52 protein-coding genes and 3 pseudogenes (1 of these 55 only partly in view) are annotated in these 55,884 nt (G+C 64.9%); 23 read left to right on the plus strand and 32 right to left on the minus strand.

What is annotated here, in order from left to right:
* Positions 1–126, plus strand: a pseudogene (locus MRBLAR12_RS07500) (IS5/IS1182 family transposase); the annotation flags it as partial.
* Here MRBLAR12_RS07500 and MRBLAR12_RS07505 read toward each other — a convergent pair.
* Both MRBLAR12_RS07505 and MRBLAR12_RS07510 read right to left on the minus strand, forming a co-directional pair.
* Positions 125–699: pseudogene (locus tag MRBLAR12_RS07505) on the minus strand (MSMEG_4193 family putative phosphomutase); the annotation flags it as partial. The pseudogenes MRBLAR12_RS07500 and MRBLAR12_RS07505 sit on opposite strands and share 2 nt — an antisense overlap.
* A 215-nt stretch (positions 700–914) precedes the next feature.
* Positions 915–1,052, minus strand: a pseudogene (locus MRBLAR12_RS07510) (recombinase family protein); the annotation flags it as partial.
* A 418-nt stretch (positions 1,053–1,470) separates the two neighbouring features.
* On the opposite strand from MRBLAR12_RS07510, the gene MRBLAR12_RS07515 reads away from it, so the two are divergent.
* A complete protein-coding gene (locus MRBLAR12_RS07515; protein WP_028275079.1) occupies positions 1,471–1,848 on the plus strand; it encodes a hypothetical protein in 378 nt (125 codons plus the stop codon).
* Positions 1,849–2,475: 627 nt separating this feature from the next.
* On the opposite strand, the gene MRBLAR12_RS07520 is transcribed toward MRBLAR12_RS07515, so the two are convergent.
* Positions 2,476–3,201 (minus strand): hypothetical protein, encoded by a 726-nt coding sequence (locus MRBLAR12_RS07520; protein WP_229996139.1) that lies wholly within the window; start codon positions 3,199–3,201, stop codon positions 2,476–2,478.
* A 555-nt stretch (positions 3,202–3,756) separates the two neighbouring features.
* On the opposite strand from MRBLAR12_RS07520, the gene MRBLAR12_RS07525 reads away from it, so the two are divergent.
* Positions 3,757–4,080 carry a helix-turn-helix domain-containing protein gene (locus tag MRBLAR12_RS07525; RefSeq protein ID WP_229996141.1) on the plus strand — a complete coding sequence of 108 codons (324 nt, stop codon included), beginning with the start codon at positions 3,757–3,759 and terminating at the stop codon, positions 4,078–4,080.
* Here MRBLAR12_RS07525 and MRBLAR12_RS07530 read toward each other — a convergent pair whose 3' ends face one another.
* Positions 4,081–4,467: a hypothetical protein gene (locus MRBLAR12_RS07530; RefSeq protein ID WP_364744859.1), complete on the minus strand. Its 387-nt coding sequence runs from the start codon at positions 4,465–4,467 to the stop codon at positions 4,081–4,083. It abuts the gene before it with no gap.
* Positions 4,468–5,001: 534 nt separating this feature from the next.
* A complete protein-coding gene (locus tag MRBLAR12_RS07535) occupies positions 5,002–5,895 on the minus strand; it encodes an amino acid-binding protein (protein ID WP_364744862.1) in 894 nt (297 codons plus the stop codon).
* A 200-nt stretch (positions 5,896–6,095) separates the two neighbouring features.
* Here MRBLAR12_RS07535 and MRBLAR12_RS07540 point away from each other — a divergent pair, with 200 nt between their 5' ends.
* Complete coding sequence (locus MRBLAR12_RS07540; RefSeq protein WP_364744865.1) at positions 6,096–6,545, plus strand: TetR/AcrR family transcriptional regulator; 450 nt, start codon at positions 6,096–6,098, stop codon at positions 6,543–6,545.
* A 634-nt stretch (positions 6,546–7,179) separates the two neighbouring features.
* Here the strand turns inward: MRBLAR12_RS07540 and MRBLAR12_RS07545 are convergent.
* On the minus strand, positions 7,180–8,691 hold the full coding sequence (locus tag MRBLAR12_RS07545; RefSeq protein ID WP_364744868.1) for a GMC family oxidoreductase: 1,512 nt from the start codon (positions 8,689–8,691) through the stop codon (positions 7,180–7,182).
* Between the two features lie 816 nt (positions 8,692–9,507).
* On the opposite strand from MRBLAR12_RS07545, the gene MRBLAR12_RS07550 reads away from it, so the two are divergent.
* Positions 9,508–10,179 (plus strand): endonuclease/exonuclease/phosphatase family protein, encoded by a 672-nt coding sequence (locus tag MRBLAR12_RS07550; protein ID WP_364744871.1) that lies wholly within the window; start codon positions 9,508–9,510, stop codon positions 10,177–10,179.
* Positions 10,180–10,871: 692 nt separating this feature from the next.
* Here the strand turns inward: MRBLAR12_RS07550 and MRBLAR12_RS07555 are convergent.
* The gene (locus tag MRBLAR12_RS07555) at positions 10,872–12,323 is read right to left on the minus strand and encodes a phospholipase D family protein (RefSeq protein WP_364744874.1); all 1,452 of its coding nucleotides are present in this window, start codon (positions 12,321–12,323) and stop codon (positions 10,872–10,874) included.
* A 674-nt stretch (positions 12,324–12,997) separates the two neighbouring features.
* On the opposite strand from MRBLAR12_RS07555, the gene ggt reads away from it, so the two are divergent.
* The 4 genes from ggt (at position 12,998) to MRBLAR12_RS07575 (ending at position 16,198) form a co-directional block, all read left to right on the plus strand.
* Positions 12,998–14,827 carry a gamma-glutamyltransferase gene (ggt, locus tag MRBLAR12_RS07560; RefSeq protein ID WP_364744877.1) on the plus strand — a complete coding sequence of 610 codons (1,830 nt, stop codon included), beginning with the start codon at positions 12,998–13,000 and terminating at the stop codon, positions 14,825–14,827.
* 119 nt (positions 14,828–14,946) lie between these two features.
* Positions 14,947–15,192 carry an AAA family ATPase gene (locus MRBLAR12_RS07565; protein ID WP_356815788.1) on the plus strand — a complete coding sequence of 82 codons (246 nt, stop codon included), beginning with the start codon at positions 14,947–14,949 and terminating at the stop codon, positions 15,190–15,192.
* 46 nt (positions 15,193–15,238) lie between these two features.
* Positions 15,239–15,592: a DUF6616 family protein gene (locus tag MRBLAR12_RS07570; RefSeq protein ID WP_229994880.1), complete on the plus strand. Its 354-nt coding sequence runs from the start codon at positions 15,239–15,241 to the stop codon at positions 15,590–15,592.
* Positions 15,593–15,805: 213 nt separating this feature from the next.
* Positions 15,806–16,198: a VOC family protein gene (locus tag MRBLAR12_RS07575; RefSeq protein ID WP_229994879.1), complete on the plus strand. Its 393-nt coding sequence runs from the start codon at positions 15,806–15,808 to the stop codon at positions 16,196–16,198.
* An 81-nt stretch (positions 16,199–16,279) separates the two neighbouring features.
* On the opposite strand, the gene MRBLAR12_RS07580 is transcribed toward MRBLAR12_RS07575, so the two are convergent.
* The 3 genes from MRBLAR12_RS07580 to MRBLAR12_RS07590 all read right to left on the minus strand — a co-directional run bounded on the left by MRBLAR12_RS07580 (position 16,280) and on the right by MRBLAR12_RS07590 (position 18,177).
* Positions 16,280–16,804, minus strand: coding sequence for a DUF2087 domain-containing protein (locus MRBLAR12_RS07580; protein WP_229994878.1), 525 nt, complete (start codon positions 16,802–16,804; stop codon positions 16,280–16,282).
* A gap of 221 nt (positions 16,805–17,025) precedes the next feature.
* Entirely contained in the window at positions 17,026–17,520 is a 495-nt protein-coding gene (locus MRBLAR12_RS07585) for a hypothetical protein (RefSeq protein ID WP_229994877.1), read from the minus strand.
* Between the two features lie 210 nt (positions 17,521–17,730).
* Complete coding sequence (locus tag MRBLAR12_RS07590; RefSeq protein WP_229994876.1) at positions 17,731–18,177, minus strand: hypothetical protein; 447 nt, start codon at positions 18,175–18,177, stop codon at positions 17,731–17,733.
* A 423-nt stretch (positions 18,178–18,600) separates the two neighbouring features.
* Between MRBLAR12_RS07590 and MRBLAR12_RS07595 the strand changes: the two genes are divergently transcribed.
* Together MRBLAR12_RS07595 and MRBLAR12_RS07600 are read left to right on the plus strand one after the other, a co-directional pair.
* Complete coding sequence (locus MRBLAR12_RS07595; RefSeq protein WP_229994875.1) at positions 18,601–19,209, plus strand: hypothetical protein; 609 nt, start codon at positions 18,601–18,603, stop codon at positions 19,207–19,209.
* A gap of 344 nt (positions 19,210–19,553) precedes the next feature.
* A complete protein-coding gene (locus MRBLAR12_RS07600) occupies positions 19,554–19,844 on the plus strand; it encodes a hypothetical protein (RefSeq protein WP_229994874.1) in 291 nt (96 codons plus the stop codon).
* Positions 19,845–20,016: 172 nt separating this feature from the next.
* Here the strand turns inward: MRBLAR12_RS07600 and MRBLAR12_RS07605 are convergent, their stop codons facing one another.
* Both MRBLAR12_RS07605 and MRBLAR12_RS07610 read right to left on the minus strand, forming a co-directional pair.
* Positions 20,017–21,024: a DUF6454 family protein gene (locus tag MRBLAR12_RS07605; RefSeq protein ID WP_229994873.1), complete on the minus strand. Its 1,008-nt coding sequence runs from the start codon at positions 21,022–21,024 to the stop codon at positions 20,017–20,019.
* A 174-nt stretch (positions 21,025–21,198) separates the two neighbouring features.
* Positions 21,199–21,501 carry a DUF4193 domain-containing protein gene (locus MRBLAR12_RS07610; protein WP_229994872.1) on the minus strand — a complete coding sequence of 101 codons (303 nt, stop codon included), beginning with the start codon at positions 21,499–21,501 and terminating at the stop codon, positions 21,199–21,201.
* Between the two features lie 122 nt (positions 21,502–21,623).
* On the opposite strand from MRBLAR12_RS07610, the gene MRBLAR12_RS07615 reads away from it, so the two are divergent.
* Both MRBLAR12_RS07615 and MRBLAR12_RS07620 read left to right on the plus strand, forming a co-directional pair.
* On the plus strand, positions 21,624–21,848 hold the full coding sequence (locus tag MRBLAR12_RS07615; RefSeq protein WP_229994871.1) for a hypothetical protein: 225 nt from the start codon (positions 21,624–21,626) through the stop codon (positions 21,846–21,848).
* A 759-nt stretch (positions 21,849–22,607) separates the two neighbouring features.
* Positions 22,608–23,375: an SDR family NAD(P)-dependent oxidoreductase gene (locus tag MRBLAR12_RS07620; RefSeq protein ID WP_229994870.1), complete on the plus strand. Its 768-nt coding sequence runs from the start codon at positions 22,608–22,610 to the stop codon at positions 23,373–23,375.
* Positions 23,376–23,437: 62 nt separating this feature from the next.
* Here MRBLAR12_RS07620 and MRBLAR12_RS07625 read toward each other — a convergent pair whose 3' ends face one another.
* A complete protein-coding gene (locus MRBLAR12_RS07625; protein WP_229994869.1) occupies positions 23,438–24,148 on the minus strand; it encodes a hypothetical protein in 711 nt (236 codons plus the stop codon).
* A gap of 81 nt (positions 24,149–24,229) precedes the next feature.
* Between MRBLAR12_RS07625 and MRBLAR12_RS07630 the strand changes: the two genes are divergently transcribed.
* Positions 24,230–24,700, plus strand: coding sequence for a MarR family winged helix-turn-helix transcriptional regulator (locus MRBLAR12_RS07630; protein WP_229994868.1), 471 nt, complete (start codon positions 24,230–24,232; stop codon positions 24,698–24,700).
* A 61-nt stretch (positions 24,701–24,761) separates the two neighbouring features.
* Here MRBLAR12_RS07630 and MRBLAR12_RS07635 read toward each other — a convergent pair whose 3' ends face one another.
* The 9 genes from MRBLAR12_RS07635 to MRBLAR12_RS07675 form a co-directional block, all read right to left on the minus strand.
* Positions 24,762–25,019 carry a hypothetical protein gene (locus MRBLAR12_RS07635; RefSeq protein ID WP_229994867.1) on the minus strand — a complete coding sequence of 86 codons (258 nt, stop codon included), beginning with the start codon at positions 25,017–25,019 and terminating at the stop codon, positions 24,762–24,764.
* Between the two features lie 59 nt (positions 25,020–25,078).
* On the minus strand, positions 25,079–26,431 hold the full coding sequence (locus MRBLAR12_RS07640; RefSeq protein WP_229994866.1) for an MFS transporter: 1,353 nt from the start codon (positions 26,429–26,431) through the stop codon (positions 25,079–25,081).
* Positions 26,432–26,604: 173 nt separating this feature from the next.
* Positions 26,605–27,309, minus strand: a complete 705-nt coding sequence (locus MRBLAR12_RS07645; RefSeq protein ID WP_229994865.1) for a FadR/GntR family transcriptional regulator — start codon at positions 27,307–27,309, stop codon at positions 26,605–26,607.
* Between the two features lie 10 nt (positions 27,310–27,319).
* The gene (locus tag MRBLAR12_RS07650) at positions 27,320–28,447 is read right to left on the minus strand and encodes an L-talarate/galactarate dehydratase (protein WP_229994864.1); all 1,128 of its coding nucleotides are present in this window, start codon (positions 28,445–28,447) and stop codon (positions 27,320–27,322) included.
* Positions 28,448–28,545: 98 nt separating this feature from the next.
* Complete coding sequence (locus MRBLAR12_RS07655; RefSeq protein WP_229994863.1) at positions 28,546–29,466, minus strand: AEC family transporter; 921 nt, start codon at positions 29,464–29,466, stop codon at positions 28,546–28,548.
* A 57-nt stretch (positions 29,467–29,523) separates the two neighbouring features.
* Positions 29,524–30,852, minus strand: a complete 1,329-nt coding sequence (locus tag MRBLAR12_RS07660; RefSeq protein WP_229994862.1) for an enolase C-terminal domain-like protein — start codon at positions 30,850–30,852, stop codon at positions 29,524–29,526.
* Positions 30,849–32,468, minus strand: a complete 1,620-nt coding sequence (locus tag MRBLAR12_RS07665; RefSeq protein WP_229994861.1) for an aldehyde dehydrogenase (NADP(+)) — start codon at positions 32,466–32,468, stop codon at positions 30,849–30,851. The genes MRBLAR12_RS07660 and MRBLAR12_RS07665 overlap by 4 nt, the downstream gene beginning before the upstream one ends.
* A 12-nt stretch (positions 32,469–32,480) precedes the next feature.
* Positions 32,481–33,395, minus strand: coding sequence for a 5-dehydro-4-deoxyglucarate dehydratase (gene kdgD, locus MRBLAR12_RS07670; protein WP_229994860.1), 915 nt, complete (start codon positions 33,393–33,395; stop codon positions 32,481–32,483).
* A gap of 130 nt (positions 33,396–33,525) precedes the next feature.
* A complete protein-coding gene (locus MRBLAR12_RS07675) occupies positions 33,526–34,410 on the minus strand; it encodes a LysR family transcriptional regulator (protein WP_229994859.1) in 885 nt (294 codons plus the stop codon).
* A gap of 142 nt (positions 34,411–34,552) precedes the next feature.
* Here MRBLAR12_RS07675 and MRBLAR12_RS07680 point away from each other — a divergent pair, with 142 nt between their 5' ends.
* The 5 genes from MRBLAR12_RS07680 to MRBLAR12_RS07700 all read left to right on the plus strand — a co-directional run bounded on the left by MRBLAR12_RS07680 (position 34,553) and on the right by MRBLAR12_RS07700 (position 39,213).
* Positions 34,553–35,554: a Bug family tripartite tricarboxylate transporter substrate binding protein gene (locus tag MRBLAR12_RS07680; protein WP_229994858.1), complete on the plus strand. Its 1,002-nt coding sequence runs from the start codon at positions 34,553–34,555 to the stop codon at positions 35,552–35,554.
* A 5-nt stretch (positions 35,555–35,559) separates the two neighbouring features.
* Positions 35,560–36,147 carry a tripartite tricarboxylate transporter TctB family protein gene (locus MRBLAR12_RS07685; RefSeq protein WP_229994857.1) on the plus strand — a complete coding sequence of 196 codons (588 nt, stop codon included), beginning with the start codon at positions 35,560–35,562 and terminating at the stop codon, positions 36,145–36,147.
* A 9-nt stretch (positions 36,148–36,156) separates the two neighbouring features.
* Positions 36,157–37,689, plus strand: coding sequence for a tripartite tricarboxylate transporter permease (locus MRBLAR12_RS07690; RefSeq protein WP_229994856.1), 1,533 nt, complete (start codon positions 36,157–36,159; stop codon positions 37,687–37,689).
* The gene (locus MRBLAR12_RS07695; protein ID WP_229994855.1) at positions 37,686–38,090 is read left to right on the plus strand and encodes a universal stress protein; all 405 of its coding nucleotides are present in this window, start codon (positions 37,686–37,688) and stop codon (positions 38,088–38,090) included. Before MRBLAR12_RS07690 ends, MRBLAR12_RS07695 begins: the two co-directional genes overlap by 4 nt.
* 103 nt (positions 38,091–38,193) lie before the next feature.
* Complete coding sequence (locus tag MRBLAR12_RS07700) at positions 38,194–39,213, plus strand: LLM class flavin-dependent oxidoreductase (RefSeq protein WP_229994854.1); 1,020 nt, start codon at positions 38,194–38,196, stop codon at positions 39,211–39,213.
* A gap of 29 nt (positions 39,214–39,242) precedes the next feature.
* Here the strand turns inward: MRBLAR12_RS07700 and MRBLAR12_RS07705 are convergent, their stop codons facing one another.
* The 7 genes from MRBLAR12_RS07705 to MRBLAR12_RS07735 all read right to left on the minus strand — a co-directional run bounded on the left by MRBLAR12_RS07705 (position 39,243) and on the right by MRBLAR12_RS07735 (position 45,866).
* Positions 39,243–39,791 carry a hypothetical protein gene (locus MRBLAR12_RS07705; RefSeq protein WP_229994853.1) on the minus strand — a complete coding sequence of 183 codons (549 nt, stop codon included), beginning with the start codon at positions 39,789–39,791 and terminating at the stop codon, positions 39,243–39,245.
* A gap of 2 nt (positions 39,792–39,793) precedes the next feature.
* Positions 39,794–40,351: a hypothetical protein gene (locus MRBLAR12_RS07710; protein ID WP_229994852.1), complete on the minus strand. Its 558-nt coding sequence runs from the start codon at positions 40,349–40,351 to the stop codon at positions 39,794–39,796.
* Positions 40,352–40,481: 130 nt separating this feature from the next.
* Positions 40,482–42,701, minus strand: a complete 2,220-nt coding sequence (locus tag MRBLAR12_RS07715; RefSeq protein ID WP_229994851.1) for a transglycosylase domain-containing protein — start codon at positions 42,699–42,701, stop codon at positions 40,482–40,484.
* 14 nt (positions 42,702–42,715) lie between these two features.
* Positions 42,716–43,222, minus strand: a complete 507-nt coding sequence (locus MRBLAR12_RS07720; protein WP_229994850.1) for an LURP-one-related/scramblase family protein — start codon at positions 43,220–43,222, stop codon at positions 42,716–42,718.
* 89 nt (positions 43,223–43,311) lie between these two features.
* On the minus strand, positions 43,312–44,121 hold the full coding sequence (locus tag MRBLAR12_RS07725; RefSeq protein ID WP_229994849.1) for a MetQ/NlpA family ABC transporter substrate-binding protein: 810 nt from the start codon (positions 44,119–44,121) through the stop codon (positions 43,312–43,314).
* A 66-nt stretch (positions 44,122–44,187) separates the two neighbouring features.
* Positions 44,188–44,889, minus strand: a complete 702-nt coding sequence (locus MRBLAR12_RS07730; RefSeq protein ID WP_229995899.1) for a methionine ABC transporter permease — start codon at positions 44,887–44,889, stop codon at positions 44,188–44,190.
* Positions 44,886–45,866: a methionine ABC transporter ATP-binding protein gene (locus MRBLAR12_RS07735; protein WP_364744895.1), complete on the minus strand. Its 981-nt coding sequence runs from the start codon at positions 45,864–45,866 to the stop codon at positions 44,886–44,888. The genes MRBLAR12_RS07730 and MRBLAR12_RS07735 overlap by 4 nt, the downstream gene beginning before the upstream one ends.
* 471 nt (positions 45,867–46,337) lie before the next feature.
* Between MRBLAR12_RS07735 and MRBLAR12_RS07740 the strand changes: the two genes are divergently transcribed.
* A complete protein-coding gene (locus MRBLAR12_RS07740) occupies positions 46,338–47,660 on the plus strand; it encodes a hypothetical protein (protein ID WP_364744898.1) in 1,323 nt (440 codons plus the stop codon).
* A gap of 17 nt (positions 47,661–47,677) precedes the next feature.
* On the opposite strand, the gene MRBLAR12_RS07745 is transcribed toward MRBLAR12_RS07740, so the two are convergent.
* Positions 47,678–48,787 carry a HoxN/HupN/NixA family nickel/cobalt transporter gene (locus tag MRBLAR12_RS07745; RefSeq protein ID WP_364744901.1) on the minus strand — a complete coding sequence of 370 codons (1,110 nt, stop codon included), beginning with the start codon at positions 48,785–48,787 and terminating at the stop codon, positions 47,678–47,680.
* 197 nt (positions 48,788–48,984) lie between these two features.
* Between MRBLAR12_RS07745 and MRBLAR12_RS07750 the strand changes: the two genes are divergently transcribed.
* Together MRBLAR12_RS07750 and MRBLAR12_RS07755 are read left to right on the plus strand one after the other, a co-directional pair.
* Complete coding sequence (locus MRBLAR12_RS07750; RefSeq protein ID WP_229995903.1) at positions 48,985–49,500, plus strand: mycothiol transferase; 516 nt, start codon at positions 48,985–48,987, stop codon at positions 49,498–49,500.
* A 13-nt stretch (positions 49,501–49,513) separates the two neighbouring features.
* Positions 49,514–50,632, plus strand: coding sequence for an aminotransferase class V-fold PLP-dependent enzyme (locus MRBLAR12_RS07755; RefSeq protein WP_364744904.1), 1,119 nt, complete (start codon positions 49,514–49,516; stop codon positions 50,630–50,632).
* Between the two features lie 36 nt (positions 50,633–50,668).
* Here MRBLAR12_RS07755 and MRBLAR12_RS07760 read toward each other — a convergent pair whose 3' ends face one another.
* Positions 50,669–51,709, minus strand: a complete 1,041-nt coding sequence (locus MRBLAR12_RS07760) for a Gfo/Idh/MocA family protein (RefSeq protein ID WP_364744907.1) — start codon at positions 51,707–51,709, stop codon at positions 50,669–50,671.
* A 106-nt stretch (positions 51,710–51,815) separates the two neighbouring features.
* A complete protein-coding gene (locus tag MRBLAR12_RS07765) occupies positions 51,816–52,511 on the minus strand; it encodes a maleylpyruvate isomerase family mycothiol-dependent enzyme (protein WP_229995906.1) in 696 nt (231 codons plus the stop codon).
* Positions 52,512–53,092: 581 nt separating this feature from the next.
* On the opposite strand from MRBLAR12_RS07765, the gene MRBLAR12_RS07770 reads away from it, so the two are divergent.
* Positions 53,093–55,884: the 5' portion of a choice-of-anchor D domain-containing protein gene (locus tag MRBLAR12_RS07770; RefSeq protein WP_364744910.1), read on the plus strand. It continues 622 nt past the right edge of the window; only the first 2,792 of its 3,414 coding nucleotides appear in the window; the start codon lies at positions 53,093–53,095; its stop codon lies off the right edge, out of view.

The following is a 55,884-nucleotide window of genomic DNA, read 5'->3' on the forward strand; positions in this document are numbered from 1 at the left end:
TTCAACGTATTCAAGCAATGGCGCGGGCTCGCCACCCGATACGACAAGCTCGCCCTCACGTACCGCGGCGCCGTCGTCCTTCGCGCGATCACCGTCTGGCTCAAAGTATTAGGAGACACGCCCTAGCGCCGTAGCGCACGATCGATACGGACGCGGGGCCCACGTTAATACGCTGGAACAGGTCAAGGTGCATGCCGAGCGCGTCGGCGAGGATTGACTTGATGATGTCACCGTGACTCACCGCCACCCACACGGCCCCTGGCCCGTACTCGGCTTCGAAGGCTGCATCGTGGCGTCGAATCGCTGCCGCTGACCGAGCCTGCATCGCGGCCATGGATTCACCGCCGGAAAGACGACGGCGGACGGTTGCGACTGCACAACCGGCCACAAATCCTCGGTCGCGAGATCACTGAGCGTGCGGCCCTGCCACTGGCCGTAATCGCACTCGGTGAGATTGAGATCGACCGGCGCGTACGGCGTGCCAGCCTGGCGATCGAGGATGAGCCGGGCGGTCTGCTGACAACGCTCAAGAGGGCTCGACACCACCCCGACTACGGGCACGGCCGCGAGCCGGTCTCCGGTCAGAGCCGCCTGGTCGCGCCCGATCTGGTCCAGGCTGACGCCGACGGCCCGACCGGCCAGCAGTCCAGTGGCATTGGCTGTGGTGCGGCCGTGCCGCACGAGAATAGCTGTCGCCATCCACCCAGCCTAACCACCCGCTCGATGGCGGTGTGAACCGTACCGGGTCGCGCGTCGGACAGGCAGATAAGGCACTGGCGGAACCCTTCAAGCACGCCGATGCGCTCAAAGCCGCCCAGACGGACTCGGCACGCATTGACCAGCTCATGGCCGACGCAGCAAAACCGGAAGAACCGGCACAGCCAGACCCCCGGCCGATGTCGACCCCGCATGGAGGACAGGCGGTCGAGTTTGGTCACGACCAGGGTGTCCCCGTTTCGGCAGGCGGCCAGCGCTTCCCGGAGTCCCGGCCGTGCCCGGTTGGCGCCGGTGAGGCCCTGGTCCGTGAATGTCTTGTCCGGTGCCACTCCCAGAGCGAGAAGGGCGTTCTTCTGGGCGGTTAGGTCTTGGTCGTTGGTGGATACGCGGGCTTATCCGGTCAGCAGCCCGGTCTTTGTGTTGAATGTACCGTTTATCCCCCCCGTCACCGGGCATTTTTACGGGCGGGTCTTACGGGAATCGGCCGGCCGCGGAAAGACGGCGATCGTGATCTGGAAATCTTGGCTGGCGCTGGCGCCGGTGGGGGACCGTCTAACGGGCGGTCGCAACCTGGGGCCGGCCCACCGATGTCATTTTCCGAAGTCGTCTGCACGGAACGTCAGGAGTCCTCTGCACTACAGGAACAGCTCATCTGGGGCGGGGCGGGTCGAGCAAGGATCCAGCGGGCCCCGCCTGATTGGTGGTGCGGTTTGGCTAATTCGTTGGTGAGGCGTGCATGCCACAATGAGGCCCATGACTCGAATCCTCATGATCGGCATCCACGCGCGAGCCCTCGACTATAGCAAGCTGCCTCCTGGCCTCGACGAGGCCACGATGACCGAACGGATCGAAGCGGGGTTCGGGGCCACTACGGCCGCCGGCTTCGACGCCGTCAACTGCCTGATCGGCACCTCCCCGGACGAGGCCGAAGCAGAGATTCGCTCGGCGTTCGGTCGTGATCGTTTCGGCCTCGTGATGATCGGGGGCGGCATCAGGATGATCCCGGAGTACACCGAGCTCTTCGAACGGATCATCAACGTGTGCAATGCGGAATCGCCCGGAATCACCTTCTGCTTCAACACATCGCCCGAGACGACTCTGGACGCGTTGGAGCGTCACGCCCAGCCGTGAACGTCTGCGACGCGATCCGGTGCGTCGACTAGCCTCGGCGTTTCGTGTCGGCGGTCATGAGATGCGCCTCTGCTCACGTGCGGCTGCGATGTATTGGGAATAGGTGCTCGCCTTACGGGCACTGTTGCGACACGGAGCGACCAAAAAACGCCGCCACAGAGCGACCAACTCCACACGTGCAGTGTTTCGTGCAAAGGTCAGTGTCGGCGTTCCGCGAATTGGCGCGGCGTCAGGAGCCGCGGACGATGCGGTGTGGCCAGCGCACGAATACGACCGTTACTGGTCACGCTCACTCGCGGCGGCGCCCGGTAAAGGATCCCTCAGCGTGCGCCACCGGACTCCGCACTGTGGGCTCATCCATCGTGGCGTGAGTTCTTCTTAAGTTTTTCGTATGCCGGTTTTTGTCCATCGGGACGGCGGAAGCTTGATTGGGTCAGTGGCGGTGTCGGCTGCGTTGGCGGGCATCTGGTACTGGCCCTCGCGAAGGGATCGACGCAAGGGCATCAGGCGCACAGGGGTTCCGGACATTACGGTCCGTTCAGTACCTGCCTTCGCTCCCAGGACTTGAGCCAGGCGCAGGCGAAGCTAGAACCGCCGCCGGAAGACTACTCCGATGCCGGGTACCCGTCAGCGCATCGTCAAGCGCATGAATTCACCGCCGTTTTCACTCGCCTCAAGCCGTGTGATGAAGCCAAACTTGCGGTAGAGCAACACGGCCGAGGCCCCGTCCTGGTCATCCTTCTTCTGTAGGAAGCGGAGCATTTTTGCGACATCCGAACGCTTTACTTCTGGAACTTTGAAGTATGCGTAGGCGGATGCGGGCGAGGAACCAGTAGTTAGAACTCGGATGTTGAACCTTTGATCCGGTAGCTCATGCCGAAGTAGCGCGCTAATGTCCGGTACATGCGTCAGTAAGGAGCGAAACGACCGCGCGGCTTCCTGTCGGGCGTCTTCCCCCTCACCCATAGTCCTAACACCCAGCTCAACGTCGAAGGAAGGCTTATAAGGGTCCAGGATTCGTTCCTCGATGTGTCTCTTCAGCTGCCGCCATTTGTCACGGACGTTTGCCACTCGCGCCAACACGACCGACGCCGCCCCTGCCAGGAACTCCCAATGTTCCTGGATCCAGAGCAGGGTCTCGAAAAATGCCGGAGCGCCCGCGGCGGCACCAATGCCGGCGTGCCAGCACCGTCGGGAGGAGAGCCCTTTTTCCTTCAGGAAATCATCGAGAAGGTTCAAAACACGGTTGGTCACTTCTTCACTGTCATAGACTGCTGGTCCTCGGAAGTAGGCCGCATAATCGATGCCTTCAAAATCGCTGGCCCTGCTGCCGTCTACCGGGATCATGATCATGAATCGAATATATAGGGCAGATCTGTTCCCTGCCGCCCGCGCGGGACCTTTGGTTGACGCGGAGCCGGGGACGGCACTTCGGTGACTGTATAGAGCTTTGGTTCTCAAAACTCGTCGTGAGGAATTGGGGCGACCGTATCTTGTCAGAACTATTTGTGAGAATGGCAGGAGTCAGCTTTTTCCGGGATCTGAGAAGACACCGACTCTCGATTGTTCCCCTTCTCGGAATCCTTCGTTATCGAGAACTGCCAAGGTGCACTACTAACTTGTGAATCGCAGCGGCAGTTGGCGTTGGTCTGTCAGCCGGGCCAACGGCCCACCGATCTCTTCAAATCTGTCCCGTAGAGGGTCAAGAGTGAACCGGATTTCCATGGGCGTCCAGAGTCGTTGTCTCCGCACCAAAGAGCAGAGCGCGATAGCGGGCGGCATCACAAAGTGCTGTGAAAGTCAGAACGGCCAACCGGGCGAGGCCCGCCAGCATCAGCATGGTGGCGAACATAAGAACGTGGGCAAAGGGAAATCAGGAAACCGATGCCGAGGGTCATGAGAAAGGTCATGTTTGATTGTGTCTACCTGACATGTCGCCCACCGTCGGCCAGCCAGATCTACCGGCTGGCTGCGGAGAAACCGAAGAGGCTAAATCTGCAGGTGCTCGTGGCCTTGATGGATACCCTTGATTGCACCGCCGATGGCTTGATCGGGAAGGTGACCTGCCTTCGGCGAAGGGCCCTGCCCCGGGGCCTGACGGAGGAGCTACGGCGTCGGGGGGCAGAACACCGGCCTGGCTGGGGAGTTCGGCAACAGCCGCGAAACCCTCTACCAGTACCTCAGGTCAGGGAGCTGACGCACGTCGCCGTGTATCGGCAATGCGTGCCGTGATCAGGCGCCCGGTAATGCAGAGGCGTGTTCTTGGACTTTGAGGGTGACCGGTGGCTCCACGATCCGCAGCCGGCAGGAAGTCGCCGAGGAGTCGATGCCAGAGGAAAGACTGGACTGGCGGGCGTGCTCCCGGAGTTCATCGAAGGCCGCGGCCGTCACCCCGGCATGCGCGAGATTAACCACCACCTCATACCCCGGAAACTTGGTGACGACCCGGCGGCAGACGACGTAGAGGGCCCGGAGGTTGGTGTGCGTCAGGACGCCTCGAATGTCGACTTTGGCGGTCTCTTCGACGGCGTCTAGTCGGACGACTACGTTGAGACGCAGGTCCCTGTGGGACGGGTGGGCAAAGTACGAGCTGGAATGGTGGTGTTGGGAATGGTTCACTGAGCAACAGAGCTCCAGTGCAGCCCAGGAGCCGACTGAGCCCTGCGAGGCTCCTTGTGGATTAACATTGGGCGTTGTCTCCTGCTCTTTCCTGCGAGGCTGGATACCGCAAATTGCCATTTCCTTCCGGTAGCTGCCCATGGTTCGCTTTTTGGATGGCCCCTACGGCGTCCGGTTGCCCTCGCTGGCACATATTGCGGCCAGATTTGGAGGACTCACGCCAGGTGGATGACGGCGGCGGTCGAGTCGCCGGTCCCGCGTCACCGGCTGCGGCTGCAATTCGGAGAATGGCGGCCGCCTCCATGTCCACGAGCTTGCGTGTTCCGGTCCTTGAGCAAATGATCCAAAACATCTCCACCGACGGCAGGGGGTAGCTCACCCTTCCTCGGTGCAGGAGCTTGCCGAAGCGCCAGGCTTCGATTTCGTCGCCATAGGAAAGTTCCGAGCATGAGCGGACAGGTGAAGGCAGAGCTGCAGTCATGATTGTCTCCTTTCGGTGCGGTTCCCGCAGCGGGAACGACACCTCCCGGTTTTCTATTGCCGAGGCCGTACCGGGTGTTTTCGTGTCAATTCAGTGAGCTCGGCGAGCTCGGCTAGCCGGTGTGCCCGGGCGGATTCGGCCGGTGTGAAGGGCGCCCGGGGGCGGGAGAAGCCGAGGGGTCCATGCCGGGGGGATGGTATTTTCAGGACGGTGCCATCACATGCCGGTTTGCTGGTCGCGCGTGAGGTGCTGTCGGTGGTGGGAGCCGCGACGGGCTTGGCGTCGAGCAGTTCGGCGACCGCGAGTTGGAGTTCGCCTGGGTCCTCCACGACCCGCAGGGCAAGGGCAAGGGCCTTGGTCTGGCCGTCCGCCACGGTCAGGGCTGTCGCCGGCCACGCTCGGACATCCCGTCCTCCGCCGCCCGCGGCCGCAGCGAGTAGTTCCGCGTGGGTGACATGATCGGGCGTGGAGACGACCAGCTCGTCCAGCATCCCGCCGGCAACGGTGTGATTCCGGCACACGAGGATCTCGGCGTCGACGCCGGAGATGGCCTCTGCCAGTTTCTCCTGGGCTTCGTTGCTGTAATCGATCAGAGTGCGGACCCGCCACAGGGCCGCAGAGTTGTGCAGCCGGCGCCGGTGGCGCAGCGCCGGTGCGTGCAGCCAGCCCCGCAATGCGCGCCGGACGGAGGGCTCGGCGACCCAGATAGCCAGTACGGTGGCCGTCAAAGTCAGGACCAGTACCTTCAGAACATAAGGGAGTGCCGCGTTCACTACAGCGGCATGAACCACAAGCTCAATCGGCAGCATGGCTGTGACGTTGGCCAGGGTAAGCCGGGCTTTCGAGGGGTGGGGCAGTTGGCCGCAGGCGTCACACAGCAGCGCTTTGATGGGGTTCCTTCGAGGCATTGTTATGGGTGGCGAGTCGTTCATGGACTGAACGGTCATGGGTTGCTCCTTTGTGCGGGGCGGTATGGGCAAGGGCGCCCGCGATGCCGGGTGCACCGCGTAAACATACGTTGTATGGAACTTAAACCGTACAACGTATGGAAGGTTGACCGCAACCCGGAGTCGCGCGGGCGATCGTCATCCCGCCGCGCGGCCGAGACCCCTTTTCATACACTGTATGAATCTGGTACCGTCCCTGTGTGGAAAAGGTGAAGAGTTCCCTGCGGGGAACCAGGAAGAGGGAGGTGCCTCTGACCGAGGCCGGGATCTACGCCGCCGCCCTGCGGCTTATCGACGCGGACGGGGTCGAGGCGCTCACCATGCGCAAACTCGCGACCGCGGTCGATGCGAACCCGATGTCGCTGTATCACCACGTGCCGAACAAGGACTGCGCCGCGGACGCCACGGCCGTCCCATTCCCCGGCCGGCCGCCGTCGGCGGGAAGGCTCCAGCGTGACCTGCCCCGGCCCCCTGCCCGCGAGGCGGGCCGGGGTTCCGCGCTTAGGATGAAGCTATGCCTCCCGCCCCCGATTCCCCCCTCTTGTGCCCGGTGTGCCGGGACGCTCTCCGCTTCGGTGGCGGCGGTGCCCGCACCCTGGTGTGCGGCGCCGGCCACAGCTTTGATGCCCGGTGATACTTACATTGCCTAAGCCGGGGCCGGCGATGTCCACCGCGGACAATTTCGCCAACTAGGTCAGTCAGCCGACATTGGCAGTAGTCCACCAAAACCGCGGAATCACGGTGGTCCGCATCTGGCGCTTTTCGCCAAGTGCCCTTGGGTCTCACAGTCGGGACGAGTCCTTCGGCTGTCAGTTTGGGGCCCTGAACGTCGAAACTAAACGTGCAGGGCCCCTCTGCTGTCGGGCGGCCACGGGGAGATGCCGCCTAACTTCGTGGCAGGGCTCAACATCATCCCACTGCACAGGGTCTGGCGACGGGATACGCGTCAGGTCTGTGGCAGCGAGGGATAAGAGCCCCGCTACACCGGACTCGAAATAGCCGACAACAGGCGTGCCAAATAGCAGCTTGGGGTGGCGACCGCGGTCGGGCCCCACCCGATCGCAACATAGGAAGAGGCCGCAGGACACACCAAAGAATCCGGCGATCCCATCAATTCCCCGTTGGGGAACGCCAATTTCGAGACGCGACGCGGATCAATCCCGGCATTGACTATCCGTCCTCCGTCCAACAGAAATGGTCGAAGCCGTGGCGGCCTGCTTTCGGTCGCTTTCCCGACGGCGGGCCGAGACCATGCCGACCAACGTGGCATACCTCCTAGCTGCCTCAGAGTCCCGCCCCGACCCCGCGACGCCGGGTCGCGATGTGCTCGGCGACCATGATCGTGGGGATGTTGGTGTTAGCCGACGGCGGTTCAGGGAGGATCGAGGCGTCGACTACCGAGAGGCCCGGCACTCCGTACACCCGTCCCGAGGTGTCGACCACGGCGCCGGCCCGAGGGTCCGTTCCCATCGCACAGGTGCCCACGGGGTGGTGGTAAGTCGTGGCCGTGGCCTTGATCCAGGCGCGAACGGCGACGGCGTCAGCGACCAGTTCCGGCTGGGGAGCGAGCCGGGAACCGCGAGTGATCTGGGTCAGGTGAGGGTGAGCCACGGCAGCGTCCGCGAGCTGCAGGCCCTCCACCAATCGGTCGATGTCCACCGGATTGCGGAAGTACCCGAGGTCGATGGCCGGTGCGGTGTTCGGGTCGAGTGTGAGCAGCCGCACCTCACCGCGCGACGCCGGCTTCAGCAAGGCTGCGGCGAGCAAGCAGCGGTACCCGTCCCCGAGCCGGTACGGTCCGCACACCATGAGCTGGAGATCCGGGGGATCCGAAGCGGATCTCCGGCTGCTCCGGGCTGTCGCCATCACCTGGAAGAGCGGAGGGTCTCCCAGCGGTTGGAGACACGGCAGGTCGATTGCCACCCAGGGGTGGTCGGCGAGATTCGTCCCCACACCGGGCAGGTCCATCGTGACGGGACTGCCCAATGCGGCTACGTCCGCGGCGGGGCCGATGCCAGACCGGATGAGCAGCGCGGGCGAGTGGTAGGCGCCAGCGCAGACAATCACCTCATCGGCCGCGACGATCTCGCCGTCGGAGGACCGGACACCTATTGCACGCCCGCGACGTAACACGACCTCGGCGATCGGACAGGTCGCGCGGATCGTCAGGTTGGGCCGGGAGCGGATGGGATCCAGATAGGCCCGAGCGGTGCTGACCCGAAGGCCCCGCACACAGTTGACTGGTATCGCTGACAGGCCGACGGCCCCCGGGGCGTTGTGGTCTGGAATTCGCGGGATCCCCACGTCCGCGATGGCGTCCTCCATGGCGAGCGTGAGCTCGGACCGTTCGTCCCCCCGATAGCGGCGGATCGGTACCGGCCCGTCCGTCCCGTGATAGGGCGACGAACCGAAGTCCAGGTCATGCTCAAGGCGTAGGAAAGACGGCAGCACGTCGGCGAACGTCCATCCCGGCAATGCCCAGCCGTCGTAATCGGCCGGATGCCCGCGCAGGGCGAAGGTGGCGTTGACGGCCGACGAGCCCCCGGTCACCCGCCCTTGTGGAAGGTCCAACGGAGGTCCGTCGGCGACACCCGTCCCATGAAGCCCCCAGTCGTGCGAAGCCGTGCTGGTGCCATGGATGCCGTCCGCGAGGTCAGCCGGAAGCCTCGCCGACGGGTAGTCCGGCCCCGCTTCGAACAGCACCACCTCGCAGTCGGCGTCCTCGCTGAGCCGCGAAGCCAACACGCAGCCTGCACTGCCCGCACCCACCACGGCCACGTCATACCGGCTCGTCATTTCTTGCCCTCGCTTCCGACTCCAGTCTCGGACGGCGGTCGGGATATTACTAGTTCGAATTCGAACCGGCCCAGAGAGGTCTCCGGGCCGCGATCAACGCCGACGGCGCGTATGCCACCCGGATCCAGCCCCAATCCCGTAAGGAAGTCAGGTACTGATCAACAGACTTTCTGAAGTGGTTACGAAGATCTGTACACCATAGGCAGCGTGTCGCTAGCGTCGGAACTGCACCTGACCGATCCGGCAAAACTTAGGGAACCGGCGCCACAAACTTCCAATTAGACTGGCCGCGATGACCCGGTTCGCAGGCACGTGCGTCCGCGGGAGCCCGGCGATTCCTTGTGGGAAGTTCTTTCCAAATTGAACTACATCTCACAGCCCACGCTGACATTTCCACTACGATTCGAGATTCGTGTTCAGGTTGGACGAGCCGGTACTTTGCTTTGCTAGCTGCCTTTTGAATATGCTCAAATGAACCGTGGCCTACTCGCCCATAGGTGAACACTATGTGGGAGTTTAGGTCGGAAATTCATGGAGCTTCCTGGCAGATCTCGCGGAGACTTAACGTGGCCGAACGTAGCTTTATCGAGCAGGCAAAACGGATCGAGGCTGACCGGGCGGCCAGGGAAAAGCCCGAAGACCCGGGGCGCGATTTGGAACTCTCAAGCCCCGACCGTCATTAGGTGGATAGTGGATGGGCTCGCTGACTGAGTCCCGTCAGAGTGTGTGTGCTTAGCCGCAATTGTCCAAGCTGCCTTCAAATAAGTGGCGTCGATAAGATGCCATCAGCACTTTCGCCGAACACAAAGGAGCCCAGTGCGAATCGTCTCGTGGAACTGTTCTATGGCGTACTACAAGAAGCGCCACCTGATCGAGGCGCTGCAGCCCGACGTCGTCATTCTCCAAGAGGTCGCCAAGAAAGACATTTCCGCGGCTGAGCATCCCTTCGCGGCATGGACGGGCAGCAATCTGAACAAAGGTCTCGGAGTTATTGGATTCGCCAACGCTCGCTACAAAATTTCAGAACACGCGGATCCCAATTTGCCCTGGCATCTTCCCTTTTCGATCGACGGACTCAACGTCATTGCCCTTTGGGCGCATCAGTTGAATCGCGAGCTAAGGTATGTTCGCGTGACCCATGAGATAGTCGACCGCCACGCTGGATTCCTCGCTGGCGGCCGGGCGTTGCTTATGGGGGACTTCAACAGCAACACGGTCTGGGAGAGGGCGCATCCCAAGAGGAACCACAGCATGCTGGTCGAAAAGCTTGCTGGGCTTGGACTCAGCAGCGTGTACCACCGCGACGCGGTGAACGACCAAGGGGCGGAGCCGACGAAAACGTACTTTCACACCCGGAACCTCCGATTCGGGCATCACATTGACTTCGCATTCCTGAGCGACGGCATCCCGGCCGATCTCCGAGTAGGGTGTTCAGAAGACTGGTTGGCGCATAGCGACCACATGCCGCTGATCTTGGACATCGCCTAGTAACACGCGGTTTTATGGCGCCGAGCCGGCTCAGCAACCTTCGTTCGCGTGGCACCGAATAGCCGGCGGCAAGTGGAGACTGTCCGCGAGCCCCGCTTGGACTGACCTTCCGGTCTTTCCTTCGGGTGTAGAAAAGGACCATCTTGCCTGTCCGTGGGGAGGCGGAACCAAGCCAATGCCACCGGGATAATAGTGTGCAGGGGAACGGTTCTCAGGACCAAGTAGCTTGTCTATTTACACCGTCTCTTCTGTGAGATGAAGTTCTAATTGGAAGAAACGGCACGGGTAGTTGGTGGTCTAGTCCCTTTGGATCTCAACAAAGCGGTCCTTGCACGGAACGTCGTGCAGGGACCGCTTTGTGAGCTTCCAGCCACTTGGCTGTCTTGAGCCTTGTCTCGCCGGACCGAATCGGCGTCCGCACCGAACTCCCTCTGCTCATGGTCCGGCAATAGAGACCGGAGCCGCCGCGTCGTTCATAGTGACGGGCCTTGCCACAGACATTGACTAACCGGTTTGTTGCCACGTTTCAGGTTGCACTGCTAGTCCTGTCATTCGCTGCTGCGATCTGGATAATGCTTAGGGTAAGGAGCAGGCACCTGCGGGTCAGACGGTGGGCTAATCACGAGTCGGGAAGCGCTGTGCCGTGTTTGGCAGTCGGAGGTCCGCGCAGCCCTTGCACCAGACTTGCTTGCCTAGAACCGGGTAGTGCCGCGCAGCCGGTGGGGGCGACCGTCCGGGTCCATGACAAGGCGGCTCAACGGATCTGCCCAGAGACGTTGGCGGGGCGACACTGGCTCTGTGGTGTGGTGGCGCACGTGTCCGGCCGGTCGGGGGGAGCGGTGCCCGGTTTCATGCCAGCTGTCGAGAGCGTCTGCGGTGGTGTTCCAAAGCTCGAGCCCGGCCACCGGGTCGTGGAACTGGGGATCGTTCTGCTCCAGGCCCAGGTGTTCGGCCCAAAGTTGGTGCCGGAGCCCTTGGGCCAACGGCCGGGAAGTGTCGTGGCCGTTGTCCGTGCCGGGCGCGTCCCGGTTGTCGGCAGTCGTGTCGAATACGGCGCAGGTGAGCTCGCTATCGGTTGTCCAAGATCGGCGGTTGAAGTTATCTGAGCCGCAGGTCATCCAGGTGTCATCGATGATGCAGACCTTGGCGTGGACGTAGATCGGAGTTCCGGCTCTGTTCTCCAGATCGAACACGCCGACCCTGTCCGGCGCGACCCGGCGCAGCATCCTGATGGCACGCAGTTGCCCGATCCGGATAGCCGGCCCTGCGAGAGGACCGTCGGAGTCGGGGTAGCGGGGCACGACGGCGATCACGTTCAATTCGGGGTTCCGTTCGAGGGCCTCCGCAATTCCGGTGGCGACCTCTGTTGACCACAGGTACTGGTCCTCGATGTAGATCAGCGACCGGGCGCGGGCGAAGGCCTTCGCATAGGCGCGGGCAATGCTGCGTTCCCCAGTTGGAGCGAACGGGAACGGGGAACGTTTCACCCCGTAGGTGCGCAGCAGCTGCACGGCATGAGGGCCCGCCGGTGGCGGCGGCGGTGCAGTGGGCGGGAGCGGTTCGGGGTGCCGGGGCATACGGGCCAGACGTTGCAGCAGCATCCGATAGGGGGTGCGCCGGTCCAGGGGATGGGGGTCGTTCCACCGTTCAGCAAACACCGCCAGGACATCTGCCACCACGGGGCCACGCAGTTCGAGGGCGGCATCGTGCCAGGGGGGTCGTTTCCCGTACCGGGAATCCATGTCCACCGCTTGCGGATCTCCCGCGTGGTCGGCATCGTCTCGACGGGTGTGGGAAAGGTCGATCCCGCCAACGAACGCGACGTCCCGCGACGGGTCGTCGCGATGGCGGATGACGAAGATCTTTTGGTGGTGGGAGCCGAACAGGCGTACACGCTGATCCAGAAGCACCTCGCCGCCGGCGTCGTTGACCTGACGACTTAGGAGCTCATTGGATCGGCCGCTGATCGGGGCCGATACACGCTCTCCGTGGGATCTCCAGACAAGGCCCCGCACTTCCACTCCCGCGCGGGCCAACGCCGCGAGCACGTCGCCGATCGACGGTCCGTCCGTCAGCAGCCGCTCGTCGGCGTCGCCACGCCAGTCGGTGAACCACACGCGGTCTCCCGCCTGCAGAGCCGTCAACTCCTCATACAGTCGGGCGAAGTAGGTCGCTCCATGAATCAGGGGCCGCACTAGATTGCCCTCCGACCAGGACGGCGATCCGTCACCGCCCGCGTGGACGTCTGTGGCCAGATTCCCCCACTCAGCGCGACTCAGAAACCACGTACCAGCATCACTGTCCACTCAGTCCTTCTTTCGGGGCCCGAGGCCAGGCTACTAGTGTCCGGTCTCCAAAGTAGCCTACGACTGTGCTGACTAGAATGTCAGCGGCCGGGTCGTTAGCGCCAGGTATTAGCGGATTAGCGGATCAATGCAGCGCGACGCCGGCACTGGCTGACGCCCGGAGATGTCTGTTACGGCCTGCCATCAACGGCCAACGACCAAGGCTGGCCGCGGCGCCGCGGCCGGCAGAGGACAGCGGCGGCACGTGGGGCCGGGCGAACAATGTCCAGGCCGTCAACGACCCCAGCCACGAGGAGCACAAGGCCTACCGGGAGTAGCTGGGAATGATCCCACACGACACGCTGGACCCGAAGGCTTCGACAATGACGAGGTCAACGAGGACCCGACCGACCTCTCCTGAGGGGCTACCCAGATGGCATCCAGTGCCGTTGACGCAGGTGTTGAGTGTCACAGGCCGCCGTAGTACCGTGACAGCCACTGTCAACACGCATCACACGGACTCGGGAGCGATCATGGCATATATGACACGTGGGCTGGTGGCCGTCACGGCGGCCCTGGCATTGAGCGTGACCGGCGGCGTCGTCGCCGGCCCAGCGTTCGCCGATCCGCGGGAGACGGGAAAGACCGCGACCGCTACCGGGTACGGTGGCGCGGTGAGCACCGTTGATCCCGAAGCGTCGGCTGCAGCGATCGAGGTACTCCGCAGGGGCGGCAACGCGGCGGATGCAGCCGTCGCCGCAGCCGCAACCCTCGGTGTGACCGAGCCGTACAGCGCCGGGATTGGCGGTGGGGGCTACTTCGTGTTCTACGACGCGAAGACCGGCGACGTGGGCACGATCGACGGCCGCGAGACTGCACCGTCAGCGATGCCCCACGACGCGTTCATCGACCCGGCGACCGGGCAGCCCTACCGCTTCACGCCCGAACTCGTCACGAGCGGCGTCTCCGTTGGCGTCCCCGGCACGCCGGCCACCTGGGAGCGTGCCCTCGACAGGTGGGGCACGTTGAGCCTTGGCGATGCCCTCAAGCCTGCCATCAACGTGGCGACCCGTGGGTTCGTGGTCGACAAGACGTTCCGCCAGCAGACCCTCGACAACAAGCCCCGGTTCGAGGCGTTCACCTCGACCAGCAACCTCTTCCTCCCGGGTGGCGACGCCCCCGCCGTCGGCAGTGTCTTCCAGAACCACGACCTCGCCGAGACCTACCGGCTCCTCGCCAAGAAGGGCACGGACGGCTTCTACGGCGGCCCGCTCGCGGCCGAGATCGCGGCCACGGTGCAGTCTCCGCCCAAGACTTCCAAGACACAGCTGCCGGTCCCGGCAGGCCAACTGACGACGGCGGATCTCGCCGCATACCGCGCCCTGGATCAGGCGCCCACGCACGTGGACTACCGCGACCTGGACGTCTACGGCATGGCGCCGTCCAGCAGTGGCGGCACCACGGTCGGCGAGGCGCTGAACATCCTGGAGCCGTCCAACCTGTCCGGGATGTCCACGCCCGGCGCCCTTCATCACTACCTCGAAGCCACCGCACTTTCCTTCGCGGACCGTGGCAAGTACGTGGGTGACCCCGCGTTTGTCGGTGTCCCCACCGCTGCGCTCACTGACCCGTTGTTCGGCAAGGAGCGCGCCTGCCAGATCGACCCGCTGCACGCGGCGGCCAAGCCGGTTGCGCCGGGGGACGTGTCCTCGTACGACGGCGCGTGCCCGGCTGCCGCTGTGGCGCCCGCTGACGAGAAGGACACCGAGAACATCTCGACGACCAATCTGACGGTCGCGGACAAGTGGGGCAACGTGGTGGAGTACACGCTCACGATCGAGCAGACCGGCGGGTCCGGCATGGTGGTGCCCGGCCGCGGCTTCCTGCTCAACAACGAACTGACCGACTTCTCGACCGTATACAACCAGACCGACCCGAACCGGATCGAGCCGGGGAAGCGTCCGCGCTCGTCCATGTCGCCGACCATCATCCTCAAGGAGGGCAAGCCGTTCCTCGCTCTCGGCTCGCCCGGCGGTTCTACCATCATCACAACCGTCCTGCAGACGATCCTGAACCGGGTTGACCTGGGCATGACCATCTCCGAGGCGATCGCTGCACCTCGTGCCTCGCAGCGCAACACGGCCAAGGTCACGGCCGAGCCCGAGTTCATCGCCGCGCACGGCAGCCAGCTGGCACCCTTTGGCCATCAGTTCACGCCGTCGGGGGATGCATTCACCTCGGCAGCGGAGATCGGCGCCGCGACCGCCATCGAATTCCTGCCGGACGGCGGCATGGTCGCAGCCGCCGAGCCCGTGAGGCGCGGGGGCGGATCCGCTATGGCACTCAAGCTGCCGCCGCGGTAGGGCCGCACAGTCCAGGACGGGCTGCTCGTTTTCGATCTGCAACCACCACCGGCTCCGGCGCTACGACCGGCGACTCCTGCCCGCGGCACGGACTTCGGACCCTGAACCGACAACGGACTATGGCTAAATCCCTGATATTGATAAATGGACTTCCTGGCTCCGGGAAGACCACGCTCTGCCGGCAACTCGGTCAGGCCTTGTCCTGGCCCGTCATCGCCAAGGACAAGCTAAAGGAAGCACTTGCAGACATCGCTTTTGGGAATGTCGGAACGGCGGGCGTGGGCAGATCGCGTCTGAAACGATGTGGCAGCTGGCGGCGTCGATCCCACCATTCGACTCTTGTAGGGCAGGGAGCGCACCCCTAGCGTGACCCTTGCACGTCAACTGCTTCACAGATTCGGAGGGGAAGCTATGTACGTCGTGGTAGAGACCTGGACAGCGAAGCCCGAGTTCCTCGCGGCGCCGCTCAAAACGAAAGAGGATCTCTTCGCCGAGATCAAAGCGGCGATGGTCGAGATGGCGCAGGTGGGAATCACCACGCTGGGCTGGGGTTCTGTCGACCGATCGGCCGGACAGAGCGCGGACTACGACTGGTTCGCGGTGTGGCAGGCCCCAAACGCGGAGCTCGCGAACGCCTTCCTGCAAGGTGTCGAGCGTTCCGGTTGGTACACCTGGTTCGAGCAGGTCAATGTGCTCGGCGAACTCCGCACCGTCGACGCCGTCGCAGCGGAGCACCTAGCCCTGAAGGGGGAGGACGTGCACTGACGACAGTCGGTGCGCCGAAATGCCATCCTGTCCTGATCCTCTGGTCGAACAACATCAACTCTCCAAACTGTGCGGTGGTTGATTACGCCGAAGAATCTTCTGGCAGGTCCGGGAAGTTCTTCCTGCTCTGCGCGTGCAGCGACTCGAACTTGAGCTGGTTGCTCGCAACGTTGAGCTGTTCCGAAGGGAAGGGCTGGGGAATACCATGCCTTTATGGACACCAGGCTGTTCGTCTACCTCAGTTACGCGGACGCGTCCGCCGCATTGGATTGGATGCAGCGGGTCGGGTTTGACGTTGTTCGCCGTCAGGACGGAGATGGCGGCCAGGTCCTCCACGCTGAGGTTCGCATGGGTGAGGCAGTGCTGATGGTGGCGAGCAACGATGCCGACTACCAGCGGCCTGCCCTGATCGGCCGATCCACGGGTCAGGGACTGTACCTTCTCGTCGAGGATGTCGACGAATTCCATCGGAAGGCACTGGCCGCCGGCGCTACGGCAGTGATTGACCCCGAGAACACCGAATGGGGCACGCGGCGGACCAGAGTTCTTGATCCCCAAGGGCAGGAATGGAGCGCGGGCACGTATGAACCTGGAGTCATGTGGTGATTGCGCAGTTTCCATGAGGCCTTTCCCGCAAAGTTGGCGCCCGAACGGGTTGCGACGCTGCAAGAACGCCCAGTTCCAAGCCTATGGTTCCTCGTGCCGCGAGTAGGAAGAGCCGGAGGGGGTCCGTTCCAACAGTCCGAAGTCGATCATGTAGCGGCGCAGCATAACGACATCATCGCTGTAACTGAGGAGCCGTTCATTGACCTGCTTTTCAGTTAGCTTTTCGCCCGGCCCGATGGCTTCGCTGACAATCCATGCCAGGAGCTCCCGCCGCTCCGCCATGTTGGCTGGATACCTCTCGATCCTGCCCAGCCGCATGAAGCGAGCCAATCCGGTCTGCGCCTGCCGCCGGGGTTGCTGCGTGAGCAGTTCACGGAAGATCGACTCAGACGCCTCCAATTCGTTGGCAGCATTCCGTTCGACGAGCCCACACTCAAGCAGGGCGGCGATGGCCCGGTTCCGCCGTCGGTCATTCAGATCACCAGCCACGTCGGGAACCGGGGCGCCAAGCACGATTTGCGCGTAGGCGGTCCGCGCGTCGTTATTGGCGAGGGCTGCCAGCACCCGCCGCCAGTGCGGTCCGCTCAGCCTCGTTTCTCCGGTCACAGCGTTTTCCTCACTCTGCGTCTGCCCCCGCCTGTGCTGGTCACGGTGTGCTTGGTCAACAGGCAAGATCGTAGTCCTGCACGAGCGTGACGGACAGGGTCTGCGGGCGGCAGGCTGTGCGGCGATGCGGCGAAAGGGCGGGACGCGGCAACACCCCCTTCCCGAAGGCCACCTGATGGCGGCCGGTGCATCCGAAGGGGGCGTTGCCAGTGGTGTTCGGATCAGGAGTCGGCGGACTCCTCCGCCGGCTCCACAGAGGTTTCTGCGGTGGCTTCTGCGGCCTTTTCGGCAGCTTCCGCGGCGGCCTCGGCGGCGGCCTCCGCAGCTTCGGCGGCGGCTTCCTCTGCAGCCTTCGCCTGAGCGGCTGCCTTTGCGGCGGCCGCTTTCGCTGCCGCGGCTTCGCGCTTCTGGGCCTGGGTGGTCTTCTTGGTGATCTTCTTGGCTTCCTGGGCGGCGCGCTTCTGCGCGGTATCCGCGACGGCGGCAGCGTTCTTCGCGACGGCGGCAGCCTTCAGGGCGGTGACCTTGGCCTTCACTGCCGCAAGCTTCGCGGCGGCCGCCTGCTTCTTCAACTCCGCCTTGGCCTTCGCCTCGGTGGCCTTCGCGGACACCGAGTGGGCGGCCGTGGTCGGGGCCGCGGTGGCGACACCGGCACCAGCTCCAGTGAGAACGGCTGCGGTCAGGACGACAGCGCCCAGCTTCTTCGCAATCGACATGCGTAGTGCTCCAATGATGTGTGGCCCGGCAGTGCGGGCGGGGATCCGGCTCGCCGGTTGCCGTCAGCCTAGAGTGGAAGCAGAGCGCTGTTCAATCAGATGCACCGATGCTTGGCAGAACCTTGGCGAACGTTGAGGCTCCAGCCATCCGGGACCCATTTTGTGCCGGACGTTATTGGGACGGTCACGCGCCTGTTTGTTGCGAGCGGATCATGCGGCCACCCGCTGTTCTGCCGGGGCCGGGAAGCGGACATCCGGGGTGGTGTGCTCGGCGTAGACGCCGGCGCCCAGGGCCGGGCCCGCGTAGGCGTTGACTAGCTCGGGGGCGCCAGTAACGTCCACGAACAGATCACGGACCCAGGCGGGTGCGGCCAGGATGCTGAAGTTCGGGTTGGCCACATCGTTGCGGTAATGGCGGGACAGGCGTTTCTTCTTGCCGTTACCGAGCAGGTCCACGCGCAGGACAGTGAAGGGGGCGTCTTCGGTGGTGGCGCTGATTCTGATGATCGCCAGGTCGGCGGTGAACGGGCGGTCCTTGGCCGTGTCGCGTACCTTGTGGGTCGGCGCCAGGTTGACGGTCCATTCACGGAACCGGCCGGTGGTGGCTGTCGTGGTCAGGGTGGCGGGGTTAGATGGCGTCGTCAGCAGGGTGGTCATCGAACTCGTCCTCCTCATCGTCATCGGGCAGGGTGGTGCCGGCGGTCAGCTACAAGAATGCCTTGGCCGGGGGATCGCAAAGGTCGGAGGCGTGCACCTGGACATCGGGTCAAGGGCACATATAGGAGGCTGCTGAAGGATGAGGCCATGCTCTCTAAGATAGTCAGCACCCCTTCGGCGGTGATGACGGGGGCATTGCTCATGGGTTAATTCTTTCAGTTCGTCGGTTATGCCATGCGGCCCACGTGCACGGCGGGCGCGTCGTACTCACCGGGCAGACCATGGCCGGCGCTTCTGGAAGGCGACGGCGGGGTAGCCGGACCCTCCTGCATTGCCGTCGCGTCGGCCCCGGTGCGTCAACTGTTCTGGGAGTGCAGTAGCTGTAATCTGGCTTCGAACCGCTCACAACTTCATGGGGGAACATTGACTGAGAACATCCCGGCCGTCCCGCCGGTGCCGCCGTATCCCCAGACACCGCCCTACCCGCCGCAGGGGCAACATGCCCCCTTCGCGGGCAACGCGCCGTCCTACGGTGCCCCCCAGGCCTACGCTCCGCCGTACGGCCAGCAACCTTACCTACAACCATCCCAGCAGCCGTATCCGGCCTACCAGCAGGCGCCGCAGCCGCGGTATTCACCGGACGGCCAGTGGACCTACGCGGGGGCTTCGAATGCTCCGAAGTCCTCCTGGTACCGGGTTGGGGCTGGCATCACGTCGATCGTGCTGGGGTCCTGGCTGTTTCTCCAATTCCTTGTCGGGGCCTCCCTGGGACTCGGCATCCTAGCCTTCCTGTCGCTTGTCGCCGCCGGCGGGACAGTCGTGTCGGGCATTGTCCTGCTGGCCAAGCAGCGGAGCCGGGGGAGAGGGGTGGCCGTCACGGTGCTGAGTTTCGCTGGGCTTGCACTCTTCGTGGGCTTCTTGCACCTTGCGGGCCGAGCCGGCCCCGGCATGTTCTTCTTCAATTTCCTGCTGTCAGTCCCGGTACTGGTCGTCATGGGCATCGGGTTGTCCCGGGAAACGCGCAGCGCCTGACCGTTCGCACAGAATGGCCCCGTACCGGTGATCGGCACGGGGCCATCTGTGTCGGCACCAGCGTCCCACAGCTCCTGTTGGAGACATTCTGCCCGGGCAAACAACCTGCAGCCAGGGGCATCCGATCGGCTAAAGACCGGCTTCTTCAGAGCAATGCCGGTTCTGGGAATCGTCAGCGGTATTCCACCCGGTGCGTCAGGCTGCTGACGCTGGCGGGAGGGATTCGCGAGGCCAGACGGCGCGATCCGCACACACCTGCCTTCCCGGCGGCTTCCCGAAGACGATGTATGGCAGACTTTCCCCGACCACCCACCGGAGATTCCATCCACGACCGCGGAGAACCCATGCTGGATTTGATCCTTGACATCCTCAGCGCAGCTCTGGAGGCGGTCTGGGCCAACTGGGGGCTCACGGCCAAACAACGCGTCAAGCGTGGGCTCAGACTCTCGCGCCGCCGGAATCTGTCCGCCAAGAGCAGGCAGTTCGCTCAGACATGGCTGGATCATGGGCTGCAGAATCTTGCCGACCTTGGGCTGCAGGCGCGGGAGCCGGAGCTCAGAACGGCGCTGTCCAGGGTGAAGGAACCCGCCCCGTCGGACCCTGCTCCAGAGCTGAACGACGCCGGCCGTCCCTAGTCAGCCGGATCATCCTGCTCGTGTTCACGCTGCTGGAATCCAGGCCCGAAGGGCAGCGGTTCGACTAGCCGCCCTGGTCATGGCGCGGAACGGGAAGGCCACCGGGTCATAGCCGCCGGTGGCCTTCCTCCGTCCGCATGACTGCGCTTCCCGGGCCCGCGCCCGGTCCGCGCTACTTCGCCAGCGTGACGGTGGCTTCGTAGGTGAGGATTTCGGTGCCGTTGCCTTCTTCGCCGTTGTCGGGGGCCACCTTCATGGTGAGGTGCCCGCCGTCGGCCGTCATTTTGAACGGGTTGCGTGTGGCCACGTGGCCTGCGGTGGACCACTGCTGGAACGGGACGTCGCGGATTACGTTGCTGGACTTGAGGTCGATCATCGCCATGCCGCCGAGTTCGTAGGTGGCACCGGTGCCGCCGGCCGCCGGGGTCTGCGGGAGGTTGGTGATTCCGGCGCAGAGCATCCTGGAGTTGGGCACGTACTGGCAGTCCTGGTAGTCGATGAAGTAGTTCGGGTTCTCCCAGGTCGAGAGCTGCTTGCCCTGCAGGTCCCATTCGGCGAAGCGGCGCGAGCCCCAGGTGTTGCCCACCAGATGGCCGGTCTGCTTGTCCATCACGATGCCACCGAAGTGGTCCTTCACCTCGAACTGCTTGTGCACCTCGAGGGTGTTCGCGTCGACCCGGTAGATGATGGCGCTGCTGTCGGGCCGGTACTGGGCCACGGGGACCCAGACGTTGGTGCCGTCGAAGTCGATGCCCCCCGGGTGGTACATGTCGCCCTCGCCCAGGATGATGTCCTTTTGCAGGTTGCCGGCTTTGTCCATGACGAACAGGTGGCCGACGCCCTTACCGGGGGTGCGGTCGAACCCGTTCTGCGGGCTCGGGAACTTCACGGTCGGCTCGATGATCTGAACGGCCGAGAGGAAGATGTGGTCCTGGCTGTAGGCGATTCCCTCGGTGTGGTACGTAGGGAAGTTCAGCTTCAGGCTTGACGTCTGCTGCCACTTCGTGTTCCGGTCAACGCCATTGAAGGCGTCGGCCAGCGCCGTATTTTTTTCACCGTGGTTGCCGGAATCGGCGCTCTTTCCTGCGGCCTGGGCGGCCGCGGTTCCGCTGATTGCGGACGCGGCCAGGACGATTGCTGCGGCGGCCGTGAGGATGCCTCGGGTGCGAGTCGTGCTCATTGGGGAGCCTCTCAAAGGTTGGATCTCAACAAGGACTCCCGACGCTACTTCCCGGTAATGAACCCCGGGTGCGGGCCGGTGAACAGCAGGTTGCGGAGCAGTCCGAGGGCGGCGCGCAGCACCCGGCCACCCGAATCGATTGAGATCACTACGCGCTGTGGAGACCTCCCAGGTTCAGCCTTCGCAGTCGGTGCAGTAGACCTGGGCGCCCGTCTGCCGGGCGATCTGGGAGCGGTGCCGGACCAGGAAGCAGGAATAACACGTGAACTCGTCGTTGGCCTGCGGAATGACCTGAACAATCAGCTCTTCGGCGATGAACTCGCCGCCCGGGACTCCGGCCCCGTCCAGCCCGTCGGCCTCGTCGAGCTCCTGGACGACGCTGCGGGCGTCCGGGGCGTTAGCGGACTGCAGCGCCTCCAGGGAGTTTTCCTGGGTTTCCTTGACGTCCGAGCGGACTTCGTCGTAGTCGGTTGCCACGTGGCTGTTCTCATTTCTCGAGTGTTGACTAACCTCAGTGCAACGTACAGCACGCCGCGGTTGTTCCGCTGCCGCGGGCAGAATCGACGCCCTGCGGCGTTAGCGGGCAGGGCGGGACGCCAATGCCGATGCTCTCCGAGATGACCGACGTCGAGTTCAGCGCGGCGGCCCGATACCAGTTCGCACAAAGTACCGGCGTGGTGGCCATCGCGGTCCCCGGATCCAGCGCAGTTGACAGGGTCATCGCTTCCGCCACGAGCCGGGAGACCAAATACCCGCACGAGTTTTTTACCTCCAGGACCGCCGCAGTCACATGGCTGCAGGAAATTATCGGGAGCCGCGATTAGGATGCGGCCATGTGGGCAATGTTCGTGCAGGATTCGCGCATCATCCAAGACAGACCGGTCTTTCCCGTTGTAATGTGGCTTCACGGTCTTCCAACCCGTTTGCTCCAGGGTTGTATCAAGGGCTCTAGGGATCGTGGCCGGTTCCGGGCTCTGCCGGAACGGGAACAAAGGATTAGCCAATGTCCATTAAGTTGTCGTCCCGTCCGGAACCCTCCCACGGGTACCCGCCCGCGGACCCGTGGGAACGCGAACCGGAGGACAGCAGGGTACGGGAGATACGCCTGCAGGCCGCCGAGATCATCGCCGCGGTGCTGTCCGATTCCTTGCCGGGACAGGCCCGTGCCCGGGATCAGCTGTGTCGTTTGCTGCGGGCCAACCCGGGCCGACCGGAAGTGGCGCTGGCGGCGCACCTGATCGCTCTGCGGGAGGAGCCTGCCGGGGGCCGCCGACCCGATCTGACACTCGTCCAGGGGGAAGCGTCGGAAGTCGAAACGCCCGCGCAGCCCTCACGGCCAGGCGCTGGGCGGGCGCCCGGGTCCCGTCCAGGCGCCCGCCAACCCCTCCTGCATCATCGTCCCGCTGGGCGAGTGCACTATGGTCGCGCGGATCTGGCCGGGCTCGGCGGCTTGTCAGGGGACGGAACCTAAACGCAACGATTCAGAAGTCCGCGTGCCCGCGTGGCCACGCGGTGATCCGTTTCTGGAGTCAAGGGCTTAAGGTGGTCGGGACGTACCCGGAACCACGAAGGGGACCATCCCCATGGCTCGCATTTTCATCACCGGATCGACCGACGGACTCGGACTCGCCACCGCCCGGACGCTGTTGAATCAAGGCCACGAGGTCCTGCTGCACGCCCGTACCAGGGCACGTGCCGCCGCCCTCGATGACCTCGCCCCGCAAGCGGCCGGCGTCGTCGTTGGTGACCTCAGCAGCGCCGTCGAAACGCGGGACCTCGCCGAACAGGTCAACGCCCTGGGACGAATGGACGCCGTGGTCCATAACGCCGGTGTCTACCTCGCGCCGGGGCGCGTCGCGACGCCGGAGGGACACTCCCGCACTCTGGCGGTTAATGTTCTCGCCCCCTACCTGCTCACGGCACTGATCCAACGGCCCGGCCGCCTGGTCTACATCAGCAGCGGCATGCACCATGGGGCCAGCGGCAATCTCCATGACATCGATTGGACCGAGCGGCGCTGGAATGCCAGCGCGGCCTACTCCGAGAGCAAACTCCATGTTTCTGCGCTCGCCGCCTCGGTCGCCCGGCACTGGCCCGATGTGTTCAGCAACTCCGTTGACCCCGGCTGGGTAGCCACCAAGATGGGCGGAGCCGGCGCCCCTGACGACCTGGCCATGGGTCACGACACCCAGAGTTGGCTCGCCGTCAGCAATGACCCCGCAGCCCTGGTCTCCGGCAGCTACTGGCACCACCGCCGGCCGCGTAAACCGGCCCCGGAGGTCAACGACACGGCCTTTCAGGACAGGCTCACCAACAAACTCGCCGAACTTACGGGCGTAACGCTCTTTTGAAATACAGAAGGAACAAGCCGGGCTGTCTTGCGGTTACTGCCGGCCGCACTTCAGGCGGATGCTCAGGTTTCCTGTCGGTTCGCTGCTGCCCGGCTCCGTGGCAACAGGAATCCGACCGCGACAAGCCAGAGGAGTCCGCCGAACCGCCCGATGGGCAACAGGAACTGGAGCGGCTCGATCACCATGGACAGGAAGCTCAGCTCGGCCAAGGCGGCGATGACGAGGCCGGCCCAGGCCAGCCAGCGCGGCACGAAGCGCAGGATGAGCGCCGGGACGGCGATTCCGGCCACGAGGAGCCCCAGGCCAACGACGAAGGCGACGCCGCCGGTGATGAACGCGAGAAACGACAGCGCATGGGTCAGCGGCACATCGGTGGTGATTTCCGGGCGGCTCAGGACCCACCCCACGGCGGCCGAGAGCATGAGGAACACCGAGGCGGTGATGCCGCCGAAGAAACCGATCGCGGGCCCGGGGACGCGCACGCCAAGCCGGAGCTGCCGGGCGTAAACGGTGGCCGCGAAGATGCCCAGCGGTACTGCTGAACCGAACTGGAAAAAGCTGGCGAGCCGCACCGCATCGGGGTTTCCGTGAAAGAAGGCCGCGACCTGGCTGGCAGGAGAGAACGGCGAGACGAAGGTCTGGCCGCCCGTGAGGATCGCGCTGCTGAGCAGGCCGCCGACCGTGAGTCCCAGGCTCACGGCCGCCAGGATGCCCGGGTTGGGGCCGCCGGATCGTGTCGTTGGAGAGGTGGGGTGGGGGGATAGGTCAGTCATGATCGCTTCTTTCACGTAGTTACGTCACAACTAAAATGATTCATCCGTTGAATGATTCTGTCAATAGCGTAATATTGGGGCATGGACTCACCGGATCCGTCGCGGTCGAAGCGAACCGCTTTTCTGCTGTCCCAGCTCGGGGCGCTGGCTTCGGCACGCTTCGCCGAGCGTACACGCGAGCTCGGGCTGACTCCGAGCGACGCGGGCGTCCTCCGCCTGCTGGGCCGCACCCCCGGGCTTAGCCAGCGGTCCCTCGCCGACCGCTTGGGCGCGGTGCCGAGCCGCGTTGTTCCACTTATCGACTCGCTGGAAACGCGAGGCCTGGTCGCGCGGGTGCGCAGCCGCACCGACCGGCGGAACTACGAGCTTCGGCTGACGGCCGAGGGCGTGAAGATCCTGGGAAATCTGCGCGGGATCGCCGAACGCCATGAAGCCGAACTCCTGGCCCCGCTCACCAGCGAACAGTCTGCGCAGCTGGGGAGCCTGCTGGCCACGTTGGCCAGCGCCCACGCCCTCGACTCGGACCTTCATCGGGACACGACCCCGGAGTGAAGCCACCCGCAGACACGGGAACATGCCCGTCTGTGCCAGTTCCCGACGTCGTCCGCACGGATCATTTTTCGCGGCAATCACAGTCCTTTTCAGCCGGCGGGCACTGTGGGATCATCCCGATATGGGCGAAAATACTGAACCGCGGGCGACCTTGCCCTCTGGCCCCGAGCGTATGAAGGGCACGCATCACCGCGACGTTGATGGCTACGGAAATCCGATCACTCAGCAGCTTCGCATTGTCGGTCAACGCCGCCGCGAAGCGGAAGAAAAGCTCGACCGGCACTTGCAGGAAGCACGCAAGAGAGACTGAGGGCGGCATGGGGCGACGGAAAGGCAGGCGCCCCTTAGGGTGCCTGCCTTCCTTTTTAGCGTCCGGAACTATTTGGCGGCTACGGCGTACGGCGATGCCTCCGCGGGCGTAGCCACGGGCTCCGCCGCGGTTTCGGTCTTGCGCTCCTTGAGGAAGTAGACCAGCGCGGCGGCGATTGTTGATGCCGCGGCGAGGGCGAAGAGCCCCGGTATGACGCTGCCGGTCTGTTCCTTGATGATGCCGAATCCGAACGGGGCCACGAAGCCGCCGAGGTTGCCCAGGGAGTTGATGATGGCGATGGCCGGCGCCAGGATGACGGGGTGCAGGCCGGACTGAGGGATGGTCCAGAACAGCGGTGACGCGCTCTTGAATCCCATGGCGGCGATGGCCAGGAACACCAGGGCCAGTACGGGGGTGGCGACGGCGGCCGCGAGGGTGCCGACGGCGGCGACCAGGAGCGCAGCCACGAGAAGGGGCCGCTTGGATTTGGCTTTGTCCTGCCACTTGGCCGCGAAGTACATGGCGATCACGGCGCAGACCCAGGGGATGGCGGAGAGGAATCCGACGCTCAGGTCCGTGGTTCCTGGGATCTGCTTGACGATGCTGGGCAGCCAGAAGGTGTTGGCGTAGATGGAGAGCTGCACGGCGAAGTAGATGCCGCAGAGAAGGAGAATCTGCGGGTTCAGGAGCATCTTCCAGCGGTTGATTTTCCCGCTCGTGGCGGTGGCGTGCTGGGCGTCCTCCTCAGCAATCGCCGCCGTGAGAGCAAACTTTTCGCCCGCCGTCAGCCATTTGGCGTCCTCGATCTTGGCGTCAAGGACGAAGAACACGGCGATGCCGACCACCACGGACAGCAACCCTTCGAAGCCGAAGAGCCATTGCCAGCCGCGGAACCCCAGGACGTCGTGGAGGCTGAGCAGCATTCCGGCGATCGGACCGGAGAGCGCGGCGGCAACCGAGGAGCCGGCGATGAAGATCGCCGTCGCCTTGCCCCGCTGCCCGGCGGGTACCCAGCGGGCGAAGTAGAAGATGACAGCGGGGAAGAACCCGGCTTCCGCGGCGCCCAGCAGGAACCGCAAGGCGTAGAACATGGTCTCGTTCTGCACGAACACCATCAGGAAGGAGACGATGCCCCAGCTGACCATGATCCGGGCCAGCCAGACCTTGGCACCGTACTTCTCCATCATCACGTTGCTGGGCAGTTCGAAGATGGCGTACGCGATGAAGAACAGCCCGGCCCCGAATCCGTAGGCGGCAGCGCCGATGCCGACGTCGGCCTGCAGGTGCTCCTGCGCGTAGCCGATGTTGGACCGGTTGAGCTGGTTGCAGACCAGCATGACGAGCATGATGGGCAGTACCCGCTTGAAGAACTTTTTCGTGGCAAAGACCACGTCCGTGACAGCGTTGTCGACAGACTGCATGGAGATTTCCTTTGAATTGGCGAAGCTGGTCGGCCGCGGCGGGCAGTTGATGTGGCCCTCACCACAGCGATTCTTCACTTTATTCTGCGGCGGTAATGCCCGTCCAACACATAATTTGCATCGCTGGATACCTTGAGGGACTGGATGGCCCCGTTGTAGGCCAGAGGCCAGGGTCAGCCGTTGCCGGAAGCTGTGGCGCGCAGCCGGCGTCGGGAGTTTGCCAAATGGCTGCGCATTGCCGCCGCCGACGACGGTCCGTCGCATTCCGCGATGGCGGCGACGATTGATTGGTGCTCCTGTACCACCTGATCGAAATGCCCGCGCGCATCGTGCTCGCCCCCGCCCACGAGCCGGGCGCGGGGCATCGCGATCATGGTCTGCCCCAGGGATTCGAGGCAGTCGGAGTAGAAGGGGTTTCCGGAGGCTGCGGCAATGGCCCGGTGGAACTCGTAGTCAGCCTTCATGGCGTGTGCCGGGTGCGCTGCGCTGTCCATGAAGTCTTCAAAAGCCTTCTGGACAGCCTTCAGCTGCCGGTCTGTATGGTTTCGGGCGGCGAGGGCGGCGGCCTCGGACTCCACCGCGATGCGGAACTCCAGCTGCCACAGGCGGTCCTCCAGGCTGGCCACGGGGCGGCTCCCGGAGGACTGCTGCGGTCCGTCCGGTGGCGGGGTCAGCGCAAAGCTGCCCCGCCCACGTTCGGTTTCCACCAGTCCCTCCGCCTGCAGCCTGGTCAGGGCCGAGCGGACCACGGTGCGGCTGACGCCGAATTCGCTGATCAGGGTGTTTTCGCTGGGCAGCTTCGCGCCCGGCTGGATAACGCCGTCGACGATGCGGCGGCGAAGATCGCTGGCGAGGTCCGCGGTCAGGTTCCGGCTCATGGCTTCAAGGTTACTTGCCGAATTCCACTGACTCTGTGGTCCAGGCGCGTGCCTGCTCGCTGAGGGAGATGCCGAGCCCGGGACGGTCCGGGACCAGCATGCGGCCGTTCTTGGTTTCGAGGCGCTCGTTGAACAGCGGATCGAGCCAATCGAAGTGCTCAACCCACGGTTCGCGCGGGTAGGCGGCGGCGAGGTGGAGGTGGATTTCCATGGCGAAGTGCGGGGCGAGGCCCAGTCCGCGCTCGTCGGCCAGGGCGGCGAGGCGCAGGAACTGGGTGATGCCGCCGACGCGCGGCGCATCGGGCTGGATGATGTCGCAGCCGTTGGCGTTGATCAGTCCCTTGTGCTCCGCGACCGAGGCCAGCATTTCGCCCGTGGCGATGGGCGTGTCCAGGGCGCGGGCGAGGTCTGCGTGGCCTTCGAAGTCGTAGGCATCGAGCGGTTCCTCGATCCAGACGAGGTTGAATTCCTCCAGCCGGCGGCCCATCCGCAGGGCGGTGGCGCGGTCCCATTGCTGGTTGGCGTCGACCATGAGGGGCACGTCCCAGCCGATGTGCTCGCGGATGCCGGCAACGCGGCGCAGGTCCTCGGCGGTGTCCGGCAGGCCGACTTTGATCTTGATGCCGCCGATGCCTTCGTCCAGGAGGGCGGTAGCGCGGGCCTTGACCTCGTCCAGGGAGGCGTTCAGGAAGCCGCCCGAGGTGTTGTAGGTCTGGACGGAGTCCCGGTAGGAGCCCAGGAACTTGGCCAGCGGCAGGCCGGCGCGTTTGGCCTTGAGGTCGTAGAGGGCGACGTCGATTGCGGCCAGCGCCTGGGTGGCCACGCCGGAGCGGCCGACGGAGGCCCCGGCCCACAGCAGCTTGGTGTAGAGCTTGCCGATGTCGTTGGGGTCTTCGCCGATGATGCCCTCGGCCACTTCCTTGGCGTGCGCGTACTGGGCCGGGCCGCCGGCTCGCTTGGAGTAGCTGAAGCCGATTCCGCTGTGTCCCTGCTCGGTGGTGATTTCGGCGAAAAGGAACACGACCTCGGTCATGGGCTTCTGGCGCCCGGTGAAAACTTTCGCGTCGCTGATCGGGACGGCGAGTGGAAGCCTGGCCGTGGACAGCTTTACGTGGCGGATGAGATCAACGCTGGTCATGGTTCTCCCTGAAGTTCCGGCGAGGCAACTCCGCCCCGCTCAACTTAGGTTACAAGTTATCTACTTGTATAACAAGTGTGGTTCGTGGTTCGCCACAGTCAGCCCAGCAGCCAGGCGATGACCAGCAGGGAACCGGAGCAGAGCAGGGTGGTGCACAGGATGACGTCCCGGGCCACGATCACGCCGCGGTGGTACGGGGACGCGAAGAGAAAGACATTCTGGGCTGTGGGCAGCGCCCCCATGATCACGAGGGCCAGCAGATGCTGCCCCTCGAGGCCGAAAGCGAAGCGGCCCAGGGCCCAGACGATCACGGGCATGCCGGCGATCTTCAGGAAGGTGGCGACGAGCGATTCCGTGCGCCCGTCGCCCTTTTGAAGCGGGGCTTTGCCGGCCAGGGACAGTCCAAAAGCCAGCAGGACCATGGGGACGGCGCCGCCGGCGAGCATGTCGATCGGTTTCCGCAGCAGTTCCGGAACTGTCCAGCCAGTCAGTGCGACGGCCGCGCCGAGGCCGGAGGCGATGATCATGGGGTTGGCGAACGGCTGGAGCAGCAGTTTCTGCCAGGAGATCCTGGACCCCGAGGCGAGGCCCAGCACGGTCAAATAGACCGGTGCCAGGACGAGGATCTGCACCAACAGCACGGGAGCCACGTGCTGGGCCGTTCCCACGGCGTAGAGGGAGACGGGGATCCCGATGTTGTTGGCGTTCGCGTAGCTGCTGGCCATCGCCCCGACGGCTGTCTCCGCCACCGGCCGGCGGAAGAACAGGAAACTCAGCAGGGAATAGAGCAGCCCCACTGCCGCCGCGGAGAGCAGCGCCAGCGGGGCATCCGTTCCGAGCGCGGCCCGGATGTCGCTGCCGGCCACCACCGTGAACAGCAGCGCCGGGTTGGTGACGTAATAGGCGGTACGGGTCAGGGCGCCCTGGACTTCCGGTCCGAGGATCCGGAGCCGGGCCGTGAGATATCCGACGGCGATCACGGCGGACACTATCAGGATCCCGGAGACCACGCCGACCAAAATTCGCCCTTACCCTAGCTCTTCACATTGACGTGCCTGTCCCGGCCCGGAATTGCTTCAGCGAACGAGGCAGGGCCGCTTGGGGTCAAAGGACCAGCCGTCAAGGTAGTACTGCATGCCGATGCTGTCGTCGCGGGCGTCGAGGCCGTGTTCCAGGTACAGCTGGTGTGCCTTGTCCAGGGCGTCGCGGTCCAGCTCGATGCCGAGGCCGGGAGCGTCCGGAACCTGGATCGCACCGTCCTTGATCTGCAGCGGGTCCTTGGTGAGCCCCTGGCCGTCCTGCCAGATCCAGTGCGTGTCCAGCGCCGTGATCTCGCCTGGGGCGGCTGCCCCGGTGTGGGTGAACATGGCGAGCGAGATGTCGAAGTGGTTGTTCGAGTGCGATCCCCAGGTCAGGCCGAATTCGGCGCACATCTGCGCCACCCGGACGGAGCCGTGCATGGTCCAGAAATGCGGGTCCGCCAAAGGAATATCGACGGCGTTGCTGCGGATGGCGTGGGACATCTCGCGCCAGTCCGTGGCGATCATGTTCGTGGCGGTCTTCAGCCCGGTGGCACGGCGGAATTCGGCCATGACCTCGCGTCCGGAGAAGCGGCCTTCCGCGCCGCAGGGATCTTCGGCGTAGGCCACAACGCCCTGCATGCGTTTGCCCAGGCGGATGGCCTCATCCAGGAGCCAGGCGCCGTTGGGATCGAGGGTGATCCGCGCCTCCGGGAAGCGCCTGGCCAGGGCGGTCACCACATCCACCTCGGCGTCACCGGAGAGGACCCCGCCCTTGAGCTTGAAGTCGCTGAAGCCGTACCGTTCCTGGGCTGCCTCGGCCAGGGCCACCACAGCTTCGGGCGTCATGGCTTCCTGCCGGCGGAGCTTTTCCCACCGGTCCGCCGGCGCATCCTCCACCAGGTACGGCAAATCCGTCCGGCCGGGGTCACCGATGAAGAACAGATAGCCGAGCATGGGCACGGAGCTGCGCTGCTGGCCGTCGCCGAGCAATTCCGCGACCGGAATTCCGAGGAACTGCCCGTGCAGGTCAAGGAGGGCGGATTCGACCGCGGTGACGGCATGGACGGTGGTGCGCAGGTCGAAGGTCTGCAGTCCGCGGCCGCCGGCGTCGCGGTCGGCGAACTCCGCCGCGACGTCCCGCAGCAGGGATCGGTAGCGGGCCACCGGCCGGCCGGCCAGGAACGCGCCGGCCTCCTCGATGGTGGTCCGGATCTTCTCCCCGCCCGGCACTTCGCCGAGACCGGTGCGGCCGTCCGAATCGGTGATGATCACGATGTTGCGGGTGAAGAACGGGCCGTGCGCGCCGCTGAGGTTCATCAGCATGCTGTCGTGCCCGGCGACCGGAACCACTTCAACGTGGGCAATGCTGGGCTGAGTGCTCACGCGTTGACCTCTGCTTTCTGTGTTGCTGCGGCATCTTCGACGACGCCGTCGATCCGGCGGTTCAGCCGCCAGGGGTTGGGATCCTGCAACGGCACCGGAAGCAGTTCCTGCGGCAGGTTCTGGTAGGCGACGGGCCGCAGGAACCGGTTGATCGCCAGGGTACCCACGGAAGTGGTCCGGGTGTCCGAAGTGGCGGGGAAGGGTCCGCCGTGCACCATGGCGTGGCCTACTTCGACGCCGGTGGGCCAGCCGTTGACAATAATCCGGCCGACCTTCTGCTCCAGTACCGGAATGAGCGGTGCCGCCGCGCGGTAGTCCGCCTCGGTCAGCTGCAGGGAGGCCGTGAGCTGGCCTTCGAGCCGGTTGGCGGCGCCAATGAGTTCCTCGGTGCTTGAATAGCGGATCACCAGGCTGGCGGCGCCGAAGATTTCCTGGTGCAGCACGGGGTTGGACACGAACTCGGCAACGCTGGTGCCGAAGATGGCGGGAGCGGGGGCGTTCTGCGTTGCCCCTTCGGTGCCCTCCCCGACGACGCCGACGTTCCCGGCGGAGCCCAGGGCTTCGGCGCCGGCGTTCCAGGACCCGGCGATGCCTGCGGTCAGCATGGTCTGCCCGGCGCAGGAGGACACGGCCCGGCCGACGGCGGCGGCAAAAGCGTCGCCGGCCGCACCGGCAGGGGCGAACAGGAGGCCGGGGGAGGTGCACAGCTGCCCGGAGCTGCCGGTGACGGCCGCGACGTACTGCCGGGCGAGCGCGTCAATTTCTTCGGCGTTGCCGACGATGGCGCCGGGGAAGACGAACACCGGGTTGAGCGAGGACATTTCCGCATAGACCGGAATGGGTTCCGGCCGGGCGGCAGCGGTGCGCATCAGGGCGATGCCGGCGGACTGCGAGCCGGTGAAGCCGACGGCCTTGATGGCCGGATCGGCGACGAGGGCCTGGCCGATGCTGCTGCCCGGACCGTAGATCAGCGAGAACACGCCGGGGTGCAGCCCGGTGTCGCGGACGGCCTTGGCGATGGCCTGGCCGACGAGTTCGCCGGTGCCGGGGTGCGCATTGTGGGCCTTGAAGACCACGGGGCAGCCGGCGGCGAGGGCGGAGGCGGTGTCGCCGCCCGCCGTCGAGAAGGCCAGCGGGAAGTTGCTCGCACCAAAAACGGCGACGGGCCCCAGCGGGATCTGCCGCTGGCGGATGTCGGCGCGCGGCAGGGGAGCGCGGTCCGGCAACGCCGGGTCGATCCGGACGCCGCGGAAGTCGCCCTGGCGGACGACGCCGGCGAAGAGCCGGAGCTGGCCGGTGGTGCGCGCCCGTTCGCCCTGGAGCCTCGCGGCCGGCAGCCCGGTCTCGAGGCCCGCGCGGGTGACGAGCTCCTCACCGATCGCCTCGATGTTCTCGGCAATGGCCTCGAGGAACCGTGCGTGCGTTTCCGGGTCGAGGGTGCTGAAGGAGGGGTAAGCTGCGGCGGCGGCTGCGGTGGCGTCCTTCAGCTGTACTTCGGTGAGCAGCGTGTAGCCGGGCTCGAGCTGGAGGTTGGTGGCGGGATTGAAGGCGTACGCCGTCTTGCCGTCCCCGGCGACGGCCTGGCCGGCAATGATCGAGCGTCCGGTGAGTGTCACGGGTGCGTCCTCCTAGGAAACGGTGGCGATGAGGGACTTGAGGTCTGCGAGGTCCTGGGGTGCCAGGTTCTGCAGCGGCGGACGGACCCCGCCGGCGGAGCGGCCAATCGCGTCGAGGCCGCCCTTGACGATCGAGACGGAGTAGCCCTTCACCCGGTCGCGGATATCCAGGTAGGGGATCACGAACTCGTTCAGCTTCCGGTTCACGGCCACCCGGTCCTGGTTCCGGACGTCCTGGTAGAAGTCCAGGGCAAACTGGGGCACGAAGTTGTACATGGCGCTGGAATAGGTGCTCATGCCCAGCTGCAGCAGCGGGAGGGCGAACGTCTCCGCCGTCGGGAGGCCGCCGAGGTAGAACAGGCGGTCGCCGAGCTTGGCATACACGCGGGCGTCGTGCTCGAGGTCGCCCACGCCGTCCTTGAAGCCGATGAGGTTCTCGTGGCGGTCCGCCAGGGTGGCGACCGTGGTGTCCTTGTAGATCGCGTTCGCACGGTTATAGATGATGACGCCGAGGGACGTGGACCGGCAGATGGCGCTGACGTGTTCGATCAGGCCGCCCTGGTCCGCCTCGGTGAGGTAAGGCGGGAGCAGCAGAATGCCCTCGGCGCCGGCCGCTTCCGCGGCGCGGGCGTTCTCGATGGCCTGGGCGGTCGATCCGCCGGCGGAGGCGAGGACCGGGACGGTGCCGCCGACTTCCTCGACGGCGGCACGGACAACGCGCTCGGACTCGGACGGGGTCAGCGAGAAGCCCTCACCGGTTCCGCCGGCCGCGAAGAGGCCGGCCACCGGGAAGCTGGCCTGCCAGGCGAGGTGCTTGCGGTAGTTCTCCTCGTCGAACTGCAGCTGTGCATCGAACGAGGTGACGGGGAAGGAGAGCAGGCCGTCCTTGAGGACGTTCGCCAGTTCCTGGGGTGTGTACTTTGCCACGGTGTGGTCCTCCGGGTGAGCGCCGAGTCGGCGGGGAAGTGCGGTTCCCCTTCAGACTAGGTTTGGTGCCTCATGCCTGTCCAAGTGCATTATTGAATGCATTGATACCTTGAGTGCATTGCAGCGGCTCCTAGTCCAGTTGGAAGTCCAGGCGGCCGAGAAGCCGTGACAGGGCGGGATTGCTCACCTTCCGGCTCCAGATGGCATGGAGCTCCACGGGTTCGCCATGGCTGCTGGCCAGCGGGAGGAATTCGACCCCCTGGATGCCCAGCACCGTGGCGGACCGGGGCACAAAGGCGACGCCACGTTTGGCCGCCACCAGTGAGACCATCGTCAGGATCTGGCTTACGGTGTGGACCACGTTGCCGTGCTGCACCGGCACCATGCGGACCACGAGGTCGTAGAAGTACCGGGCCTGCAGCGGCGAATGCATGATCAGGGCCTCGTCCTTGAGGTCCTCGTTCCTGACAATGCCGCCGCGGCGGGCCAGGGGGTGGCCGGCCGGAACGGCCACCATCATGGATTCGCGGTAGAGAAGCCGCGAGTCGAAAACCTCCTTGTCGAAGGGTGGGCGTGCCAGCCCCAGGTCCAGTTCTCCCGTTTCGAGGGCCTGGATCTGTTCGCCCGTCACCATCTCCTGCAGGTCGACGTCGACGTCGGGGAGGATCGCCGAAATCTCCTCCAGCAGCGGCCCCAGGATACTGAACCCGCTGGCGGCCGTGAAGCCGATGCGCAGGAGGCCGGAGCGGCCCGACGCGATGCGGCGGGCGGTGACAGGGGCCCGTTCCGCGAGGGCCAGCAACCGCCTGGCTTCCTCCAGAAAGGCGGTTCCGGCCGGGGTCAGTTGGACCTTCCGGTTGTCCCGTTCCAGCAGTTCGGCGCCGACGGCCTTTTCCAGTTTTTGGATCTGCCGGCTCAGTGGGGGCTGGGTCATGTTCAGCCGTTCCGCCGCGCGGCCGAAGTGAAGCTCTTCTGCCACCGCGATGAATCCTGCCAGCTGGTCAAAGGTAAACATGATGCCTTCCCGGTATCACTCGATGCATATTTGGGCTTAGACATGCATCATAGCCGCTCCCTACACTCGACACAGCGAACCGGCAGTGACGCGGTTCACATGCTTCCGGGGCGCTGGCCCTGACCATCAATGAGGAGTTTCAATGATGCACTTCCCTTCGCGCCGCACCGTACTTGGAGCGGCATCGGCCGTCACGCTCTTGGCGCTGACGGCCTGCGGCAATGTTGCCGGCGGCAGTACCGATTCTTCAAAATATCCGAACGGGCCCGTAAGCCTCACCGTGGGCCAGGCCGCCGGCGGCAGCACCGACCTGATTGCCCGCGCCATCTCCGAGGGCGCGTCCAAAACCCTCGGCGCCCCGATGCCCGTGGTGAACAAGCCGGGCGCCAACGGCGCCCTGGCCACGAAGGAAGTGGCCGGCAAGCCTGCCGACGGCCAGAACCTCCTGCTGGTCACGGCGTCCCTGGTCACGATCACCCCGTTGGCGGTCACCGCGGATGAGGCCGTCAACATTGACGACCTGGACATCATCGCGGGCCTGTCCCAGGACGACTACGTGCTGGTGGCCAGCAAGGCCTCCGGCTTCAACAGCATCAAGGACCTGACCGGAGCCGGACGCAATATCACCTTCGGCACCACCGGCGTGGGTACCGGCAGCCAGTTGGCACAGACCGTCCTCTTCAAGCAGGCCGGCGTCAAGGGCACCGATGTTCCGTTCGACAGCGGCAAGCCGGCCCTCACCGCGGTCCTCGGCAACCAGGTCGAAGTCTCCACCATCCAGCTCGGCGAAGCCATGCCGCAGATCAAGGCCGGGAAGGTCGCACCGCTGCTCGTGTTCTCGGAGGAGCGGAACTCCTTCCTCCCGGACGTGCCCACGGCCAAGGAATCCGGTTACGACGTTCCCGTGGCGCAGTACCGCGCCGTCGCCGCTCCCAAGGGAACCCCCAAGGACGTGAAGGACAAGCTGCTCGCTGCCATCCAGGAGACCTTCAAGTCAGATTCGTACAAGGAATTCAACAAGAAGAACATGCTGACCCCGAAGGAAATCTCCGGCGAGGAAGTCGTCACCCAGTGGAAGGACTACGCGGCTAAGTACAAGTCGCTGGTGGAGAAGTACGACATCAGCCTCAGCGGGACGAAGTGATCCCAGTGTCGTCATCACCTGCAGTGCCCGCCGGAGGGGGAAGCCGCCCGGCCGCCCTTTCCGGCGTGGACGCCGCCGAGACTCCTGCCGACGACCTGCTGGAGGACCTGACGCCGGAGCAGCTCGCTGCGCAGTGGGAGGACGAGAAGCCGCCCGCCGCCGGAGCGCTGGCGAATGCGGCGTCCTCCCTGGTGGTCCTCGGCGTCGGCGCCGGAGCCATGGTCCTGTCCGTTGCGATGGGCCTGGGCACTCCGGCGGCGCCGGAACCCGGGCTGTGGCCGTTCATGATCAGCTGCGTCATGGTGGTCCTGGGACTCTTCCAGTTGATCCTCGGGCGGCACAACCGGGACGCGGAGAAGTTCACCCGCATGTCCGCCGCACCCCTCACGGGGCTCGTCACCCTCGCCGCCATGGTCGCGCTGATGCCGGCCATCGGCTTTGAACTGCCCGCTCTCGTCCTGTGTGTCATCTGGATGCGCTTCCTCGGCGGCGAAACGTGGCGCTCCACCCTGCTGGTAAGCGCGATCGTCGTGGCGGCGTTCTACGGAATCTTCGTCCTTGCACTCAACACCTCCATTCCCCACCTCTTCTAGGAGAACCCCGTGGATTTTCTAAATCCCGTGATCAACGGATTCGTCGTTGTCCTGGAGCCGAGCAACCTCCTGTACTGTCTGATCGGCGTCGTCATCGGCATGTTGATCGGTGTCCTGCCCGGTCTGGGGCCCGCGGCAACCATCGCCATCCTGTTGCCGCTGACCTATAACGTCGAACCCGTCACCGCCATCATCATGCTCGCGGGCATCTTCTACGGCGCACAGTACGGCGGCACCATCACCTCGGTGCTCCTCCGGCTTCCCGGCGAAGCGTCGTCGGTGGTGACCGTCTTCGACGGCTACCAGATGGCCAAACAGGGGAAGGCCGGCACCGCACTCGGCCTGGCATCCATCGGCTCGTTCATCGGCGGGACCGCCTCTATCATCGGCTTGACCTTCCTCGCCCCCGTCGTGGCGAGCTTTGCCCTCGACTTCGGTCCGGCAGAATATTCGGCACTCGCGCTGCTCGGCATCCTCTTGGTGGCCACCATCAGCAACGGTGCCAAGACCAAGGCACTCATCGCCGCCGCCGTCGGCTTGCTGCTGGCAACGGTCGGCCGGGACATCTTCACCGGCGAAAGCCGCTTCACGTTCGGCAACCTGGAGCTGGCCGACGGAATCGATTTCGTGCCGATCGCCATGGGCGTCTTCGGCCTGGGAGAAATCCTCTACAACCTCGAAGAGCGTCACCGCGCCGCCAAGGCACCGTCCAAGGTCACCAACGTCTGGCCGTCACGCACAGACTTGAAGCAGGCCTCCGGCGCGATCGCCCGCGGTTCGGTCCTCGGGTTCTTCCTCGGCATTCTGCCCGGCGGCGGCGCCACCATCGCATCGATGGCTTCCTATGCGATGGAGAAGAAGCGCGCCAAGCAGCCGGAACGATTCGGCAAGGGGGCCCCCGAAGGCGTCGCCGGACCGGAAACCGCCAACAACGCCGCTGCAACGTCGTCGTTCATCCCGCTGCTGACCCTCGGAATCCCGGCCAACGCCACCATGGCCCTGATGTTCGGTGCCCTGCTGATCCAGGGAGTGACGCCGGGCCCGCAGTTGGTGGAGCAGGACCCCGGGCTGTTCTGGGGCGTCGTGAACTCCATGTACATCGGCAACATCCTGCTGCTGATCATGAGCCTGCCCCTCGTGGGAATCTTCGTAAAAATCCTCCGCGTCCGGGCCGCGATCCTGGCCCCGGTCACCGCCCTCATTACACTGCTCGGTGCCTACACCATCAACAACAGCATGTTCGATGTAACGCTCGTCGTGGTGTTTGGGATCGTCGGGTACCTGATGAAGAAGTTCGGCTTTGAACCCGGTCCGCTGGTCCTGGCCTTCGTCCTCGGATCCCTGCTGGAGAGCTCGCTGCGCCGTTCACTACTCGTGTTCGGCGGCGATCCCACGGGCTTCTTCACCCGCCCCATCTCCGCGACGCTGCTCACCGTGTTCGTCCTGGTAGCCGTGCTCCCGGGCATCCGGACTCTGCTGGCGAAGCGGACGACGGCACAAAGCGAACAGCCCATCACCACGAAAATCAAGGAGAAGGTATGAGTATCATCGTCGGTTTCGTCCCCACACCGGCAGGGGAGGCCGCGCTGACCGCCGGTATTGCCGAAGCCATGCTCAGGAATGAAGACTTGGTCATCGTCAACTCCGCACGCGAAGGCGCCCTGGTAGATAAGTCCGTTGCCGCCTCCGACATCCTGGAGCAGGCCGGCCGCCGGGCCACGGAGGCCGGCATCAGGGCAACGGTGATCCAGCCGCCGTACCGTGACGACCTCGCCGATGAATTCCTTGATGTCGCCCGCGAAGTCAACGCATCCCTGATTGTCATTGGCCTGCGGCACCGCTCACAGGTCGGCAAATTCATCCTGGGCAGCCACGCCCAGCGCATCCTCATGCAGGCGGACCGGCCCGTCCTTGCCGTGAAGGCGGACGGGGCCCTCTCTTAGCCGGCTGAGTCTTGGCCGGCTGAGCGCGGCCGCCCGGATCGTGTAAAACGGATCCGCCCTCCATTCCACAAGTCCGGTTTCTCATGAGAAGGTGTGAGTTCTTATGAAAAAGATCGGGTTTCTGTCCTTCGGCCACTGGGGCGACGTCCCCGGTTCGCGTGTGCGTTCCTCCCGGGACGCCCTTCTGCAGGCAATTGAGTTGGCCGTGGCTGCGGAGGAAGTCGGCGTCGACGGCGCGTTCTTCCGGGTTCACCACTTCGCCGAGCAGCAGGCCTCGCCGTTCCCGCTGCTTGCAGCGATTGCCGCGCGCACCTCTCGCCTTGAGATGGGCACCGGAGTCATTGACATGCGGTACGAGAACCCGCTCTACATGGCCGAGGAGGCCGCCGCCGTCGACCTCATCAGTGGAGGAAGGCTGCAGCTCGGGGTCAGCCGCGGTTCGCCCGAAACGGTGCTGGCCGGCTACGAGGCCTTCGGACACCTCCCGGCAGGGGAAGAGTCCGACGCCGACATGGCCCGCCGGCATACCGAGCGCTTCCGGGACGCCATCTCCGGGGCGGGCCTTGCCGTGGCCAATCCGCAGGTCAGCGGGCACAGCGGGCTGGTCCCGATTCAGCCGCTGTCAGCAACGCTTCCGGAACGGATCTGGTGGGGTGCGGGAAACCGTGCCAGCGCCCGGTGGGCCGGGAAGCAGGGTATGAACCTCATGTCCTCGACCCTGCTGACGGAGGACACCGGAGTTCCCTTCGACCAACTGCAGGCCGAGCAGATCGCGGGATTCCAGGAGGCCTGGGCAGCGGCCGGACACCCGCGCACACCGCGGGTGTCCGTCTCGCGAAGCATCATTCCGCTGATCGATGACGAATCCAGGCGATACTTCGGGCTGCGCGCGCAGGCCGACGCCCGGGACCAGGTGGGCTACCTCGACGGCGGGCTGGCGCGCTTCGGGCGTAGCTACATCGGTGAACCCGACCGCCTGGTGGAGGAGCTCGCCCGGGACGCGGCCGTGGCCGCGGCAGACACCTTGCTGGTCACCGTCCCCAATCAGCTCGGCGTGGACTTCAACGTCAGTCTGCTCGAGGCGATTTCCCGCGACCTCCGGCCCGCCTTGGGCTGGGATTGACGACGGCGGCCGGCCTTCGTCGGAGCGCGCTAGGCGGCGCTACTGCTGGTGGTTCCGTGGCCGGCGTCGATTGCCGCCGCAACCAGGCGGTCGAAACTCGCGGTCCCGTTCTCCGGAGGGATCACCGTGAAGACCGCAACCCACTTCTCGGGGGCATGTTTCTCCAGCGTTGAAGCCCGGGCCACATGCAGGTTCAACCCGGGTACGCCGCTGACAAGGAGCGGAAGCTGCTCGCCGCTCTTGGTCATGTGCCGGAATTGCCTGACGGAGAGTTGGTCGCCAGGGCTGCTGGTGACCTCGGCGAGGGTGTCATTGATCCTCTTCGTCAGCCCGCGAAGGAAGCGTCTCTGGGCCGTGACCGTGCGCACCGTAAGAAGGGCGGCGAAGATGAGGGTAAACAACACCAAGGCACCGAAACTCCTGAGGATGGACACGAAGATCATCAGGAACAGGCACAGGATCAATCCCAAAATACTGGACAGGATGAACTTGGTTACAGGGCTTTCGCCCGGCTTCTTTGACCAGCGAACAACAGCGACGATGTCCTTTCGGGGCTGATCTCGCCTAGAAATTTCCATGATTAGTACCCCTTCACTTCCATGAGCGCCTCGGCCAGGATGATTGCCTCGCGTGCTTCCTTGAGATCGCTCAGCAAACCCATATCGGGAATGGCTCCGGTGGCCACGGTGGAGCCGGCGAGTTCAGAAAAGATGCTGCTCAATTTTTCGCGGTCCTGAGACAGCGTCCGGGACGACGTCAGCTTGATTCTGCTCAGCTCAAGCTCCAGCAGTGACTTGTCGATGGCCTCGCGACGCCCTTGCATGACGGCCAGCTTTTCGGTGACACGCTGGACACGGCCGCGGAGCATCGATTCCATCTTTCCTGCCACAACGTGGAGCTCGCACAGCGCGGTGTAGGACTGGGGCGACCCGGAGTGTGCGGCGAGCTGCGCACTGACGTAATGGCGCCGTCGTTCCCATTTCCGGACGGCGGACTCAGATGGACCCAAGAGGAGCGAAACGGCTGCCAGTGCTTTGTCCAGCGACGCGGCCCGGGTGCTCAGGCTCGTTGTGGCGGCGTCCAGCCTCGACAGGAACGCGTCGTAATTGTCATGCGGCTGGGCGCTGTCAGTATTCACGAGCCACTCGCGTGCGGTGTCGCGATTCACTTCGCCGGAAATTGCCCCGGTCTCTCATGGCAAGAGGATAGAGGCTCCGGGCCCGATGGCATAGGGTGCGGATTTAGGTCCAGCACATCGCGGGCCAAATCTAACGACACGGCGCACGATCAAACCGGGGGAAGCACGGGGTCCGGGTCGCGGACGGGGTCCGGGGCGTGGACTGCGTCCGGGTCATGGACTCCGGCGGCGTCGGGAAGGCAGCGGCAGGGTAGTATCCGGCGACCTGCAACATGTAGTTCGCCCACTGCGGGCCGGCGAGCATGTACCCGTCTATGGCCTTGTAGAACTTGCCGTTGACGGTGATGTTCTGGCCGGGCCGCTTCTGGCCTTCCAGGGCGTCGCCGAAGAAGGAAGCGGTGGCGAGGCCGGACGTGTAGCCCACTACCCAGGTGGCGCCGTTGGTATTGGAGGTGCCGGTCTTGGCCGCGGTCGGAAACCGTTCTTGGACCTTGGGCTTGATGTAAACGCCGGACCCGCGCTTGAGCACGTCCTGCAGCACGGCGTTCACACCGCGGGCGACCTCGGGCTTGATCGCACCATGACAGGCGCTGGTCTCGGCCGGCAGCTTCTGTCCGGCCGCGTCCGTTACCGCCGTGATGGCAATGGGTGTGCAGTACTTGCCGTCATTGGCGAAGGTGGCAAACGCATTGGCCAGATGGAGCGGGGCCACGCCAATGGCACCGAGCAGATTGCCCAGCTGGTGCATGTTCACCCGGGCGTTGTCCACGCCGCTGTGGATCCCGGCGGCGTCCACCATTTTCTGGATGCCGCAAAAATCGAGTTGGGCGGCTTCGGCGAAGGTGGCGGTGTTGATGGAGTTGTACAGCCCGTAGTCCACGCGCATGCTGCGGTAATATCCCGGGTCGTTGTTCTGGAGATCGTCCGCCGCGCCGAGATGCTTCTGGCTCGTGCTGTACGCACCGAGCACCCTGCCGCAGCTTGACCTCCACCGAAATCCGAGGGGATAGGACCGCCGGGAGGCGTCCACCATGGCGGCCAGGGACTTGCCCTCGTTGAGCCATTCCGCGAACGTGAACGGTTTCATGGTGGAGCCTGGCTGGAACCCGCCGGCGCCGTTGAGATCGTTGCCGTTGGCATCCTTGGAATCGACATTGAAGTTGAGCTGGGTATCGAATTTCCCGGGCGCCGGGAGGAAGACGGTGTTTTGCGCCATGGCCAGGATCTTGCCCGTGCCGGGCGCGATCGAGACCATCGCGGCGCCCCACTTGTCCGGGTTGGCGCCGGCAGTGGCATCGACCTGCTCCTGCGCGGCCAGTTGGAGCCGGCTGTCCAGGGTGGTGCTGATGGTGAGGCCGCCGCGGAACAGCTTCCTCTCGCGCTCGGCAACATCCGCGCCGTAGGCCGGGTTGTTGAGGATGAGGTGGGAAACGTAGTCGCAGAAGTACGGGGCCATTTCCGCGCCGGCGCATCCCTGCCTCCCGGGGGTGATCGTAAGATCCACCGGGGCGGCGACGGCGGCATCATGCTGCGCCTGCGAGATGGCGCCGTGGCTGAGCATTCTGCCGAGAACCTGGTTGCGTCGCTGGACGGCGTTTTCCGGGTGCACGTCGGGGTTGTAGAAGCTGGGGCTGTTCACGAGGCCGGCGAGCAGGGCAGCTTGCGGCAGGGTCAGGTCCTTGGCCGTGGTGTTGAAGAAGTAGCGGGACGCGGCTTCAATGCCGTAGGCGTCCCGGGCGAAGAACACGATGTTCAGGTATCCCTCAAGGATTTGGTCCTTGGTGAACCTCTTCTCCAATGCGACAGCGAGCTTCATCTCGCGAATCTTGTCGGCCATGCTCTTCTGCCCGTTGAGGATAATTTGATCGCCCCTGTCGGCAGACACGAGGGATTCATTGAGCACGTTGGTGACGTACTGCTGGGTCAGTGTGGAAGCGCCCTGCCTGCCGCCGTTGGTCAGGTTGGACACCAGCGCGCGGAGAATCCCCTGGGGGTCGATGCCGGAGTGTTCGTAGAAGCGGCGGTCCTCGATCGCGACGATCGCATCCTTGATGTACGGGGACATCTGGTCGAGCCTGACCTTAACACGGTTTTCCGCGTAGAAGGTGGCGATCGGTTTTCCGTCGGCGCTGAGCACCCTGGTCGACTCCGACGGCGGATCAACGGTCAGTTCCGACGGGAGGTTGTTGAACAATACGATTGATTCTTTGACGGCGACGCCGGTCGCGGCCACGGTGGGGACCAGGAGGCTGGCGGCCAGGACACCGCAGACCGCGCTCGCGGTCAAGAACCAGAACAGCCTCCAAAGGGTCGAGGCTAGTAGGGATCCGGTGCGTTTCCTGGGCGCCATGGTGCCTGAACAGGCTAGGTCAACGAGTCGATGGCGACGGTGATCGCAAGGAAGAGCGGGACGTCCTCGCCTTCCGCGACTTCGACGCCGTAGGACTCACGAACGCGGAACCATTTCTTGGAGATCGTGGCGACCGTGTGGCCGTCGCGCTCTATTTCGTACTCGTGGTCGACGATGTTGCCGTGCGCCTTCATATCGGCGCCGTCCTTCACGTCGATGGTGAAGCGGTCCCGGAGCCCGATCAACGCCTTGTGGACCGTCGCTGCGGTGTCGTCGCCGCGCTCGACGGAGACCTTGTCCCGGATCGAGAGCTTGCGCTCCTGGATGCGGGCCACCTCGTTTCCGGACGCGTCCTCCAGGACGAAAGTGTCCCGGATGCGGACGGCCTTGCCATTGACCTTGTAGGCGCGTCTGCCCTGGTCGTCTTCGATCCAGAAGTCATCCCCAATCGACAGCAGTTTCTCGCGCATCTGATACCGCTGGCGGCTGGGTTCGTCACGCCGGTGCCGTATTAGTCCCATGCCCTGACCATAGGGCCGCTTCCCCGGCCTGCACCTCACCCGAATCGGATGGTCCGGGGGAGGACCGGGGAAGCGGCGTCAGATGCCGGTCAGGTGGCCGGGATCACCAGGCCCTTGAACTTGGACTGAATGAAATCCTTCATGTCCTGCGAGGTCAGGATCTTGTACAGCTTCTGCACGCGCGGATCATCCTTCATCTCCGCCTTCACGGCCAGGACGTTGTAGTAGGCGCTGTCCTTGCCCTCGACCAGCAGCTGCTTGTCGGCGCTCAGGCCGGCGGGAAGGGCAAATGCCAGCGTCACGATTGCCGCGTCCTTGTCATTGAGGGCCTGAGGCAGGCTGGCGTTTTCGATCTCCGTGAACTGGAGGTTTTTCGGGTTGGCTTTGACGTCCTTGAGCGTGATCGGTTTGTCACTGACTTCGATCAGTCCCTTGGACGCCAGCAGTTTCAGGGCCCGGGCCTCATTGGTGGGGTCGTTGGGGATGGCGACCGAGGCGCCGTCGGGAAGGTCCGCGAGGTTGGCCACGTCATTGGAGTACAGGGCCATCGGCGGCAGGTACACCTTGCCAACGCTGACGAGGTTCTTGCCGGAAGCCTTGTTATAGGTCTCCATGAAGGTGGTGTTCTGGAACAGGTTGGCGTCGATGTCGCCGTCACTCACGGCCGCGTTGGGCGTGTTGTAGTCGCTGAACTCCTTGTACTCCACGGTGAGGCCCTGTTTGGGGGCGAGCTCCCGCTGGACTTGCTTCAGCATGTCCCCGGCGGGCACCGCGAGGGCACCGACCTTGATGGTCTCGGCGGCGCCGCCTTGGCTGGCGGTGCTCGCGCCGCAGGCGGACAGGGCGAGGATGGCGGCCGCGCCGGTTGCGGCGGCCTTCAGGATTTGTGCACGGAACATTGGAACTCTTTCGCAGAATGGGATGGGGTTTTGGGGCGGGGGTTTGCGGGGCGGTGCGGGCGGCGGCTACCGGTGGGACAGGCGCCGCGCCGCGAAGTTGCCCAGGGACTGGAATACCTGCACCAGCAGGACCAGCAGGATGACAACGCCGAACATGTACTCCGGGCTATAACGCTGGTAGCCGTAGCGGAAAGCGACATCCCCGAGGCCGCCGCCGCCCACTGCGCCCACCATGGCGGAGTAGCCGATGAGTCCGACCACGGTGGTGGACAGCCCGAGCGCCAGGGCGGGGACGGCCTCGGCCACCATGACCTTGGTCAGGATGGTCCACCGGCTGGCGCCGAGTGACTGGGCGGCTTCGACGAGTCCCACAGGCACTTCGCGGATTCCTATCTCCACCAGCCGGGCGAAGAAGGGAATGCCGGCGATCGTCAAAGGGACAATGGCGGCGGTCGGTCCGATAAAGGATCCGACCAACAGGCGGGTGAACGGAATGAGCAGGATCATGAGGATGATGAACGGGACGGACCTGCCAATGTTCACCACGACGTCGAGGACCCGGTTGACGATGAACCCGAGCGCCCGGCTGCCGAAGAGCTTCGCCAGCAAGCCGCCGGATTCGGTGGTCACGAGCAGGACGCCGGCGGCCAGGCCGAAAAGAACCGTGAACAGCAAGCTCAGGCCCACGGTGTAAAACGTCTCACCCGCGCCCTTGAGGATCGTGTCCAGCAGGTCCGACCAGAAGTAGGGGTCGTTACGGTCGATCACTTGACTACCTCCACGAAGAGTCCCTGGGAGCGGAGATCGGCCAAGGCGGCGGCCACGGTCCGCTCGTCCCCCGGCAGCTCCAGCCGGGTGCGTCCTGTCTGGAGCCCGCGGATGGTTTCAACCGCGGCACCCAGGATTCCGACGTCGATGCCGTGTTTGCGGGCCAGCTGGGCGATCACGGGCCGGTCGGTTTTCACTCCGCTAAAGGTGATGTCAACGATTGCGCTGGGCGTCTCCGGGATCTCTCCCATGGGGAACAGCGCCTGGCCCAGCAGTGATTTCTCCGTCGTCAGCAACTGTTCCACGGGCCCCTGCTCAAGGATCCGCCCGCCGCTCATGACGGCGGCGGAGTCGCAGATCCGCTTCACTACGTCCATCTCATGGGTAATGAGCAGCACGGTCAGCCCAAGGTCCTTGCTCAGTTTGCGAATGAGATCAAGAATCTGCCGGGTCGTCTCGGGATCCAACGCCGAGGTCGCCTCGTCGCTCAGCAGCACTGAGGGGTTGGAGGCCAGCGCGCGGGCAATGCCGACGCGCTGTTTTTGTCCGCCGGACAATTGTGCGGGGTAGGCGGAGGCCTTGCCGTGGAGGCCCACGAGTTCGAGGATCTCGAGTGCCCGTGTCCGCCTGGCTGCGCGCCCGGCGCCGGTGATCTCCAATGAGAGTTCTACATTCGCCTGCACGGTCCTGCTGCTGAGCAGGTTGAAGTGCTGGAAGATCATGCCGATGTTGTGCCGTGCGCGGCGCAGTTCTGCGCCGGACAGCGTGGTCATCTCGCGGCCATCGACGTTGACACTGCCAGAATCCGGAAGCTCCAGGGAATTGATGGTGCGGATCAGCGTGCTCTTACCGGCGCCGCTCTGGCCAACGACGCCGAAGATCTCGCCGCGGGCGACGGAGAGTGAGACGTCGTCAAGGGCCCGGACCGCCGTCGGCCCGGTGCCGTAGCTTTTAGAAACCCGGCTGACGGAAATCATGGATGGTGCTCCCTGTGGTGGCTGGAATCGTCACGGAAGCGCTTCCGCAAAACTGGGTGCGGACATCGTCCGCACCCAAGCCTTAAATTCTGCCAACAAGGCGTTTGGCCCACAAAATCCGAATTTTCAACCTTGAATCACGCTTGTGCGCCACGATAATTCATCCGATCTGAAGAGATCGGCTCGGATGCGTCCGTGGCGCTGGTCATGCCGGGAGAATCGGGAACTCCACCGAAGGCCATGGTGAGTGAGCGATTGATCACACGGACTGTGATTGCGGCGGCGTAGAGCGCAGGCTGCCGCGGACCGTGCCGGCCCGCGGACCGTGCCCCAGCTTTCTACAACCTGCGCCCAGTAGGTTCGGCGGATGACCCGAGCCTGAGTCTGGATTCATGGTCAAAGGGCCGTAGCGGGCGCAGCTCAAGGTCGCGGAGCTTTCCTCCGTCCACCAGCAAACCCGCGAGGATCACGATGAAAACCAATGCCTTCATGACAGCCGTACTCACGCCCCTCCTCACTGTCGGCTGGTTGGTGGTGGGCCTCTCGGCGCCGGCCCAGGCCGTGGGTACCACGTACTTCGTCAGTGCCTCGGGGAGCGACACCAATGCGGGGACCTCAAGCGCGGCACCGTGGAAATCGCTGTCAAAGATCAACTCGATCGTCCTCAAGCCCGGCGATACCGTCAGTTTCCGCAAGGGCGACACCTGGACCGGGGGCATTGTGACCACCCAGAGCGGTACTGATGCCGCACCCATCACCCTGAACGGCTACGGGACCGGCAACGCCCCGACCATAACGGGCGGCAAATCGGGAAACTGCATCAGGATCAACGGAAACTTCACCATAGTTGACGGACTTCGCGGCGTCTCCTGCGGCTATGCCGGCATCAGCATCACCGGCGACCGCAACACGGTCAGGAACTCCAGCGCCTCCAACAACGCCGTGGGCATCAAGGCAGGAACCGGGTCCGATTTTGGGAAATACACCGGCAACGTACTGACCAACAACAACATCATGAACGTCCTGACGCAGGGCACGAACTGCGGAACACCCCAGGCAGTGAACTGCAGTGACGACTCCGGCGCTTCCGGCGTGCTGATCAACGGCAACGACAACGAGCTCTCAGGCAACACGGTCAGCGGCTCCACGGCGTTTTCCTACGATTACAACCGCGACGGCGGTTCTTTCGAAATCTACAACGGAAACCGGAACTACGTTCATCACAATGTGTCGCTGGACAACAACAACTTCTCCGAGATTGGGAGGTCCTCCGGGACTGCGGACGGCAACACCTACCGCTACAACCTTGTCCGGTCGACGTGTGGGGCAAACTGTGCCCAGGCCAAAGGCTTGATCGCCCGCGGACCAGGGACCTCCTTCGGGCCCACGAACGGCACCGTTTTTGAGTTCAATACCGTCTACCTGAACGGGCCGCAGTCCCAGGCGATCGTCTGCCATGCGAGCTGCCCTTCATCGACTGTGATCCGCGGCAACATCCTGGCAGGTGTCAAGAACTCCTTGTGGATCAACGGCTCGGGCTGGACCGAGAGGCAGAACGTCCTCAACGGTCCGGTCAACTTCGTGCCGAACAGCACCTCCACCACTGCGTCGGCACGATTCGTGAACGCACCGGCCGATCTCCACCTGACCAGCGCCAGCCCGGCCATCGACCGCGCCGGAGCGAGCCCTTCCGCCTTCGACCTCGCCGGACTTGCGGTGCCCCAGGACGGAGACTGCAACGGTACGGCAGCTGCCGATTCAGGGGCTTACGAGTTCGACTCGCCCAACTGCTGACCATGCCGGGAGGGGTCTCAGCTGGCGCCGGACTGGCTCCAGCGCTGTTCGATCCGGCCAAATTTCCAGACGGCGAGCGCGATCAGCCAGATGATGACGAACAGTCCGACAATGATGTACCCGACGTTTCCGAGGTCCAGCGAACCGATGGCGGCCGCCGGCCCGGATTCGAGTCCCACCTTGTCCGCTACGACCCCGAGCAGCACGGTAACCCCGACCACCAGGGCCACAATCACCGAGAGCACCGTGACTGTGAGGTTGTAAAAGACCTTGCGGACCGGCTTCAGGAACGCCCACCCGTAAGCCCGGGACATGAACACGCCGTCGGCGGTGTCGAAAATGCTCATTCCGGCGGCGAACAGCACCGGCAGGACCAGGATGGCGTACCAGGGCAGGGAGAAGGCCGCGGAACCGGCCGCGAGCACGAGCAGGGCCACCTGGGACGCGGTGTCGAATCCCAGGCCCATCAGCAGGCCGACGGGATAGATGTGCCATGGCTTGGTGATCCGCCGGATGGTTCCACCGAGGAGCCGCGCCTGGAAGCCCCGGTTGTTGAGCTGGTGCTCAAGCTCAGCCTCGTCCAGTTCCCCGGTCCGCATGCCGCGGAACACCCGGGCGATGCCGATCACCGAGGCGAGGTTCATCAGACCGATCAGGATCAGGAACGTTCCAGCCACGACGCTTCCCACCAGTCCCAGCGTCTGCATCAGGGCCGAGTCCCCGTCCTGCACGGTCCCGGCCATGGCCCTCGCGCCGAGGGCCAGGAGCAGCGCCGCGCCGAACACCACGGTCGAGTGGCCCAGCGAGAACCAGAAGCCCACCCCCAGCGCGGCCTTTCCCTCGCCGACCAGCTTGCGCGTGGTGTTGTCGATGACGGCGAGGTGGTCGGCGTCGAACGCGTGCCGCACTCCCAGCAGAAAGGCGGTGACGCCCAGCCCTACCCCGTACACACCGGAGCGGCCCAGCGCGAAGTTCTGTGGAGCCACGGCCAGGGTCAACACACTCCAGCCGACCACGTTGAGCAGGAGGACGAAGCCGGTGATGCCGGCGAGATGGAACTTGTCCCGGCGTTCCCAGCGACCGGACGTCGCCCGCACCGGCTGCGCTACAGGCAACAAGTTGCTCATAGTTCGTAAGGGTAGGCGCGGGTGTCGCAGCTGCCAAGACCTCGCGGACTGTGCCCGGCCGGGTGGCCGCCGGCTGTGCCTTAGCGTGAGCCGTGGAGACCCAGACGCTCGGCCCTATCCGGCAGTGCGGCCTCCGTGCAAGCATGGGGCACACCGATCATGCACAGCACTCCGATCATGCACAGCGAGGGGACTCGATGAAATCCAATGAACTGCTGCTGGACGCCTTCGGCCGGATCCATGAGACGGTGGCCGCCGCCCTGGCAGAGGTCGACAATGCCACCTTGCTCCGACGGCCCGCAGGCAGCGGGAACTCGATGGCCTGGCTCATCTGGCACCTCGGCAGGGTCGAGGACGCGCAAGTGGCCTCCGCCGCAGGCCTGGACCAGGTCTGGACCTCGCAGGGGTTTGCTGCCCGCTTCGACCTGCCTCTTTCCAAGCGGGACACCGGCTACGGCCATACGAGCGGCCAGGTGGACGCGGTGCAGGCACCGCCGGAGCTGTTGCTCGAATACTACGACGCTGTGCACCGGCAGACTGTGGAATTCTTGAAGACCCTCGGCGACGACGACTTCGACCGCATCGTCGACACCCGCTGGGACCCGCCCGTCACGCTCGGGGTACGGCTGGTCAGCACCATTGCCGATTGCCTTCAGCACGTGGGGCAGGCCGCCTACGCGAAAGGCCTGAACCCCGCGCACGGGCACGGTTAGGGCGCCCGCTGCCATGCACGCCGCCGATATCCGCCAGCTCTTCCCGGGGCTCAAGGACATCATCTATCTCAACACCGCGACCACGAACGTCGGCTCCGCCCCCGCCCGGGAGGCCTACGAACTGGCGGCCGCGCGCTGGTCTGCCGGCCGGTTCGACTGGATGGAAGCCGAACGGGCGGGGGAGGACGCCCGTGCCATGTTCGCGGAGATCGTCGGCGCCACTGCCGGGGAGATCGCAATCGTTCCGGCCGTGAGCTCAGCCGCCGGGATAGTGGCGGCCAACCTGCCGCCCGCGAAGCACGGCGAGAACGTCGTGGTCGCCGAGAACGAATTCGCCTCGAACTACTATCCCTGGCTTATGCTCCGGCAGCGCGGCTACGAGGTCCGCGCCGTGGCTCCGGGCGGCGACGGCGTGACGGCCGAGGCGTTTGCTCAGGCGGCCGACGGCGGCACCCGCCTGATCGCCGTCAGCGCCGTTCATTCGGCCAACGGTTACCGGGCCGATCTGGGCGCGCTCAGCCGGGTCGCTGCCCGCTCCGGCGCCTGGTTTTTCGTCGATGCCTGCCAGGCGGCAGGCGCGGTGCCGCTGGACGTGGTCCGCGACGGCGTGGACTTCCTGGCCGCCGCGAGCCACAAGTTCCTGCTCGGTTCCAGGGGCATGGGCTACCTCTATGTCCGCAGCGGGCTGCTGGACCGTCTCCAGCCCATCGGCCCGGGCTGGAAGGCCGCCCGCAAGCCGGCCGAGAGCTTCTACGGGCCGGCTATGGACCTCTCACCCACGGCCTCGAAGCTCGACGCCTCATTGGCGTGGTTTCCCGCCCTGGCCGAGCAGGCGGCGCTCGGCATCTTCCGCCGGTTCGGGATCACGGCCTTGCTTGATCGCAACGCCCGGCTCGCCCTTCGCCTGCAGGATGCGCTGGCCGCGGAGGGCTCCGCCTTCCGGCCCTTCACCGAGCAGCACCGCTCGACCATCGTCTCCGTGCCGGTGAGCGATGCCGAGGCGGTCATGGCGCGGTTTCGCCAGGCCAACGTGGTGGCGTCGGTCCGCGAGGGCAGGATCCGGTTGGCCGTGCATTTCTACAATCTGGAAGAAGAGCTCGATCGCGTGGCTGAGTTGATCGGACGTGGCTAAGCGGCGCCGGCCAGTGCCGCCCCAGAACTGGGCCGCTTAGTCTCTCCAGCCTGACTTCTCGTCGCTGCTGTAGGCGAGGCCGATCTGGCTCCTGACTTCGTCCAAGGCCTCCATGACCTGAACGCTCTGCCGGGGCGGCAGGATGTCGTTGGCAGTGGCGTGCGCCGCGATGAGCCGCTCCATTTCCCGCGCCTGGTATTGCATTCCGCGGCCTGCGACAGGCTCATCGAAGCGCTCAGCGACGTTGCCGTCGGCGTCGTACCGGGTGAAGGCCGACGGCGTATACCAGACTGACGGGACCTCGATTCGGCCTTCGGTTCCCATGATCGAGGCCTGGTTTGGCCCTGCAGTATCCAGCGCGCAGTGCAGCACGGCCTGCTGCCCGTCCCCGTACTCGAAAATCATGGCGGTCTGCCGGTCAACACCGGTTTCCGTCATACTGGCCGCTGCCCGGATGCTGACCGGCGCTCCAAAGACGTCGAAGGCGAAGGACACGGGGTAGATGCCCAGGTCCAGGAGCGCTCCGCCGCCCAGCGCCGGGTCATTGAGGCGGTGCGTCGGGTCCTTGGGCAGATTCTGGTTGTGGTCCGCGATCACCGTCCGGACGTCGCCCAGCGCGCCGGATCGAATCAGCTCACGGATACGGACCATGTGCGGAAGATAGCGGGTCCACTTGGCCTCAAGTGCGATCAGTCCCTTCGACTCGGCCAGCTCCACAATCTCCCGGGCCTGCCAGGCGTTCATGGCGAAGGGCTTTTCAATCAACACGTGTTTGCCGGCGTCCAGGGCCAACAGGGCATTTTCGTGGTGGAACGGGTGCGGCGTCGAGATGTAGACAATATCCACGTCCGGGTCAGCCACGAGGTCCTCATAGCTTCCATGGGACGAGGGGATCTGAAACCGGGCCGCGAACTCCCGCGCCGATGCCAGGTTCCGGGAGCCCACAGCCTGGACCAATGAACCGTTGTCGATCAGGTCCGGCGTCTGCAGCCCGGCGATGAACCCCGTGCCGAGGATTCCCCACCTCGCAGCGGGCGCGGCGGGATCTGCGGTTCCGGTTGTGGCGTGCTCTGACATCTGTTTGGGTGCCCTTCGGGCAGGTGGTCACGAAAGCATTAGGCGAGGTTTGAAGCATCGGCAGCTTCCCAGGACGTGTTCGTATCCTAAGCCTGCAATCCGGGACTCACGGTGTGAGCGGACCCCGAAGCACGCGCAGGGCAACAGCGGCATCACCCTCAATGAGGGCGGTATCCTCCAGGTTGGATCGGCCCCACAGCCCGAGGTACATCACGGGCAATGGGGCGGAAATCGATGCCACGGCGGAATCAGGGCCCAGTGTCCAGGCGGTGGCCCCGGGCACCTGGAAGGTCACCGCCTTGTCCGGGTGCGGCATCCGCTCCAGTCGCAGCTGGCGCGGCGCGAACATCGCGAGGACCTCGTCGACGCCGTCGAGCATGAAGTCCTCACCCAGGGCGGGGACTGCCAGGCCAAGCGCCTGGCAGGCGTCGATGAGGTGGATGGCGTGTTCGTGGGCCTGGCGCCGAAGCCAGAACCGGGCGTTGTGCGGCGGCGGTCCGAAGTCCCAACAGGGTTTCTCGGGGTCAAGTGCCGTCATCGTCTCGAGGAAGGGTGCCGTGCCTTCGAGGAACCAGGCCGCGGCGCCCTCGGCGGGCGGTGCCGGTTCCTGGACGAAGGTGCCCTCACTGACCACAGTGGCGGCCCACCGCTCGATTGAACCGAGATGTCCGAATAGTTGCTCGAGCGTCCAGCCCGGGCATGCCGGAACGGCGCGGGCAAGGCTGTCTTCCGGCTGGCGGGCCAGCGTGCCGAGATGGTCCAGGGAGCTGGCAAGCTGGTGCAGGTATCGATCGGGCGACATGGGATGAGCCTAACGCGGCGCGGTACGGAGTCCGGCGCCCGCACTCCGGCTTCGCCCCCGTTGGGGTCCGCTCGGATCACCCCGTATTCACATGCCCCGCCATGGGCGGCCGCTGACCCGTCGGCCGAAAATGATGCGTTGCGGAGCCTCGCGAAGTGGGGCATCTCCACGTGGTTTTCCGGGAGGCAAGTAGGCAGTCGCGTTTGCCCAAGCAGCGGGCAAGTAGCGACCGGAGGAATACGGGCATTGCCCCGGCGAAGTTGAGTAGCAATCACTCGCGCGCTCTTCAAACCCCGCTTCTAGGCTCCAGGGTACTGGGTTAATAAAGTCAATGTAGTGGTCAGAAACTGGTCTCAGCCATGCATGATCAAACGGAATCTCGGGTGTCGTCCGGCCATTTTAAGGGCCTTCTTCGCGGTGGACGCACGGGTAGGACGCCGCATCCCCGGAAGCACCGGGCGGCCACGATCCACGCAACTTTGCCCCGACAACGGCCATGGTCCCGAGGCGCATGGGCTTCGCTGCTGTCGGCAACGCTCACACTCGCTGCGCTGTCCGTCGGCGAGACGGCCGTTGCGGACGTGAGGACCATCGCCAACGATTCCCTGCGGACCGGATGGGACAAGGACGAGCCCGGGCTCTCACCGTCGGCCGTCGCATCATCGAACTTCGGCAAACTGTTCTCTGCAACCGTGGACGGGCAGGTCTACGCCCAGCCGCTCGTAGTAGGCAGTACCGTGATTGCCGCGACGGAAAACAATGCCGTGTACGGGCTGGACAGCGCCACAGGTGCGGCCAAGTGGACCCGCAAACTCGGACCGGCGTGGCCGGCGTCGACCGTTAACTGCGGTGACCTCACGCCCAACATTGGAATCACGTCCACTCCGGTCTACGACCCGGCGACAAGGAGCATCTTCCTGCTCGCGAAGACGAATGACGGGGCCAGCAAGCAATTCCCGCACTGGTACATGCACTCCCTGGACGCGGCGACCGGAGCGGAGAAGCCCGGATTCCCCGTCACCATCCAAGGCGCCCCGACAAATGACCCCGCCCGCCCGTTCAACCCGATGACGGCGATGCAGCGCCCGGGGCTGCTGCTCCTGAACGGCGTGGTCTACGCAGGATTTGCCAGCCATTGCGACTACACCCCGTTCGTGGGCTATGTTGTCGGCGTATCGACCGCAGGCCGGCAGACGACGATGTGGGCGACCGAATCAGGCAACGCCAACGCGGAGGGCGGGATCTGGCAATCCGGCGGAGGACTGGTGTCCGACGGCCCCGGCCAAATCCTGCTCACCACAGGGAACGGCATTTCCCCCAAGCCCGGGCCGGGATCGAACCCCCCCAGCACTCTGGCGGAGGCGGTGGTCCGGCTCCGAGTCGGCACCGACGGCAATCTGAAACCCACCGACTTCTTCAGCCCGGCCGACAACGCGAAACTGAACCGAAACGACGCCGATCTGGGCGCCGGCGCTCCCGTCGCGATCCCGGACGGCTATGGCACCGCGGCACACCCGCACCTGCTGGCCCAAATCGGTAAAGATGGCACCATGTACCTGCTGGACCGGGACAACCTGGGCGGCATGGCGCAGGGGCCGGGTGGAACCGACGCCGTCCTGGACAAGGCCGGTCCGTACAGCGGAGTGTGGGGAAAGCCCGGGTTTCTCGGAACCACCAACGGGGGCTACCTTTACGTCGTCGAGAGCAACGGGTACCTTCGCGCGTTCAAGATCGTGACGAGCGCGGCGGGCGGGGTCAGCCTCGCCTCCGTCGGGACCTCCGCCGGCACGTTCGGGTTCAGCTCCGGTTCGCCGGTGGTGACCTCCACCGGCACAGACGGGTCCTCCGCCCTTGTCTGGGTGGTCTATGTCAGCGCAGGTACCGGGGCCGATGCGGAGCTGCGCGCCTACCGGGCAATACCGGACAATACGGGGAACCTCAAGGAAGTGTTTAGCGCCCCACTGGGTATAGGGTCCAAGTTCTCCTCGGTGGCCACTGACAAGGGCCGCGTATACGTGGGCACCCGGGACGGGCACGTCCTGGGCTTCGGCGCCCCGACTACGTCAGCGGTAGGGGCAAAGAACACCGACCTCGGTACCGCCAAGGTTGGCACCTCCGTGACCGGGAGCGTAACGATCACCGCATCGCGGGCGGTAACAGTCAGCTCCATCACGACGCGCGCCCCGTTCAAGATCGGAACCGGGCTCACGATGCCCCGGAAGTTGGCCAAGGGCGCGAGCATGACCGTGCCCGTGATCTTCGCTCCGACTGTTCCGGGCCAGGCCGACGGCACGCTGACGGTCAAAACGGCCGACGGCGAGACCGATCTCATCGGCGTCCACGGCGTCGGCACGAAGGAGGGCCTGGGCGCGACTCCCGCCGTAATCCAGTTCACCGACGTGCCGACAAAAACTGTCAGCCGGCAGACTGTCAACATCGTCAACACGGGCACAACCGTGGCAAAGATCACCGGGGTCACCCTTCCGGCAAACGCACAGCTCCGGGTCGACCCCGGCACGGTGCCGGCTGTGGGGCAGACGATCCAGCCGCTCGCATCGGTTGCGGTGTCCATGACGTTCAGTCCCACGTTGGCGGGCCCGGTGGCCGATACGCTCGTCGTCGCCAGTGACCGCGGGAAGGTGACCGTTAAGGTGGCCGCGACCGCCGTGGCCGGCGCGGCGCACCTGGAGATGCCGCACTCCCTGGACTTCGGTGACGTCCCCGCCGGGACGTCGGTTACCAGGGCTTTCGAGATAAAGAACACCGGCAACGTCCCGATGACCATCACGAAGGCGAAAGCGCCACAGGGCGTCTTCTCCACGACGACTCCCATCTCCGAGGGCTTGAAAATTCCCGCCGGTGAAACCGCGTACCAGACGGTGACCTTCGCGCCCACGGCCGTCGGGCAAGCAGGGACGAGCGAGACCTTTTACCTGATCACTGCGGACGACGGCCAAGCTGCTCAGAAGGTCATGCTCACCGGGAACGGTACCGATGACCCCATCGCTGCTTACGGGTGGAAGATCAATGCAGGCCGCCCCGGGTCGAGCCTCGGCCGGTCGCTGACCGCGGAGTATGCCGTGGGAGTAGGCAAGTGCCAGGACTACACCAGAGGAGTGATCTGCTGGTCAACCAAGACCGGGGCCCATGCAGTCCTCAATGAGATCTACAAGCGGTACAGGGCCGAGGGCGGCGCCGGTGGTCCCTTCGGCTTCCCGACCTCGGACGAGAAAGTGTCGCCGGACAAGGTGGGGAAGTACAGTGACTTCTCCGGTGCGGGTGGGACTTCGATCTACTATTCGCTGACCACCGGGGCGCGCTCTGTGACCGGCGCGATCAGGTCCAAATGGAGGGCACTGGGCGCGGAGACAGG

It is taken from the genome of Arthrobacter sp. LAR12-1-1.1 (genome assembly GCF_040676555.1).
Classification (GTDB): Bacteria; Actinomycetota; Actinomycetes; order Actinomycetales; family Micrococcaceae; genus Arthrobacter.

Excerpts from the sequence above, each read along its gene's own strand:
- MRBLAR12_RS07515 (WP_028275079.1), top strand. The coding sequence starts at position 1,471 with ATGACTCGAATCCTCATGATCGGCATCCACGCGCGAGCCCTCGACTAT.
- MRBLAR12_RS07520 (WP_229996139.1), bottom strand. The coding sequence starts at position 3,201 with ATGATCATGATCCCGGTAGACGGCAGCAGGGCCAGCGATTTTGAAGGC.
- MRBLAR12_RS07525 (WP_229996141.1), top strand. The coding sequence starts at position 3,757 with ATGTTTGATTGTGTCTACCTGACATGTCGCCCACCGTCGGCCAGCCAG.
- MRBLAR12_RS07535 (WP_364744862.1), bottom strand. The coding sequence starts at position 5,895 with ATGACCGTTCAGTCCATGAACGACTCGCCACCCATAACAATGCCTCGA.
- MRBLAR12_RS07545 (WP_364744868.1), bottom strand. The coding sequence starts at position 8,691 with ATGACGAGCCGGTATGACGTGGCCGTGGTGGGTGCGGGCAGTGCAGGC.
- ggt (WP_364744877.1), top strand. The coding sequence starts at position 12,998 with ATGGCATATATGACACGTGGGCTGGTGGCCGTCACGGCGGCCCTGGCA.
- MRBLAR12_RS07565 (WP_356815788.1), top strand. The coding sequence starts at position 14,947 with ATGGCTAAATCCCTGATATTGATAAATGGACTTCCTGGCTCCGGGAAG.
- MRBLAR12_RS07570 (WP_229994880.1), top strand. The coding sequence starts at position 15,239 with ATGTACGTCGTGGTAGAGACCTGGACAGCGAAGCCCGAGTTCCTCGCG.
- MRBLAR12_RS07575 (WP_229994879.1), top strand. The coding sequence starts at position 15,806 with ATGGACACCAGGCTGTTCGTCTACCTCAGTTACGCGGACGCGTCCGCC.
- MRBLAR12_RS07585 (WP_229994877.1), bottom strand. The coding sequence starts at position 17,520 with ATGTCGATTGCGAAGAAGCTGGGCGCTGTCGTCCTGACCGCAGCCGTT.
- MRBLAR12_RS07590 (WP_229994876.1), bottom strand. The coding sequence starts at position 18,177 with ATGACCACCCTGCTGACGACGCCATCTAACCCCGCCACCCTGACCACG.
- MRBLAR12_RS07600 (WP_229994874.1), top strand. The coding sequence starts at position 19,554 with ATGCTGGATTTGATCCTTGACATCCTCAGCGCAGCTCTGGAGGCGGTC.
- MRBLAR12_RS07605 (WP_229994873.1), bottom strand. The coding sequence starts at position 21,024 with ATGAGCACGACTCGCACCCGAGGCATCCTCACGGCCGCCGCAGCAATC.
- MRBLAR12_RS07615 (WP_229994871.1), top strand. The coding sequence starts at position 21,624 with ATGCCGATGCTCTCCGAGATGACCGACGTCGAGTTCAGCGCGGCGGCC.
- MRBLAR12_RS07620 (WP_229994870.1), top strand. The coding sequence starts at position 22,608 with ATGGCTCGCATTTTCATCACCGGATCGACCGACGGACTCGGACTCGCC.
- MRBLAR12_RS07625 (WP_229994869.1), bottom strand. The coding sequence starts at position 24,148 with ATGACTGACCTATCCCCCCACCCCACCTCTCCAACGACACGATCCGGC.
- MRBLAR12_RS07630 (WP_229994868.1), top strand. The coding sequence starts at position 24,230 with ATGGACTCACCGGATCCGTCGCGGTCGAAGCGAACCGCTTTTCTGCTG.
- MRBLAR12_RS07635 (WP_229994867.1), bottom strand. The coding sequence starts at position 25,019 with ATGCCGCCCTCAGTCTCTCTTGCGTGCTTCCTGCAAGTGCCGGTCGAG.
- MRBLAR12_RS07640 (WP_229994866.1), bottom strand. The coding sequence starts at position 26,431 with ATGCAGTCTGTCGACAACGCTGTCACGGACGTGGTCTTTGCCACGAAA.
- MRBLAR12_RS07645 (WP_229994865.1), bottom strand. The coding sequence starts at position 27,309 with ATGAGCCGGAACCTGACCGCGGACCTCGCCAGCGATCTTCGCCGCCGC.
- MRBLAR12_RS07650 (WP_229994864.1), bottom strand. The coding sequence starts at position 28,447 with ATGACCAGCGTTGATCTCATCCGCCACGTAAAGCTGTCCACGGCCAGG.
- MRBLAR12_RS07675 (WP_229994859.1), bottom strand. The coding sequence starts at position 34,410 with ATGTTTACCTTTGACCAGCTGGCAGGATTCATCGCGGTGGCAGAAGAG.
- MRBLAR12_RS07680 (WP_229994858.1), top strand. The coding sequence starts at position 34,553 with ATGATGCACTTCCCTTCGCGCCGCACCGTACTTGGAGCGGCATCGGCC.
- MRBLAR12_RS07695 (WP_229994855.1), top strand. The coding sequence starts at position 37,686 with ATGAGTATCATCGTCGGTTTCGTCCCCACACCGGCAGGGGAGGCCGCG.
- MRBLAR12_RS07700 (WP_229994854.1), top strand. The coding sequence starts at position 38,194 with ATGAAAAAGATCGGGTTTCTGTCCTTCGGCCACTGGGGCGACGTCCCC.
- MRBLAR12_RS07705 (WP_229994853.1), bottom strand. The coding sequence starts at position 39,791 with ATGGAAATTTCTAGGCGAGATCAGCCCCGAAAGGACATCGTCGCTGTT.
- MRBLAR12_RS07715 (WP_229994851.1), bottom strand. The coding sequence starts at position 42,701 with ATGGCGCCCAGGAAACGCACCGGATCCCTACTAGCCTCGACCCTTTGG.
- MRBLAR12_RS07720 (WP_229994850.1), bottom strand. The coding sequence starts at position 43,222 with ATGGGACTAATACGGCACCGGCGTGACGAACCCAGCCGCCAGCGGTAT.
- MRBLAR12_RS07725 (WP_229994849.1), bottom strand. The coding sequence starts at position 44,121 with ATGTTCCGTGCACAAATCCTGAAGGCCGCCGCAACCGGCGCGGCCGCC.
- MRBLAR12_RS07735 (WP_364744895.1), bottom strand. The coding sequence starts at position 45,866 with ATGATTTCCGTCAGCCGGGTTTCTAAAAGCTACGGCACCGGGCCGACG.
- MRBLAR12_RS07740 (WP_364744898.1), top strand. The coding sequence starts at position 46,338 with ATGAAAACCAATGCCTTCATGACAGCCGTACTCACGCCCCTCCTCACT.
- MRBLAR12_RS07745 (WP_364744901.1), bottom strand. The coding sequence starts at position 48,787 with ATGAGCAACTTGTTGCCTGTAGCGCAGCCGGTGCGGGCGACGTCCGGT.
- MRBLAR12_RS07750 (WP_229995903.1), top strand. The coding sequence starts at position 48,985 with ATGAAATCCAATGAACTGCTGCTGGACGCCTTCGGCCGGATCCATGAG.
- MRBLAR12_RS07755 (WP_364744904.1), top strand. The coding sequence starts at position 49,514 with ATGCACGCCGCCGATATCCGCCAGCTCTTCCCGGGGCTCAAGGACATC.
- MRBLAR12_RS07760 (WP_364744907.1), bottom strand. The coding sequence starts at position 51,709 with ATGTCAGAGCACGCCACAACCGGAACCGCAGATCCCGCCGCGCCCGCT.
- MRBLAR12_RS07765 (WP_229995906.1), bottom strand. The coding sequence starts at position 52,511 with ATGTCGCCCGATCGATACCTGCACCAGCTTGCCAGCTCCCTGGACCAT.